The organism is Burkholderia sp. NLJ2 (assembly GCF_049487195.1).
Lineage (GTDB): Bacteria > Pseudomonadota > Gammaproteobacteria > Burkholderiales > Burkholderiaceae > Burkholderia > Burkholderia pyrrocinia.
The window spans coordinates 1193223-1249053 of the sequence record NZ_CP137808.1 but is presented as its reverse complement, the minus strand read 5'-3'; the positions used below and the strand labels follow the sequence as shown (position 1 = coordinate 1249053).

Genomic DNA, 55831 nt, shown 5'->3' with positions numbered 1-55831 from the left:
CGAGCGTCTGGCGGCGCGACGGCTCCAGCACGAAGCTGCCGATGCCGTGGCGCGTTTCGACGAGGCCGCTCGCCTGCATCCGCGAGATCGCCTCGCGCACGACCGTACGGCTCACGCCCTGCGCCGCCATGACTTCGGTTTCGGTCGGCAGCTTGTCGCCGGGACGCAGCGTGCCGTTTTCGATCTGCGCGGTCAGCGCGTCGACGACATCTTGTGCGAGGCTGCGTGCGCGACGGCGCGGCGCTGCGGGAAACGTAGGCACGGACATGAGGCCGGTTCCTTTTTGAATGATCGTAATGTGGGCCGAGGGTTTACGCGGGGTTTGAGCGAAAGCCGATGATTCATTATACTGCGTCACAAGTCATCCGACGACTGATGATCGGCACATGGATCTCCTGTCGACTCAAGCCGGCTTCCGGCGCCTGCCTGGTCCCATGCGTTACGATCAGCCAGCGTTCGCGTTCTGCGCTCCGCTGGTTCGGTTGTCGCTCCCACCCCGTTCCGGGTTGCTGTCGACATGCAGGCCTTGCGCGCCGCGCACGTCGGTTGTCGAATGATCGCACCTCCCGCCGCGCGCGGCAAAGCTTTTGCCGCACGGCATTGCCCATCCTTTCGCCATCGCCGCCCATGAACGCCGTCACTGCCTCGCCTTCCCACGACACGCCGCGCATCGTCGACCTGCAAGCGATTCCGGTCGCCGGCCACGACAGCATGCTGCTCAACCTGAGCGGCGCGCACGGTCCGTTCTTCACCCGCAACCTCGTGATCCTGAAGGACAGCGCGGGCCGGACCGGCGTCGGCGAGGTGCCGGGCGGCGAAAGCATCCGACGCACGCTCGACGATGCGCGCGCGCTCGTCGTCGGCCAGCCGGTCGGCAACTACCACGCGGTGCTCAATGACGTGCGGCGCACCTTCGCCGACCGCGACGCAAGCGGCCGCGGGCTGCAGACCTTCGACCTGCGCACGACGATCCACGCGGTCACCGCGCTCGAAGCCGCGCTGCTCGACCTGCTCGGCCAGCATCTCGGCGTGCCGGTCGCCGCACTGCTCGGCGAGGGCCAGCAGCGCGAGCGCGTCGAAATGCTCTGCTACCTGTTCTACGTCGGCGACCGCACGAAGACCGCGCTGGCCTATCGCGACGGCAGCGGCGCGACCGACGACTGGACGCGCGTGCGCGACGAGCCGGCGCTGACGCCCGACGCGGTCGTGCGGCTCGCCGAGGCCGCGCATGCGCGCTACGGCTTCAACGACTTCAAGCTGAAAGGCGGCGTGTTCGAAGGCGCCAGCGAGATCGAGGCCGTGACGGCGCTCGCCGAACGCTTCCCCGATGCGCGCGTGACGCTCGATCCGAACGGCGCGTGGTCGCTCGACGAGGCCGTGCGGCTGTGCCGCGACCAGCATCACGTGCTCGCGTATGCGGAAGATCCGTGCGGCGCGGAGAACGGTTACTCGGGCCGCGAGGTGATGGCCGAATTCCGCCGCGCGACGGGGCTGCCGACGGCGACCAACATGATTGCGACCGACTGGCGGCAGATGGGCCATGCGGTGCAGCTTCAGGCCGTCGACATCCCGCTCGCCGATCCGCACTTCTGGACGATGCAGGGTTCGGTGCGCGTCGCGCAGATGTGCCGCGACTGGGGCCTCACGTGGGGCTCGCATTCGAACAACCACTTCGACGTGTCGCTCGCGATGTTCACGCATGTCGCGGCCGCCGCGCCGGGCCAGGTCACCGCGATCGACACGCACTGGATCTGGCAGGACGGCGAACGGCTGACCCGCGAGCCGCTGAAGATCGAGAACGGGCTGGTGGAAGTGCCGAAGCGGCCGGGGCTCGGCATCGACATCGACATGGATGCGGTCGCGGTCGCGCACGAGCTGTACAAGCAGCACGGGCTCGGCGCGCGCGACGACGCGGCGGCCATGCAGTATCTGATTCCGGGGTGGACGTTCAACAACAAGCGCCCCTGCCTCGTGCGCTGAGCACGGGAAGGACCGGGCGGCGGGATCGCCCGGTCGGGACGAAATCGGAAGGAATGATGCAGTTCGTAATTGGCCCGGCTGATGTCGGGCCGGAGAGGCCGTGCAGGTGGAACGAGATCCGGGTGGTTGTCGCCATGCCGGACCTGGTCGGCCGAACCGACTAGTCGGAAGCACCTGGCCGGCCGCACCTACCCGGCCACACCTACCCGGCCAGACCTAGCCGGCCGCCCCAATCCCCCGCGCCATCCCCGACGCGGCGAACACGATGACGACCAGCAGCACGGCCTGCCAGTGGCCGATCCGCACATAGGTGCGCGCCCGGCCGATATCGGGCATCTGCTGCTGCCGCGCGGCGACACGCCAGCGGATCAGCCCGAGCATCGGCCCGACCTCGAGCAGCAGGATCAGCACAAGCGCGGTCATCTTCAGATGAAAGAGCGGTTCGTGCAGGTAGTACGTGGTGCCTTTCTCGAACCCGCCGAACGCGCGCATCAACCCCGTTACGATCAGCACGAGCGCCGACAGCCCCCAGGCCGCATCGGCCTTGAATACGCCGGGCAGGTCGGCCGCCTGCGCCGACGCGATGAGCCGGCGCAACGCGCGGTTGCGTCCCGCGATCGCGGCGAACGCGACGGCGAACGCGCTCAGGTGAATGGCAGCCAGCAACCAACGGACGATCATCGCGCCTCCGTGTCGCCCGCGCCCGGTGCGCGAGCCCTGTCAGACGATCTGCTTGAGCGCCGCGTCGAGCGCGAGCACCGCGACGCGGTCGCCCTCGGTCGCGAGCGGCGCGCGCATCACGCTCTGCCGGTTATGGCCGACGGCCGCCGGCGAATCCCACAGCAGTTCCACCTTCGGCCGCCGGAACAGGCCGCCGCTGCGCGGCGGCACGACAGCAGGCTGCACGTCCGGCGCGCCCTGCCCGCCCGCGGCGGGCGCCGCCCGGCCGGGCCAGCGCACCGACAGCTCGCGCGCGTCGTACTGGCCGACCTTGCGGCTTTCCATCCAGACGATCGCGGTGCGCGTCAGCACGTCGAGCGAAATCGCGTAGCGGCCGACCGCGAAGCGGCGTGCCGCCACGTTGGTCCGCCACAGCGGCCGCGGCCGGCAGATCCAGACGATCGCCGCATAGAGCGCCGGTGCGGCGACGAGCCAGCCGTTGGTCGCCGTCACCGCATGCAGCGCGGGGCGCCAGCCGGCCGCCCATGCGAACGCGCCGATCGACCACACGGCAAACAGGAAACCGATCAGCGCAAACACGCGCAGCGCCTGGCGCAGCCACTGCGGCAGCGGATGGAACGGCCGCTCGGCGCGCGCGACGGCGCCCGGCAGCGCGAGCAGCAGGAAGATCAGCACGAGGTAGATGAATGCCCACGGCGACGACACCATCGCCGACAGCGACGCGCGATAGCCCATCTGGGACATCGAGAACAGCCAGCGCGCGAGCAGCACGAGACCGATCGCGCGCAACGCGAAGATCACACCGGCGCCGGGGGCCGGCGCTGCGCGCGTGGTTTTCGTTCTCGCCAAGACTGCTCTCCTCTGGATGATCGTGCGGGCCGGATTTCACGGCACGGCCATTATAGGGACATTACCGTCTGGACAGACGGCAGGATGGCGTGCCGGGCCGCTTCAGGGGCCGTTCGCGGCGTCGGGCGCGGCGAGAATACAACAGATCCGCGCCGCGGATGTGACAACGCCCCGCCGGGAACCCGGACGGGGCGTCGATGACGGCCGCGCGCCGCAGCGCGGCGGCGGCCGGCGAATCAGCTTGCGTTGACTTCGCGGAGCACGGTACGGCGCTTCTGGCGCAGCAGTTCCTCGTAGCCCTTCACGTAGTTCTGCGCCATCACCTTCGACGAGAAACGTGCTTCGAACGCGGCGCGGACCTTCTCGCGCGGCAGCGTATCGAGGCGCTTGAGCGCCGCGACGGCCGACAGTTCGTCTTCGACGACGAAGCCCGACACGCCGTTGTCGATCACTTCCGGCACCGAGCCGCGCTTGAACGCGATCACCGGCGTGCCGCAGGCCATCGCCTCGATCATCACCAGGCCGAAGGGCTCCGGCCAGTCGATCGGGAACAGCAGCGCGTGCGCGTTGCCGAGGAATTCGGTCTTTTCGGACTCGCTGATTTCGCCGATGTACTCGACGTGCGGCAGCGCGAACAGCGGCTTGATCTTTTCTTCGTAGTACGCGCGGTCAGCCTTGTCGAGCTTCGCGGCGATCTTGATCGGCAGGCCGGCCTGCTCGGCGATGCGAATCGCCGTGTCGACGCGCTTCTCCGGCGAGATGCGGCCGAGGAACGCGAGATAGCTCGGCTTCACGTTCGGGATCGGCGTCAGCAGGTTTTCCGGCAGGCCGTGGTAGACGGTCGACAGCCAGTTCGCCTGCTGCAGCGGGATGCGCTGGTTGTCGGAGATCGACACGACCGGCACGTCGCTGAATGCGTTGAAGATCGGCTGAAGTTCCGGCAGGTCGAGACGGCCGTGCATCGTCGTCAGATGCGGGACCGGCTGGCGCGAGAACAGCGAGAACGGGTAGTAGTCGATGTGGCAATGCAGGACATCGAACTCTTCCGCGCGGCGGCGCACCTGCTCGAGGAGCAGCATGTGCGGGGCCATCACGTCGCGGATCGTCGGGTCGAGGCGCAACGCCTGCGGCCAGCACGCTTCAAGCTTCGCGGAGGTTTGCGAATCGCCGCTCGCGAAGAGCGTGACGTCATGCCCCATCTCGACAAGTGCTTCGGTGAGGTAGGACACCACTCGCTCGGTACCACCGTAAAGCTTCGGGGGCACCGCTTCGTGCAACGGAGCGATTTGGGCGATTCGCATGCGTAACTCCTAAAAAATCGGCTAAAAACCAGGTATGGGTCGGCAACCTGCCGGCGGTCCGGGCTGGATGCGTGTCGTCCGAACATCGGACGAATCAGCCTGCCGGGGCGTCGAACCCGCGCTGCTCAAGGAGCGTCGGCGACGCGACAGGCATAGAACGTTTGAAACGAAGACCCGTTGACAGGGGTTCGTAAAAAACCTGGAATCGAACCCGGAGCCGATTATCTAGGGTTAATCCTGATACGGCGCACGACATTTCAAACACTTTACTTTGTTACAAAGGCGCAACACTTTGCAACCCGCGGACTTGGGTGTCCGTTCTAGAGTGGAAGGCCCTTTTGGCGATCCTTGTCACCCGTGACTGCCGGCAGCGTGATTCCGGCACATGAGGCAGGACGGGATGCCGGATTTTATCTCAAAATCGATCGCGAGCCCCTGGCCAAGGCAAGATTCGCTCAGCGCGACGCACGGCCTTGTTTACAATGCCGGATTATTCAGTCCGGGCGAACGCCGGCATGCGATCCCGCCGCAACGCTCAACCACCGAATCACCGCACGCATATTTTGGAATCTCTCACCCCTGCCCAGCGCAACGCCCACAACGCGAAGCTGTCGAGCTACGCGCACCGGCCGATCGCGTTCCTGTTCCGCTACATTCGCCTCCATCCCGTCGCACACCTCATCGTGCTCTGCAGCGTGGTGGCCGCCGTCGGCTGCGCGCTCGGCTCGCAATACGCGATCAAGCACCTGATCGACGTGCTGGCGACCGGGCGCCATCACCCGGGCCCGCTGTGGAGCGCGTTCGCGCTGCTCGTCGGGCTGATCGCGGCCGACAACCTGCTGTGGCGCGTCGGCGGCTGGGTCGCCGCGCACACGTTCGTCGCGGTCACCGGCGACCTGCGGCGCGACCTGTTCCAGTACCTGATCGGCCATTCGCCGACCTACTACTCGGAAAAGCAGCCGGGCACGCTCGCGAGCCGCATCACGGCCACGTCGAACGCGGTCTACACGTCGGAGAACACGATGGCGTGGAACGTGCTGCCGCCGTGCATCGCGGTGATGGGCGCGATCCTGATGATCATCGTCGTCAATCCGCTGATGGCCGCCGGCCTGCTCGGCTGCTCGGCCGTGCTGTCCGTCATCCTGTTCAAGCTCGCCGGGCGCGGCTCGGCCCGCCACCATGCGTTCGCGGCGAAGGCCGCGGCGGTCGACGGCGAGCTCGTCGACGTGATCGGCAACATGGGCCTCGTGCGTGCGTTCGGGATGACGCTGCGCGAACAGAAGCGTTTCGGCGCGACGGTCAAGGCCGAGATGGACGCGCGCCAGCAGAGCCTGCTCTATCTCGAGAAGCTGCGCCTGCTGCACGCGGTGATCACCGCGATGCTGTCCGCCGGCCTGCTCGGCTGGGCATTGTGGCTGTGGGACCAGGGCCGCGCGACGTCGGGCGACATCGTGCTCGTCAGCTCGCTGGGCTTCACGATCCTGCACGGCACGCGCGACCTCGCGGTGGCGCTCGTCGACGTCACGCAGCACGTCGCGCGCCTGTCCGAAGCCGTGAAGACGCTGCTCGAGCCGCATGGGATGCAGGACCGCTCCGACGCGCAGCCGCTGTCGGCCAAGGGCGGCCGCGTCGCCTTCGAGCGCGTGACGTTCGCGTATCCGCACCGCCGCGCGATTCTCGACCACTTCGATCTCCATATCGAACCGGGCCAGCGCGTCGGTCTGATCGGCAAGTCGGGCGCCGGCAAGTCGACCGTGCTCGCGCTGCTGCAGCGCTTCTACGACACGCAGGACGGTGTCGTGAAGGTCGACGGCCAGAACGTGAAGACGATCACGCAGGACAGCCTGCGCCACGCGATCGCGCTCGTGCCGCAGGACATCTCGCTGCTGCACCGGACGATCTACGACAACATCGCGTACGGCCGCCCCGACGCGACCCGCGACGAAGTGCTCGCCGCCGCGCGCGACGCGCGCTGCGCAGAGTTCATCGAGGCGATGCCGGAAGGCTATGACACGATCGTCGGCGACCGCGGCGTCAAGCTGTCGGGCGGCCAGCGCCAGCGCATCGCGATCGCGCGCGCAATCCTGAAGGATGCGCCGATCCTGCTGCTCGACGAAGCGACGTCGGCGCTCGACAGCGCGTCCGAGGAAGCGATCCAGAGCGCGCTCGACCGCCTGATGGTCGGCCGCACGGTCATCGCGATCGCACACCGCCTGTCGACGCTGCGCAACTTCGACCGGATCATCGTGATGAGCAACGGCAAGGTGATCGACGACGGCAGCCCCGAGATACTGCGCAATCGCCCCGGCCTGTATCGCGACCTGCTCGCGAAGCAGCACGGCCGCCATCACGCGGCACCCGACGGCAGCACGCCGACCGGCGAACGCGTGGCCTGACGCGCCCGCGCGCAGCCGATAAAAAAGCCGCAGTGCTTCACGCACTGCGGCTTTTTTCATTGCATCGGGAACGGCCGGACGGCATCGCGCCGAATGCGCCGCGCGATGCGCCGGACCTACCGGCTAGCCATGCTGCAGATCGCGCAGGAAGTTGTCGCGCCACACCGACACGTTGTTCTCGCGAAGCTGCGCGATCATGTCCGTGTAACGCGCGCGCCGCTCGGCGAGCGGCATCGTCAGCGCCTGCGACAGCGCATCGGCCATCCCGTCGATATCGATCGGATTGACGATCAGCGCGCCCGTCAGCTCGCGCGCGGCGCCCGCGAAGCGCGACAGCACGAGCACGCCCGGATCATCCGGATTCTGCGCGGACACGTACTCCTTCGCGACGAGGTTCATCCCGTCGCGCAGCGGCGTCACGAAACCCACGCGTGCGAGCCGGTACAGCGCGGCGAGCACCTGGCGGTCGTACTGGCGGTGAATGTAGAGGATCGGCGCCCAGTCGAGCTCCGCGTAGCGTCCGTTGATGCGCCCCGACTCCGCTTCGAGCTGCAGGCGGATGTCCTGGTACGCGCGCAGGTCCGCGCGCGTCGACGGTGCGATCTGCAGGAACGACACGCGGTTGCGAATCGACGCCTGGTGCTCGAGCAGTTTCTCGAACGCGCGGAACCGCTCGACGAGCCCCTTCGAATAATCGAGCCGGTCGACGCTCATGATCAGTTGCCGCCCGCGCAGCGACGTCGCGAGCGTACGTACGGCCTTGCCGTGCTCGCCCGCCTGCGCGAGCGACGCGATCTCGTCCGGATACACGCCGATCGGATAAGCGGCCGCGCGCAGCGTCTGGCCGAACGCGCGCACGCGCACCGTGTGGCCGTCGCGCTCGACCTCGCCGCCCGCCTCGAATTCGACGTAATCGCAGAACGCACGCAGGTCGGGCTCGGTCTGGAAACCGAGCAGGTCGAACGCGCACAGCGACTCGACGAGCTCGCGGTGCGGCGGCACGTTGACGAGCACCTGCGCAGCCGGAAACGGGATGTGCAGGAAGAAGCCGATGCGGTTTTTCACGCCGGCCTCGCGCAGCGCACGCGCGAACGGAATCAGGTGAAAGTCGTGCACCCAGATCACGTCGTCGTCCTGCAGCAGCGGCACGAGTTGCTGCGCAAGCCAGACGTTGACGCGGCGGTAGCCGTCGAATTCGTGGCGGTCGTACTGGATCAGGTCCGCGCGGTAATGGAACGCGGGCCACAGCGTCGCATTCGAGAAGCCGCGGTAGTACTGGTCGTAATCGCGGCGCGACAGGCCGACGGTCGCGAACGTCACCGGCCCGCGCTCCTCGATGCGGATCTGCGGCGCGCCGGAGGCGACGACCTCGCCGCTCCAGCCGAACCACATGCCGCCCGTCTCCTTCAGCGCGTCGTATACGCCGATCGCGAGGCCGCCCGCCGCCGGTTCGCCTTCCGAAATCGGTGCGACGCGGTTTGAAACGATGATGAGCCGGCTCATGCGTGCGATTGCCCCGCGCCGAGCCAGCACGCGATCTGCTCGTGCAGCGCGTCGACCGAGTCGAGCCGCATGCGGGCGGACGTCTCGCCCGCGCCGACCTTGATCGACAGGCCGCCGCGCGCGTTGACCACCCCGAAGCCCTTCTCGTCCGTCAGGTCGTCGCCCGCGAACAACGGCACGCGGCCCGCGAACGGCGGCTCGTCGAGGAACGCGGCCAGCGCACGCCCCTTGTCGACACCCTTCGGCTTGATCTCGAACACCATCTTGCCGGGCTGCAGCACATACGCATCGGCATAGTCGGCAACGAGCCGCTCGGTCGCTTCGCGCGCCGCCGCTTCGCGCTCGGGCGCGTTGCGGTAGTGCAGCGCGACGGCCGCGCCCTTGATTTCGAGCAGCATGCCCGGATGACGGTCGACGACGGCCGCGAGCTCGCGCTCGATGCGCAGCAGACGTTCGTCGTTGAAGCCGATGCGCTGCGTGTCGCCGTTCGCATCGCGGCGCTCCGCGCCGTGCAGGCCGGCGATCGGCAGGCCGGGCATCTTCAGGAACGTGTCGAGGTTGTCGATACCGCGCCCGGACACGATCGCGACCGCGCCATGCGAGCGGCGGCGCAGCTCGTCGAGCAGCGTCAGCAGCGACGGCGGAACGTGAATGCTGTCGGGCGTCGGCGCCAGCTCGACGAGCGTGCCGTCGAAGTCGAAGAAGAACGCGGTATCGGTCAGGGACAGGGAAGCCGGAACGGATTGCATCGATTCGATAGTCTGAGAGTCGGCCGGCAAACGCAGGGCCGCCGCTGCGCGAATGGAATTGTGCGCATCTTACCGCGCCTGCGCACCGAGATGGGCGAAACCGGTGCACCGCAAGCAGCGCGCCGCCGGCTGCGTCAACTGCGACATATTGCCCCGCTCGGCCGCGCCATACGGATTTCGAAAGGACGCCGGCGCGCGAATTGCGCTACAGTCGCAACCGCCTGCCGCGCGACGCATGGCGCCGCGCCGGCCGGCCACCATTTCGTCCGATCGAGCCCCAGGATGTCGTCTGCCCTTCGCGCGCCACACCGGCGCTTCTCCCGCTTCATCCGCACGGCGGCGGCCCTCGCCGCCGCCGTGGCGCTCGCCGCGTGCACGCACGACGAGCCACGCTGGAACCTGACCAACGTCACCGGCCACCTGCCCGACCTGTCGTTCACGCTGACGGGCGGCGATGGCCATCCCGTCGACGCCGATGCGTTCCACGGCCGTGTCGCACTCGTCTACTTCGGCTACACGCACTGCCCCGACGTCTGCCCCGAAACGATGGCGCGGCTGATGGAAGCGCTCGCGAAGCTCGGCCCGCAGGCGAACGACGTGCGCATCCTGTTCGTCTCGGTCGATCCCGCGCGCGACACGCCGCAGGCGATGCAGTCGTATGTCGCCGCGTTCGACGCCGCGCATGCGCGCGGCCTGACCGGCACCGACCGTCAGATCGAATCGCTCGCGAAGCGCTATCGCGTTGCGTACCAGATGGAAAAACGCGATCCGTCCGGCGGCTACGAAGTCACGCACAGCTCGGCCGTCTACATCTTCGACGCGAGCGGCCGCGCACGCCTGCTCGCGACCGACCGCGACTCGCCCGACGCCATCGCCGCCGACGTGCGCCGGATCATCGACACCGCCTCCACTACCTGAATGCATTCCGACATGAAGACGAAGACGACACTCAAGACGTTCGCCCTCCTCGCCGCGCTGTGCGCCGGCGCCCAAGCCTATGCCGCCGGCACGATCACCGCGCAGAACGCTTGGGTGCGCTGGCTGCCGAACAAGCTGCCGGCCGGCGGCTACGTGACGCTCGTGAACACGGGCGACAAGCCGGTCGATCTCGTCGACGTCGACAGCCCCGACTACGGGATGACGATGCTGCACCAGACCGTCTCGAACGGCTCGACGCAGAAGATGGAAATGGTCGACAAGCTGACGATCCCCGCGCGCGGCAAGGTCGACATCGCGCCGGGCGGCTACCACTTCATGCTCGAGGAGCCGAAGCACGCGATCAAGCCCGGCGACACCGTGCACCTGCGCCTGAAATTCTCCGACGGCGAAACCGTCGACGCACCGTTCGCGGTGAAGTCGCCGGCCCAGTCGAAGTGATGCGCGCGCGATGAACCTCCTGTATTGGCTCGATCCGTGGGAGCCGTCGCCGACCGTCGTCATCGCGGTGCTGACGGCCGCCGTGCTGTTCGCGCGCGGCGTGAAGAAGGCGAAGGTGTCGCCGCTGCGGCAGTTCTCGTTCTGGTTCGGGCTGACGGCGCTCTACGTCGCACTGCATACACGGCTCGACTATTTCTTCGAGCACGAGTTCTTCCTGCACCGCGCGCAGCATCTCGTGCTGCACCACCTTGGGCCGTTCTTCATCGCGCTGTCCTATCCGGGCGCGGCGATTCGCGCAGGCATTCCGTTCAGTTGGCGGCAACGCTTCGTGCGTCCGGCGCTCGCATGGGCGCCCGTGCGGGCGACGCTTGACGTGGTGTTCCATCCGGTCGTCGCGGTCGTGCTGTTCGTCGGGCTGATCTATTTCTGGCTGCTGTCGCCGATCCACTTCATCGCGATGCTCGACTGGCGTCTCTATCGTGTGATGAACTGGAGCATGGTGATCGACGGGCTGCTGTTCTGGTGGCTCGTCGTCGATCCGCGCCCCGCGCCGCCCGCGCGGCTGTCGCCGGGCCGCCGGATCCTGATCGTCGTCGCGGCGATCCCGCCGCAGATCGCGCTCGGCGCGCTGATCTTCTTCACGCCGCAGGAGCTGTACCCGATCTACTCGATCTGCGGCCGCGCATTCACGTGGTTGAGCCCGCTGCGCGACCAGCAGATCGGCGGCCTGCTGCTGTGGATTCCCGGCTCGATGATGAGTGTGATCGGCGCGCTGATCGCGCTGCGGCACTGGCTGCGGCTGTCCGCGCGCGGGCGCCTGATCGGGGAACGTGCCGTACAGCGCGCGGACAAGCCGTCGGTGGCACACGCCGCGCACTGACTGCTGCGCGGCGCGCGGCGCGTCACGCGCGCGCGCTGCTCATCCACACGTGCGGGATGCCGTCATCGTCGTGCACGTCCGAACTCGGCGTGAAGCCGAATGCCCCGTAAAAACGCTGCAAGTGGGCCTGCGCATGCAGGCTCACGGGTGTATCCGGCCACTGCGCGCGGATATGCTCGAGCGCACGCGACAGCAGTCCGTTGCCGAGCCCCGCGCCGCGAAATGCAGCGGTCGTCAGCACGCGGCCGATGCGCACGTCGGTGTTCTGCGCATCGGGCAGCAGCACGCGCAGATAGCCGGCCAGGCGGCCGGCCGGATCGTACGCGGCCAGGTGCCACGCGGCCTGGTCCGCGTCGTCGATGTCGCGATACACGCAGTTCTGCTCGACGACAAACACCGCGCTGCGCGCTTCGAGGATCGAGTAGATTTCGCGCGCCGTCAGCGCGTCGAAGGATTTCCAGCGCCAGTCGAGATCGGCGGCGCTCGGGGATGCGGCGGGTGCGGATGCGTTCATGTGCGGTCCTGATTCGGGCGCGCCGGCCGGCGCGCGGCAACCGCTGATTATGCCTCGAAGCACGCGCGACGCGCGACCGTCTGCCCGCGCGCAAAAAAAGGCCCCGCATCGCGCGGGGCCTGTCCGTCATGCCGGCATCTGGCCGAAGCGGCCGCTGTTGAAATCCTCGATCGCGGTACGGATCTCCGCTTGCGAGTTCATCACGAACGGCCCGTAACCGACGACGGGCTCGTCGATCGGTTCGCCGCTCAGGATCAGCAGCTTCGCGTCGCCGTTCGCTTCGATCTCGACGTCGCGGCCCTCACGGCCCAGTTGCACGAACTGCGCTTCGCGGGCGACCGTCTCGCCGTTCACCTGCACCGTGCCGCTCAGCACGACCACCGCGAGCGTGCGCCCTTCGGCGACCGGGAACCGCGCATGGCCGCCTGCCACGAGCCGCACGTCCCACACGTCGATCGGCGTGTGCGTGCGGGCCGGGCCGCGCCGCCCGTCGAGTTCGCCCGCGATGATCCGCGCCCGCCCCGCGCCGTCCGGCAGCTCGACCACGGGGATGTCCGCGTTCAGCAGCGTCTGGTAGCCGGGCGCGCCCATCTTGTCCGCGGCGGGCAGGTTCACCCACAGCTGCACCATCTCGAGCGGGCCGCCACGCTTCGTGAACGCTTCCGAGTGGAATTCCTCATGCAGGATCCCGCTCGCGGCCGTCATCCACTGCACGTCGCCCGGGCCGATCGTGCCGCCCGCGCCGGTCGAGTCGCGGTGCGCGACCTCGCCGTCATAGACGATCGTCACCGTTTCGAAGCCGCGGTGCGGATGCTGGCCGACACCGCGTGGCGCCGTAGCCGGCTCGAACGTCGCGGGGCCCGCGTAATCGAGCAGCAGGAACGGGCTCAGGTGCGTGCCGTGAGACTGGTAGCTGAACATCGAACGCACCGGGAAGCCGTCGCCGACCCAATGGCCGCGCGGCGCACTGTACACACCCTGGATCTTCTTCATTGCCCTCTCCAAATTGCGGCGAAACACGTGTTTCGCATCCTGAACATGAATATAGAGGTGGAACGATCGATCCGGTAGACTGCCAAAATCGCACTCAGCGTTCCATTTCATGAACGATAAAGAGCGGGATCTGAACGATCTCTACTACTTCGTGCAGGTCGTCGAGCACGGCGGCTTCGCGCCGGCCGGTCGTGCGCTGGACATGCCGAAATCGAAGCTGAGCCGCCGCGTCGCGCTGCTCGAGGAACGGCTCGGGATGCGGCTGATCCAGCGCTCGACGCGCCGCTTCACGGTCACCGACGTCGGCCAGACCTATTACGCGCATTGCCGTGCGATGCTCGTCGAGGCCGATGCCGCCGACGAGGCGATCGCGCTGCTGCACGAGGAGCCGCGCGGCATCGTGCGCGTCAGTTGTCCGATCGTGCTGCTCGATTCGCTGGTCGGCGCGATGATCGCCGCGTTCATGGCCGCATGCCCGCGCGTCGAGATCCACCTGGAAGCGACCAACCGGCGCGTCGACGTGGTCGGCGAAGGGATCGACGTCGCGATCCGCGTACGGCCGCCGCCGCTCGAGGACAGCGATCTCGCGCTGCGCATGCTGGCCGAGCGCGGCCAGTGCCTCGTCGCGAGCCCCGCGCTGCTGCGCGAGCGTGGCGTGCCAGCCGTTCCCGCCGATCTCGCGCGCCTGCCGAGCCTCGATCACGGTGTGCCGCAGTCCGCGCACGTGTGGAGGCTGCGCGGGCCCGACGGCGCTCAGGCTGAAATCCATCACCAGCCGCGCTTCGTGACGGGCGGCATGCTCGCGCTGCGCGCGGCGGCCGTCGCGGGCGTCGGTGTCGTGCAGTTGCCGACGATGATGGTGCGCGACGAGGTCGCGCGCGGCGAATTGACGATGGTATTGCCGGACTGGGCGCCCCGCCGCGAGATCGTCCATGCGGTGTTCGCGTCGCGGCGCGGGCTGCTGCCTGCGGTGCGGGCGCTGCTCGATTTTCTGGCGGAGCGGTTCGCGGAACTCGAGCCCGATTGAGCACGCCGCGTCGCACGCAACCGCGCGCTGCAGACCGCGCGCGCGTGCCGTAGACTGCGGTACGCGCATCGCGCATGTTCACAACCCCTATCGTTTCCCGCCATGTTCACGCTGTCCAACGACCCCACCGCCTCCAAGGCCGATCAATACGCGACGCTCGTCGAGCAGGCGCGCGCGCTTGTCGAATCCGAACGCGATCTGATCGCGAACGCGGCGAATTTCGCCGCGCTGGTCTACCACTCGCTTGACCGCCTCAACTGGGCCGGCTTTTACTTCTTCGACGGGTCGGAACTCGTGGTCGGGCCGTTCCAGGGCAAGCCCGCGTGCGTGCGGATCGCGCTCGGCAAGGGCGTGTGCGGCACGGCCGCGCAGACGCGCGAGACGCAGGTCGTGCGCGACGTGCATGACTTCCCCGGCCATATCGCATGCGACGCGGCATCGGAATCGGAAATCGTCGTGCCGCTGGTCGCCGGCGACGGCACGCTGATCGGCGTGTGGGACGTCGACAGCCCGGTTGCCGCGCGCTTCGACGACGAAGACCGCAAAGGGATGGAAGCGCTGTGCCGCGTGTTCGTCGAACACGCGTGGCAGAAGGCGCGCGGTTAAGCATCCCGCAGCCGGTCGCCGCAATCGCGCGTGAATCGCGCCGCGCGACCTGGAACGAAACGGGCCCCGCGACGGGGCCCGATCAATTGCACCGCTGCGCCGCCGTGCGCGGCGCACTGCAGGCGTCAGGCCGCGTGCGCACCGGAAAGTGCCGCAAATGCCTGCGGCTTCGCTTCGTCGGTCAGCACCTCGAAGCCCTGCTCCGTCACCACGACCATGTGCTCCCATTGCGCGGACAGCGAATGGTCCTTCGTGACGACCGTCCAGCCGTCCGCCAGCACGCGCGTGTCGCGCTTGCCCGCGTTGAGCATCGGCTCGATCGTGAAGATCATCCCCGGCCGCAGCGGCACGCCGGTGCCCGGACGCCCGTAGTGCAGCACCTGCGGCTCGTCGTGATAGACATCGCCGATGCCGTGCCCGCAGTACTCGCGGACCACGCTGAACCCTTCGCGATGCGCGACCTGCTGGATCGCATAACCGACATCGCCCAGCGTCGCGCCCGGACGCACCGCGCGGATGCCAGCGTGCATCGCCTCGTAGGTCGCCGCGACGAGGCGCCGCGCGAGTTCGCCCGGCTCGCCGACGAAATACATGCGGCTCGTATCGCCGTACCAGCCGTCCTTGATCACCGCGATGTCGAGGTTCACGATGTCGCCGTCGCGCATCGGCCGCGACGTCGGAATGCCGTGACAGACCACGTGGTTGACCGACGTGCACAGCGTCTTCGGATAACCGTGGTAGCCGATGTTCGCCGGGATCGCGCCGAGCACGTCGACGATGTATTCGCGGCAGCGCGCGTCCAGCTCGTCGGTGGTGACGCCCGGCTTCACATGCTCGGTGATCATCGTCAGCACCTGCGACGCGAGCTTCGCGGCTTCGCGCGACTTGGCGATTTCTGCAGCGCCGCGGATCGGGATTTCGCGCTTCGCCATTACGCCACCTGCTCGATGCCGTGCGCGACCGGCTCCACCGGCCCGGTGTCGCCGCCCCGTGCCTCGGCCTCGATCAGCATCCGGCAGATGTCGCCGTAAGACAGCGCCGGATTGAGTTCCGCCAGCATGCCGACACGCAGCCAGTGTTCGGCCTGCGCGTTGATCGAACGGCTCAGCGCCGTGCTCGTCGAGCGCAGCCGTTCGTGCATGTGCTCGGAAATCTTGATGATGCCCATATATCCCCAATTAAACGAAACATAGTCGGTTCGTATATTACGCTGCGCGCGACTGGCGGGCAAGCCGTTCGGATGCCGTCGCGCCATCGCGCCGGCCGCTCCTGTGCCGTTGACACCAAGTTCCAGTTTGCTGGAAAATAAATCCATCATGCAAGAATCAGTGACGACCACCGCCGACGAAACCGGCATCAACGAGCGCATCGCCCGGCGCGTGCGCGACCTGCGCACTGCCCGAGGCTACACGCTCGATGCGCTGGCCGCGCGCTCCGGCGTCAGCCGTTCGATGATCTCGCTCATCGAACGCGCGTCGGCCAGCCCGACGGCCGTCGTGCTCGACAAGCTCGCCGCAGGTCTCGGCGTGTCGCTGGCCGGGCTGTTCGGCGGCGACCGGGACGACACGCCCGTGCAGCCGCTGGCTCGGCGCGCGCAGCAGGCCGAATGGCGCGATCCGGCATCCGGTTATGTGCGGCGCAATCTGTCCCCGCCCGGCTGGCCGTCGCCGATCCAGCTCGTCGAGATCGATTTCCCGCCCGGCGCGCGCGTCGCGTACGACAGCGGCGGACGCGAAAGCGCGCTGCATCAGCAGGTGTGGATCATCAACGGCCGCGTCGACGTCACGTTCGGCGACGAGCTTCACGAACTTCACGAAGGCGACTGCCTGGCCATGCGGCTCGATCAGCCGCTGATCTTCAGCAATCCGTCGTCGCTTGCCGCGCGCTATGTCGTCGTGATCTGCGATGTGTCCGCCACCGGCGGCATTCGGAGCGTGTGATGTACTCCCCGCCCCGTCATGCGATGCGCGCGCCGTGTGCGCGCTTCGCTCAAAACCAACAGGAGCCCGCATGAATTCCCCGAACCAGCACGACGACGTGCGCCTGATCGATTGCAGCGAGGCCGAGCACGCAGCGGCCATCCTCGAGATCCTGAACGACGCGATCGCGAATTCGACCGCGCTGTACGACTACCAGCCGCGCCCGCCGGAAGCGATGGTCACGTGGTTCGCAACGAAGCGCGCGGGCGGTTTTCCGGTCGTCGGCGCAGTGGACGCGTCGGGCACGCTGCTCGGCTTCGCGAGCTGGGGCACGTTCCGTGCGTTTCCTGCGTTCAAGTACACGGTGGAGCACAGCGTCTACGTGCATCCCGACCAGCGCGGCCGCGGGCTCGGCGAGTTGCTATTGCGCGAAGTGGTGCGGCGCGCGCTCGAAGCGCAGGTACATGTCGTGGTGGGCTGCATCGATGCGACCAATGCCGGAAGCATCGCACTGCATACGAAACTGGGATTCGTGCACTCGGGCACGATCACGGAGGCGGGATTCAAGTTCGGCCGCTGGCTCGATGCGGCGTTTTATCAGCTGAAGCTCGAGACGCCGACGCAGCCGGTGGATGGCTGATCGTCCGTACGCCGTCGCATCCGCAACGGTCGCGAAGCCATGCAGAAAAAAGAAAAGCCCCGCCGAAGCGGGGCTTTTTCTCTTCCTACCTGGAGGCGCGAGCCGGAGTCGAACCGGCCTAAACGGCTTTGCAGGCCGCTGCATAACCGCTTTGCTATCGCGCCAAAAGCGGACTGTCCGGATGCCATGAAGGCAAGCGACAGATTTTTATTCGAGGACCGTAGGTCCATCAAATAAAAAGGGAAGCTTGGCTTCCCCATTACTTGGAGCGGGAGACGAGTCTCGAACTCGCGACCTCAACCTTGGCAAGGTTGCGCTCTACCAACTGAGCTACTCCCGCATTGTCCTGCACCTGCAGCGCTTTACCAGCCAACACGCTGCCAGAAAAATCTGGAGCGGGAGACGAGTCTCGAACTCGCGACCTCAACCTTGGCAAGGTTGCGCTCTACCAACTGAGCTACTCCCGCATGTGTCCTGCATCTGCAGCGCTTTGCCGACCAACACGCTGCCAGAAAAATCTGGAGCGGGAGACGAGTCTCGAACTCGCGACCTCAACCTTGGCAAGGTTGCGCTCTACCAACTGAGCTACTCCCGCGTATTGCTGCGCTACTGCTTCCCCGTCGCACTTACTTCGCCGTGCAGCGGAGAAGCGAGATTATGTCGAAGGCACATTCGTGTGTCAAGGGCTTTTCCTGCCCTTTTTCCAAAAACCTGCGCCGACGAGTACGTGGCACAGGTCACGCGCCGCCGCGCTCGCGAATTTGCGGCCACGCAAGCTTCATGTAGTACAGCATCGACCAGATCGTCAGCACCGCCGCGAGATACATCAGCCACTCGCCCCACACGCGCGTGTCGATCGTCACGATGCCGAGCGGCAGCGGCCCGTAGAACAGCAGCATCGGGATCGCGACCATCTGGCACGCGGTCTTGAACTTGCCGAGCTGGTTCACCGCGACGCTCTTCGACGCGCCGATCTGCGCCATCCACTCGCGCAGCGCCGAGATCGCGATCTCGCGGCCGACGATCACGAGCGCGATCGCCGCGTCGACCCGCGAAATCTGCACGAGGATCAGCAGCGCGGCCGTCACCATCAGCTTGTCCGCCACCGGATCGAGAAATGCGCCGAACGACGACGTCTGGTTCCACTTGCGCGCGAGAAACCCGTCGAACCAGTCGGTCAGCGCGGCGAGGATGAAGATCGCCGCCGCCGCGAGATTGCGGTGCGCGCCGCCCATCACTGTGTCCGGCAAATAGAACACGCCGACGACGAGCGGAATCAGCACGATCCGCACCCACGTCAGGAAAATCGGGAAATTGAACGGCATGGCATCCGGGACAGTAAAGGATTCGCAATTGTGCCGTGTCGACCGGCCCGCCACAAGAACGCGAAAACGCGGGCAAGGCAGCCGGCCGCACGGGCGCGTCAGTGAAGCTGTTTGTAGATCTGCTCTGCAAGCGCGTGCGAGATGCCCTCGACGCTCGCGAGTTCTTCGACACTCGCGGCAACGACGCCGCGCAACCCGCCGAAGCGCGCGAGCAGCCGCTGCCGGCGCTTCGCGCCGACGCCTTCGAGTTCCTCGAGCCGCGACGTCTGGCGCGCCTTCGCCCGCTTCGCGCGCATGCCGGTGATCGCGAAGCGGTGCGCCTCGTCGCGGATCTGCGCGACGAGCATCAGCGCGGCGCTCTCCTTGCCGAGTTCGAGCGGCGTGCGGCCGTCCGCGAACACGAGCGTCTCGAGGCCGACCTTGCGCCCCTCGCCTTTCGCGACGCCGACCAGCATCGACGTATCGAGCCCGAGCTCGGTGAACACCTGGCGCGCGATTTCGACCTGACCCTTGCCGCCGTCGATCAGCACGAGGTTCGGCAACAGGCTCGACGACTCGGCCTTGCGCGTCGACTCGCCGTCGATGCCCGCCGCATCGTCGGCGGCGGCCGCCTGCGCGGCCTGCTCGACCATCTTCTCGTAGCGGCGCGTGAGCACCTGCCGCATCGCCGCGTAATCGTCGCCCGGCGTGATGCCGGTGATGTTGTAGCGACGGTACTCGCCCGACTGCATCTTGTGATGGTGATAAACGACGCACGACGCCTGCGTCGCCTCGCCCATCGTATGGCTGATGTCGAAGCATTCGATCCGCAGCGTCGCGAGATCGTCGCATTCGTAGCCGAGCGTCTCCGCGAGCGCGCGCGTACGCGCCTGCTGCGAGCCCTGCTCGGACAGCAGCCGCGCGAGCGCGATCTGCGCGTTCTGCTCGGCCATCGACAGCCACGCGCGCCGCTGCCCCTGCGGCTGCCGCACCAGCGACACCTTGTGGCCGGCCTGCTCGGACAGCAGCTCGAGCAGGTCGCGGCTCGCGGGCGCATGACTCACGACGAGCACCGGCGGCACGCGGTTGCCGAGATAGTGCTGCGAGATGAACGCATCGAGCACCTCCGCCTCGACCGACGCCACCGCGTCGCCACGCGCGCTGCCGCCTTCGTCCGCAGCCTGATCGGACAGCACACCGTCAGTCGCGTCGGTCACGTCGGCAATTTCCGCCACCTCGGTGTCGTCGCCGAGACCGCCCTCGGCGAGCGTCAGCGCGCTTTCGACGTGCGTCGGGAAATACGCCTTGTCGCCGAGATGCCGGCCGCCGCGCACCATCGCGAGGTTCACGCACACGCGTCCGCCCTGCGCGACGACCGCCAGAATGTCGACGTCGCTGTCGCTGCCGACCTCGATCGCCTGCTGGTGCAGCACCGTCGCGAGCGAACTCATCTGGTTGCGCACGGCCGCCGCCTGCTCGAATTTCAGCTCGGCCGCGAACGCGTGCATCTTCTGCTCGAGCTCCTTCATCACTTCCGACTGCCGGCCGAGCAGGAAACGCGCGGCGTTCGACACGTCGACCGCGTAATCCTCGTCGGAGATCGCGCCGACGCACGGCGCCGTGCAGCGCCCGATCTGGTGCAGCAGGCAAGGCCGCGTACGGTTGTTGAAGACCGAATCCTCGCAGGTCCGCAACTGGAACACGCGCTGCAGGATCTGGATGCTCTCGCGCACGGCCCACGCGCTCGGGAACGGCCCGAAATACTGGTTCTGCTTGTCGACCGAGCCGCGGTAGTAGGCCATCCGCGGAAAACGGTGCGCGGTGAGCTTCAGGTACGGATACGACTTGTCGTCGCGAAACAGGATGTTGTAGCGCGGCGCGAGCGCCTTGATCAGGTTGTTCTCGAGCAGCAGCGCCTCGGCTTCCGAGCGCGTAACGGTCGTCTCGATGCGTGCGATGCGCGTGACCATCATCGCGATGCGCGGCGACAGTTGCGTCTTCGTGAAGTAGCTCGACACGCGCTTCTTCAGGTCGCGCGCCTTGCCGACGTAGAGGACGGCGCCCGCCGTGTCGTAATAGCGATAGACACCCGGCATGTGCGGCAACTGCGCAAGGATCTTCTTCGGTTCGAACGGAGTATCGGAGGCTTCTGGGGATGTCATGCGTGATCCGGGCGCCTTGTAACGCGGAACGGGTCTATTAGAATCGCCAGTTTAGAGCATTCACCGGCCCGCTTCGATGCCACGCACCACTGCTGTCCCCCAATCCGCTGAGCCGCTCGCGCCGGGCGAACCGATCGCCTGCGACCTCTTCTGCACGGTGATCGACAATTTCGGCGACATCGGCGTGTGCTGGCGCGTCGCGCGCCAGCTCGCACACGAGCACGGCTGGCAGGTTCGCCTGTTCGTCGACGACCTGCGCACGTTCGTGCGCCTGCTGCCGGGGGTCGATCCCGACGCGGGACGGCAGGCGGTCGACGGCATCGTGATCGAGCACTGGCATGCGGAAGCCGGCGACGCGCTGGAGATCGCCGATGTCGTGATCGAGGCGTTCGCGTGCGAGCTGCCCGGCGTGTATCTCGCCGCGATGGCGCGCCGCGCGCGGCGCCCGGTGTGGATCAACCTCGAATACCTGAGCGCCGAGGACTGGGTCGCCGATTTCCATTTGCGGCCATCGCCGCATCCGCGCTACCCGCTGCTGAAGACGTTCTTCTTCCCGGGCCTGTCGGCCGGCACGGGCGGCGTCCTGAAGGAACACGACCTCGATGCGCGCCGCACCGCGTTCGAAACCGACGCGGCCGCGCGCGCCGCGTGGTGGCAGCGCGCGACCGGCGGCGCGCCGCCGGCGCCCGGCACGACGGTCGTCAGCCTGTTCGCGTACGAGAATCCGGCGGTCGACGCGCTGCTCGCGCAATGGCGCGACGGCCCGTCGCCGGTCGTCGCGCTCGTGCCGGCCGGCCGCGTGTCGCCTGCCGTGGCGCGCTTTTTCGGGGTCGAGTCGTTCGGCGCGGGCACGCATGCGAGCAGCGGCAACCTGGTCGCTCACGGGCTCGCGTTCGTTCCGCAGGCCGACTACGACCCGCTGCTGTGGGTAGCCGACATCAACTTCGTGCGCGGCGAGGATTCCTTCGTCCGTGCGCAGTGGGCACGCAAGCCGTTCGTGTGGCACATCTACCCGCAGGCCGACGATGTACACCTGCCGAAGCTCGACGCCGCGCTCGCGCACCTGTCGGCCGGCCTCGCCGACGCGCCGCGCGCGGCGCTCGAGCGCTTCTGGCATGCGTGGAACGGCGTCGGCACGCCCGACTGGGCCGATTTCCTGCAACACCGTGCCGCACTCGACGCCAACGCGGTCCGCTGGGCCGACACGCTCGCGGCCGTCGGCGATCTCGCCGGAAAGCTGGCCGAATACGCAAAATCTCAGTTAAAATAAGCGGTTATCCGACGGCTGACCAGGCAAGCGCTCGCTTTTGGCGTCCACCGGAACGCGCCGCTTGCGCCGTCAGCCGTTGCGCAACGCTCAGGCACCTATTTATTTGATTTGATCAGGACAGTTTTTATGAAGACCGCACAGGAACTCCGCGTAGGCAACGTCGTGCAGATCGGCAGCGATGCTTGGGTCATCGCCAAGGCGGAATACAACAAGTCGGGCCGTAATTCCGCCGTCGTCAAGATGAAGATGAAGAACCTGCTGACCAACGCAGGCCAGGAATCGGTCTACAAGGCAGACGACAAGTTCGACGTCGTCGTGCTCGACCGCAAGGAAGTGACGTATTCGTACTTCGCCGATCCGATGTATGTGTTCATGGACGCCGACTACAACCAGTACGAAGTCGAAGCCGAAATGATGGGCGAAGCGCTGAACTACCTCGAAGACGGCATGGCGTGCGAAGTCGTGTTCTACAACGAGAAGGCGATCTCGGTCGACCTGCCGACGGTCCTCGTTCGCGAGATCACCTACACGGAACCGGCCGTCAAGGGCGACACGTCGTCGGGCAAGGTGCTGAAGAACGCGAAGCTCGCAACGGGCTTCGAACTGCAAGTGCCGCTCTTCTGCAACACCGGCGACAAGATCGAAATCGATACGCGTACGAACGAATACCGCAGCCGCGCGTAATCGCCAGCGTTACACGCATCGAACAAAGCGCCCTTCGGGGCGCTTTTTGTTTGCCTGTCGCCAACAGCGACGGTAAAGCAGTGCCATATCGAGCACAAAATCCACCGCTAAAGATATTCAATTTGTATCATCGGTAACTGTTTTATAGCGCCGGAGAAATAATGCGCGTTACGCGTTCGGCGGGGCATAAAATCAGTTTTTAATCTGACATGCGGCTGCGGCCCCCAGGGCCGACAGCCCGCCTCTCTTGACTCGACTCGCGTCCACCATGCCACACGCACTGATTGTCGAAGACGATCCCAACAGTCTCTCCGGCCTCACCGCGCTGCTCGCCGCAGACGGCTTCTCGGTCGACACGGCCACGTCGCTCGCCGAAGCGCGCACGGCGCTCGGCCGCTCGATTCCCGATGTCGTCCTCGTCGACCTGAACCTGCCGGACGGCAGCGGCTTCGACCTGCTCCAGCACCTGCCGCAGCAACAGCCGAACGGCTCGTTGCCCGTCATCGTGCTGACGGGCAACGCGACGGTCGAAAGCGCAATCGAGGGCCTGCGTCACGGTATTTGGGACTACCTGCTGAAGCCGATCAACATTCCTCGCCTGCGCAGCCTGCTCGCGCGGATCCCGCGCCCGTACGAACTGATCGACGAAGTGCAGTCGCTGCGCGCATCGCTGCGCCAGCTCGGCCGCTTCGGCGCGCTGGTCGGCCGCAGCGACGCGATGCAGCACGTGTACGACATGATCGAGCACAACGCGCGTACCGAAACGGCCGTGCTGTTCGCGGGCGAAGCCGGCACCGGCAAGAAGCTGGCCGCGCGCACGCTGCACGAACTGAGCCGGCGCCGCAAAGGGCCGTTCGTGTCGTTCGACTGCCGGACGATCGCGCATGCCGGCCGGCACGGCGCATCGCTCGACAGCGTGCTGTTCGGCCATGAGCGCGGCGCGTTCGACGGTGCCGAGCGCCGCGAATCGGGCCTGTTCGAACAGGCGGGCGGCGGCACGCTGTTCCTCGACGAGATCACCGCGCTGCCGCTCGTGCTGCAGGAAGCGCTGCTGCATGCGCTCGATTCGCAGAACTTCATGCGGATCGGCGGCACGAGCGCGATCACGAGCGATTTCCGGCTGATCGCAACCACGCGCCGCCCGGCGCGCGAAGCGGTCGCGAACGGCACGCTGCGCGAGGATCTGTGGCTGCGCCTCGACGCGGCATCGATCACGATGCCGCCGCTGCGCGAGCGCGACGGCGACGCGCTCGCGATCGCGGACGCGCTGATCGACGAACTGAACCGCGAAGCGCGTGCAACCGGCCGCAGCACGACCGACAAGCGCGCGGCACCGGGCTTCGTGCGCGAATGCGTGTCCTACGAATGGCCCGGCAACGTGCGCGAGTTGCAGGAGCGCGTGCGCTTCGCGTACGACGCCTCGGGCGATTTCATCGAGACGCTGCGCGCGGGCGAAACCAGCTTCGCCGCCGGCGCCGCGCTGAACGGCAGCAGCGTGCAGATCAAGGTCGGCACGCCGCTGGCCGACGTCGAGGATCTGCTGATCCGCGCGACGCTCGATGCAGTCGGCGGCACGCGCCACCGCGCGGCGACGCTGCTCGGCATCAGCCCGAAGACGCTGTACAACAAGTTGCAGCGGATGAAGGTGAACTGAACGGGCGGCGATGCATGCGGACGCTGGCAGGATTCGACCGTTAGTTGCGCTATAAGGTCGCCGCGCCGGCGTCCCGATTTCCGCCGCAGTCCTGTTCACGCCTGCGGTACCCCATGCAAAAAGCCGCGCAACAGCGCGGCTTTTTGCTACAGCGACCGGAATGGCGCGGTACCGCGCCGCCCCCCCCGCTTACGCCAGTGCGCTGCTCAACAGCGCCTGCGCCTGCAGATACTCGGGCTGCACGATCAGCTTGTCCCACTTGAGCGCCTTGCCGCGCGCGCGCATCCGCTTGATGCGCCGCGCCGACTCTGCCGACGCCTGCGCCTTCAGCCCGTTCAGCACGACTTCGGCCGCGTCCGGCTGGTTGCAGACGAGCACCATGTCGCACCCGGCGGCGAGCGCGGCGTCGGCCGCCTGCGTGAGCGTGCCGCCTTCGCGGGCGGCTTCCATCGACAGGTCGTCGCTGAAGATCGCGCCCGTGAAGCCGAGCCGGCCGCGCAGGATGTCCTGCAACCACACGCGCGAGAAACCGGCCGGCCGCTTGTCGACCTGCGTGTAGATCACATGCGCGGGAATCACCGCGGACAGCGACAAGCCGAGCCAGTCGTACGGCGCGACGTCCTGCTTGATGATCGCGTCGAGCGTGCGATCGTCGGTCGGCAGCGCGACGTGCGAATCGGCCTCCGCGAAGCCGTGCCCCGGAAAATGCTTGCCGCAGTTCGCCATCCCGGCAAGCGACAGCCCGTGGTTCAGGCTCTTCGCGAGCAACGTGACGACGCGCGGGTCGCGATGGAATGCGCGATCGCCGATCACTTTCGAGTGCCCGTAGTCGAGATCGAGCACGGGCGTGAAGCTCATGTCGATCCCGCACGCGCGCAGCTCGGCGGCCAGGATGTAGCCGACGGCGGTCGCGACCTTCGTCGCGAGCAGCACGTCGCGATCCCACAGCTCGCCGACGCGGCGCATCGCGGGCAGCACCGTGAAGCCGTCGGTGCGGAAACGCTGCACGCGCCCGCCTTCGTGATCGACGGCGATCAGGATGTCTTCGCGCACCGCGCGGATCGAGTCGGTCAGCGCGGTCAGCTGCGCGCGATTCTGGAAGTGCCGCGCGAACAGGATCACGCCGCCGGTGTTCGGATGCGCGAGGCGCCGCGCATCGTCGCGCGACAGGGCCGTGCCGACGACGTCGAGCATGACCGGGCCGGGAGTCGTTTTCATCGAATCGGGAATTCCGTCAGGAGGGGGTTCGGGTAACAGGTGCAGGTGCAGGCGCGGCGTCCGTCTCGGCGATCACGAACGACACCGCATAGTCGCGTTCGTCGCTGACCGTCACGCGCGCCGTGATGCCGCGCGCGGCAAGCCAGTCGGCCAGCTCGCCCGACGCGACCACGTACGGCTCGCCGCTCGGGTGGTTGAGGGTCTGCAATGCACGCCACGTCATCGGCCAGTGCATGCCGAGCCCGATCGCCTTCGAGAACGCTTCCTTCGCGGAAAAACGCGTCGCGAGAAACGCAATGCCGCGCGCCTCGGAACGTGCGCGACGCGCATGGAACACGCGCAGTTCGTCGGGGCCCAGCACCTTCTCGGCAAACCGGCCGCCCGTGCGCTCGAGCACGGCCGCGATGCGGCTCACCTGGGCAATGTCGGTACCGATGCCGTAGATCGCCATGTCAGTACGCGCCGGCGTGCTCCGGCGGAGCCGGGTGACGAACGACGCGCGCGGCGCGATGCAATTTCATCTTCAGCGCGCGCCGCCATGCAGCGCGGCGACGCGTGCGGCGACCATGATCGCCTTCATCTCGCGCACCGCGTTGTCCCAGCCGGCGAAGATCGCGTGCGCGACGATCGCGTGGCCGATGTTCAGCTCGACGATGCCGTCGATCGCGGCGATCTGCTGCACGTTCGTGTAGTGCAGACCGTGCCCCGCGTTGACCTTCAGGCCGAGCTGCGCGCCAGCCTGCACGCCCGCGACGATGCGCTCGTATTCGCGCTGCTGCGCGGCTTCGTCGTGCGCCTCGGCGTAACGGCCCGTATGCAGCTCGATCACCGGCGCGCCCGCTTCGTGCGCGGCGCGGATCTGCGTTTCGTCCGGGTCGATGAACAGCGACACGCGCACGCCCACGTCGGCAAGCTGCTTGCACGCCGCGCGCACGGCCTCGAAGTGGCCGGCGACATCGAGGCCGCCTTCGGTCGTCAGTTCCTCGCGCTTCTCGGGCACGAGGCACGCGTCGTGCGGACGCACTTCGCACGCGATGTCGAGCATCTCGGCCGTCACCGCGCATTCGAGGTTCATGCGCGTCTTCAGCAGCGGGCGCAGCTTGCGCACGTCCGCGTCGACGATGTGGCGGCGATCCTCGCGCAGGTGCAGCGTGATCGCGTCCGCGCCGGCCTCTTCGGCGGCGAGCGCCGCGCGGATCGGATCGGGATAGGTCGTGCCGCGCACATTGCGCAACGTCGCGACATGGTCGATGTTCACGCCGAGGTCGATGGCGGTGGGCGTTGTCAGGAAGAAGCTCATAGGTTTTGCAGGTCGATCAGGATCTGGCGCGTGGCAAGCGGCGTACCGCCGAGATAGGTGTTCAGCAGGAAGCGCATCAGCGTCTTGCTTTGCGCAACCGTCTGGGCTCGATGGTAATCGTCCTGCTCCATGTCGAGCAACGTCTGTCCGGTGATGACCGGCCAGTGCGACGGTACATCGTCATCCGCATTGCGCACGCCGCGCTCGGGATCGAACACGTACCGGCGGTCGGGTTCGACCGCACGACGCGCGACCGTGCGGTTCAGCGCCATCGCATAGCCGGTCTCGCGCAGCAGCACGCGCTCGAACGAGCGCAGCACCTGCACCGCGGGTTCGCCGTGCGCGAGGCGCGTGAGGGTCAGCACGTAATGATTGAACAGCGGCGGCTGGGGATCCTCCCGCGCGCAGAATTTCACGAGCAGCTCGTTCGCGTAGAAGCCGCACAGCAGCCCGTCGCCGACGAGCGGCAGCATCCCGCCGACCCACTCGGCGCCGGTCAGCGTGCGCACCTCGGATTTGCCCGACCAGGACAGCAGCAGCGGCTGGAATGTCTGCAGCACGCCGCGCAGCGCGGAGTGCGGGCGCTTTGCACCCTTCGCGACGAGCGCGAGCCGGCCATGATCGCGCGTCAGCACGTCGACGATCAGGCTCGTTTCCCGGTACGGATAGCTGTGCAACACAAACGCCGGCTGCTCGGCGACGCGGAAATCGGACGTGCGAGACGTCGCGCGCCGCGCCTTGCGCGGCGGTTCGGGCGGTGCCGGCAACGGCGCGTCGTTCGCGCCGGCCGTCACCGCATCTTCAGTCGACGTCAGCGCGTCATTCGTACCCATAGGCGCGCAGCCCCGCCTCGTTGTCGGCCCAGCCGCTCTTCACCTTCACGAAGGTCTCGAGGTACACGGGGCCATCGAACAGCTTCTCCATATCCATCCGCGCCTCGGTGCTGATCTGCTTGAGCTTCTCGCCCTTCTTGCCGATCACCATCGCCTTGTGCGTATCGCGTTCGACGAGGATCGTCGCGAAGATGCGCTTCAGGCGCCCCTCCTCCTCGAACTTGTCGATCAGCACGGTGCTCGTGTACGGCAGTTCGTCGCCGGTCCAGCGGAACACCTTCTCGCGCAGGATTTCAGCAGCGAGAAAGCGCGAGCTACGGTCGGTCAGCTCGTCCTCGCCATAGATCGGCTCGCCTTCCGGCAGGTACGGCTTGATCGTGTCCAGCAGGCGCTTGATGTCTTCCGGCCGCTGCGCCGACAGCGGCACGAGCTCGGTGAATTCGCGCAGCGTGCTCATCTGCTGCATGAACGGGAACAGCGTCGCCTTGTCGGTCACGCGGTCGATCTTGTTCGCGATCAGCAGCGTCGGCATGCCGGGCGGGATCAGGTCGAGCACCTTCTGGTCGTCGGGCCCGAAGCGGCCCGCTTCGATCACGAACAGGATCACGTCGACCGACGTGAGCGTCGACGTGACCGCGCGGTTCAGCGAACGGTTCAGCGCGGTGCTGTGACGGGTCTGGAAGCCCGGCGTATCGACGAACACGAACTGCGCGTCGTCGAACGTGTTGATGCCGGTGATGCGGTGGCGGGTCGTCTGCGCCTTGCGCGACGTGATGCTGATCTTCTGGCCGACGAGTGCGTTCATCAACGTCGACTTGCCGACGTTCGGGCGGCCCACGATCGCGATCATGCCGCAACGGAAACCGGTAGGAGCGGGAGTGTTCATATCGTTTGGGAGACAGGTTCGGAAACGGCCGCGCGGCGCGCGGCGCGATCGATGGGCAATTCAGTGGTCGGCATCGGCCACGCGCGCCTGCGTGGCAGCGAGGCTCGCACCGCCCGGCGGCGTATCGGAATCGGGCGCCGCGGCATCGCGTGCGCGCACGGTCGCCCGCGAAGCGGGGTCGGAACCGGCGGGAAGCTTGTCGGCGGACGACGATGCCGGATCGGCTGCCTGGCCGGCCGGCTTGTCGGCTGCGCGCGGCGCGGCTTCCGCGGGCTTTTCCGCAACTTTGTCGGTGCGCTCGGCTGGCTTTTCGGCAACCTTGTCGGTCGCCGGCTTCGCCGCCCGTTCGCCCTTGTCGGCAGCTGTCTCGACATGCGCGGCGCGAATCGCGGCCATCGGCGCCGCAGCCGGCTCCGCGCCGGCGCCGGTCGCAGCGGTTGCCGCGGGCACCGCGCCGGCCGCCTTGGCCTCGCGCGCCGCCGCACGTTCCTTCCGCTCCGGCGAGCGCAGGTCGAGCGCTTCCTGCACGCCCTTCACGCCCGGCACGATTTCGGGTTCGATATGCTTCGACCCGCGCGCATTCTTCGAGCGTTTCGGCTTCGCGGCCAGCATCGGCGCGGCCGCCATCACCTCGTCGAGCGCCTTCTTCGCCGCTGCCTGCTCGGCCGCGCGCCGGCTCGCGCCGGAGCCCGACACCTTCACGTCCAGCTTCGGCACCGTGCATTCGACTTCGAATTGCTGATTGTGCGCCGCACCATGTGTCGCGACGACCGTGTAGGTCGGCAGCGCGATCTTGTGCCCCTGCAGGTATTCCTGCAGCAGCGTCTTCGCATCCTTGCCGAGGGTGCGCGGATCGATGTGGTCGAGAATCGGGATGTAGAGGCGCTTGATGACCCCTTGGGCGGCTTCGAAGCCGCCATCGAGGAACACGGCCCCGATGATGGCTTCGAACGCGTCCGCGAGGATCGACGGGCGGCGGAAACCGCCGCTGCGCAACTCACCCTCGCCCAGCCGCAGCCCGTCCGAAATATTCAGGGCCTGAGCAATTTCGTACAGCGACTGCTGTTTGACGAGGTTGGCGCGTACGCGCGACAGGTCACCTTCGTCCAGCTTGCTGAAACGCTGGAACAAAAGGGCGGCCACCGCGCAATTCAGAACGGAGTCGCCGAGAAACTCGAGCCGTTCGTTGTGCGTGGCACTGTGACTGCGATGGGTCAAAGCCTGGCGCAACAATTCCGCATTGCGAAATTCGTAGCGCAGCCGGCTTTCCAACTGGGATAGGGGCATGTGCAGGAGTATAACGCGGGCGCCGGTCGGGCCGAAACGGCACGGCCGGACACGAAAAGGCGTGACGAGGCGGTGTTACCGCCGGTTCTTAAAGTAGTTCGGCAATACGCGACGCGGCCCGTGCGTCGCGTATTGCGCGTACGTCGAATGCGATCAGTTGAAGGAACCGATGCGCTTCAGGTCGCTGAAGTTCATCCAGATGAAGAACGCGCGACCGACGATGTTCTGGTCGGGCACGAAACCCCAGTAGCGGCTGTCCGCGCTGTTGTCGCGGTTGTCGCCCATCATGAAGTAGTGACCGGGCGGCACCTTGCAGATCACGCCGCGGCTGTTGTACGTGCAGTTGTCGCGATACGGATAGTCGTATGCGCCCATCACGAACGGCGGCACCGCGGGATTGTTGAGGATCGCGTTCTTCCTGTTGCCGATCGTCTCCTCGAACTGCTTCGCGTAATTCTGGCGCTCGTCGTCGAAGAAATCGGGCAGCGGCGTTTCGGGCACCGGCTGGCCGTTGATCGTGAGCTGCTTGTCCTGGTACGCGACCGTGTCGCCCGGCAGGCCGATCACGCGCTTGATGTAGTCGACCGACTCGTCCTTCGGATAACGGAACACGACGACGTCGCCGCGCGACAGCGGGCTGCCCTGCGTGATCTTCGTGTTCGTGACCGGCAGGCGCAGCCCGTATTCGAACTTGTTGACGAGGATGAAGTCGCCGACAAGCAGTGTCGGCACCATCGAACCCGACGGAATCTTGAACGGCTCGATGATGAACGAACGCACGACGAACACCGCCAGGATCACCGGGAAGAAGCTCGCGGTGTACTCGAGCCACCACGGCTGGCGCAGCTTCTCGTCGCGCAGCTTCGAACGCGTCTGCACGGCGTTTTCGTCCGCGAAGCGCTTGTCGATGCGCGACTGCTGCCGATCGAACTCCTCGATCGCCGAGTCGGCCGCCAAGCGTCGCCGCGGCAGGAACACCATCTTGTCCAGCACCCACGCTACGCCCGTCACGACGACGAGCACAAAAAGAATCAGCGCAAAATTCATAAAAGGAACTGTCCTGTTATTTGTCTTCGACGCGCAAGATCGCAAGGAACGCTTCCTGCGGGATCTCGACCGAACCCACCTGCTTCATGCGTTTCTTGCCGGCCTTCTGCTTTTCGAGCAGCTTTTTCTTACGCGAGATGTCGCCGCCATAGCACTTCGCCAGCACGTTCTTGCGCAGCGCCTTGATGTTCTCGCGGGCGATGATGTGCGCACCGATCGTGGCCTGGATCGCCACGTCGTACATCTGGCGCGGAATGATCTCGCGCATCTTCGCCGCCACTTCGCGGCCGCGATACTGCGATTGCGACCGGTGGACGATCACCGACAGCGCGTCGACCTTGTCGCCGTTGATCAGCATGTCGACCTTCACGACGTCCGCCGACCGGTATTCCTTGAACTCGTAGTCCATCGACGCGTAGCCGCGCGACACCGACTTCAGGCGGTCGAAGAAATCGAGCACGATCTCGGCCATCGGGATTTCGTAGGTCAGCTGAACCTGGCGGCCGTGATACTGCATGTTGATCTGCGAGCCGCGCTTCTGCGTACACAGCGTGATCACCGAGCCGACGTAGTCCTGCGGCATGTATAGATTCACCGTGACGATCGGCTCGCGGATCTCCTCGATCCTCGGCGGTTCCGGCATCTTCGCGGGATTCTCGACCATTACGATCGAGCCGTCGCTCATCAGGACCTCGTAGACCACGGTCGGCGCCGTGGTAATGAGGTCCATGTCGAATTCGCGCTCCAGCCGCTCCTGCACGATCTCCATGTGCAGCAGACCCAGGAAGCCGCACCGGAACCCGAAACCGAGCGCCTGCGACACTTCCGGCTCGTACTGCAGCGACGCGTCGTTGAGCTTCAGCTTCTCGAGCGATTCGCGCAGCGCGTCGTACTGGTTCGCTTCCACCGGATAGAGTCCGGCGAACACCTGCGGCTTCACCTCCTTGAAGCCCGGCAGCGCTTCCGTCGCCGCCTTGGCCACGTGCGTGACGGTATCGCCGACCTTCGCGGCCGTCAGTTCCTTGATGCCGGCGATGATGAAGCCCACCTGCCCCGCCGACAGCGAATCGAGATTGCGCGACTTCGGTGTGAACACGCCGATGTGCTCGACCGGATACTGCGCGCCGGTCGCCATCATCTTGATCTTGTCCTTCGGGCGCAGCGTGCCGTTGACGATGCGCACCAGCATCACGACGCCGACGTAGTTGTCGAACCACGAATCGATGATGAGCGCCTGCAGCGGCGCGTCGGGATCGCCCTTCGGCGGCGGCACCTTCGCGATCAGCGCTTCGAGTACATCTTCGACGCCGAGGCCCGTCTTCGCGCTGCAGCGCGTCGCGTCGGTCGCATCGATGCCGATCACGTCCTCGATCTCCTCGATCGCGCTCTCGGGGTTCGCGGCCGGCAGGTCGATCTTGTTCAGCACCGGCACGACCTCGACGCCGAGCTCGATCGCCGTGTAGCAGTTCGCGACCGTCTGCGCCTCGACGCCCTGGCTCGCGTCGACGACCAGCAGCGCGCCTTCGCACGCGGACAGCGAACGGCTGACCTCGTACGAGAAGTCGACGTGCCCCGGCGTGTCGATCAGGTTCAGGTTGTAGACCTTGCCGTCGCGCGCGCGATAGGACAGTGCAGCCGTCTGCGCCTTGATCGTGATGCCGCGCTCGCGCTCGATATCCATCGAATCGAGCACCTGCGCTTCCATTTCACGGTCGGCGAGGCCGCCGCATACCTGGATGATGCGATCCGCGAGCGTCGACTTGCCATGGTCGATGTGCGCGATGATCGAGAAATTGCGAATATGATCCATTCAGTGCCGATCAAGCGAAAAAGGCGCGCTCGACGACTGCGGAGCACGCCTTGTGTAAGTCGGTGAAAAAACGGCTTATTTTAGCCGAAAAGGCCTTCAGTCGGGCGGTATTTCGGACGCCGGGCCGCGCGGCGCCCGGCCGGAGGCGCCTGCCGGGCCGAGTCCAGTGCGGCGAAGCGACGCCGGCCGGCGACCGGCCAGGCTCAGCGCCTTGCCGCGAGCGCGTCGCGCACCCTCGCGTCGTCGAACCGGTGGCGGCACACCTCCGCGCCGTCCAGCAGCAGCACCGGCACGTCCTCGTCGTAGCGGGCGACGAGCGCCGCATCGGTGTCGATGTCGACATAGTCGACCGCGACGCCGAATTCGACCGCCACCGGCGCCAGTGCGTCGCGCATGTCGTCGCACAGGTGGCACCAGCCGCGGCCGTAGAGCGTGAACATCGTTACTTCTGGCGCGGCCGCACGGGCACGAACTGCGTGTTGTCACCGCGCCGCACGAGCACCGCGACCGCCTTCTGCGGATCGAGCTGCGCGGTCACTTCGGCGAACTGCTTCGCGCTCGTGATATCGGTATCGCCTACGCGAAGCACGATGTCGCCGCGCTGCAGGCCCGCACGCGAGGCCGGGCCGTCGACACCGTCGACCTGCACGCCGTTCTTCAGCTTCAGCGTCTTCAACTGATCCGCCGTCAGGTCGCTGACCGTCAGGCCGAGCGAATTGGTCTGGCGCGGCTTCTGCGGCGCGTTCTTGCGCTGTTCGGCCTTGGCCGTCGACTCGGCCGGCGTCTCGGCGATCGTGATCGGAAGATCGCGAGCCTGACCCTTGCGCCACACGCTGACGGTCGCCTTCGTGCCGGGCTTCGTGTCGCCGACCATGCGCGGCAAATCCGACGCCGTATCGACCGGACGGCCGTTGAACTTCAGGATAATGTCGCCCGGCTGGATGCCCGCCTTGTCGGCCGGGCCGCCCGGCTCGACGCTGCTGACGAGCGCGCCTTCGGCCTTCGGCAACCCGATCGAGTCGGCCACATCCTTCGTCACCTCGCCGATCGCCACCGCGATCCGGCCGCGCGTGACCTTGCCCGTCGCCTTCAACTGGTCGGCCACGCGCATCGCCTCGTCGATCGGAATCGCGAACGAGATGCCCATGAAGCCGCCGGTACGGCTGTAGATCTGCGAGTTGATGCCGATCACCTCGCCCTGCATGTTGATCAGCGGGCCGCCCGAGTTGCCGGGGTTCACGGCGACGTCGGTCTGGATGAACGGCAGATAGTCGCCCGTGTTGCGGCTCTTCGAGCTGACGATGCCGGCCGTCACCGTATTGTCGAGGCCGAACGGCGAACCGATCGCGACGACCCACTCGCCGACGCGCACCTTGTTCGAGTCGCCGATCGCGACGACAGGCAGGTTCGACGCCTGGATCTTGACGACCGCGACGTCCGTGCGATCGTCGACGCCGATCAGCTTCGCCTTGAACTCGCGCTTGTCGGTCAGCGTCACGTAGATGGTGTCCGCGTCGTCGACGACGTGCGCATTGGTCATCACGTAACCGTCGGCCGACACGATGAAGCCCGAGCCGACACCGCGGTTCTGCTCGGTGTCGGGCGGATTGTCCGGCGCCGGCGCATTCTTCGGATTGCCGTTGCCATTGCCGCTACCGTTGCCGGGCGCTTGCGGCAGCGGAATGCCGAAGAAGCGCCGGAAGAATTCCGACATGTCGCCGTTGTCGAAGCCCGGCGGGAGCATCCCACGCGGGCCGCTGCTCGTCGGCACGTTGGCGGTGGTCCGGATGTTCACGACGGCCGGCCCGACTTTTTCGACCAGATCGGCGAAATCGGGCAGGCTGGCAGCGGGAGCCGTCACCGCGACCGCGGTATGCGGTACGAGCGGCAGGCAGGCAGACAGCGCCGCCGCCGCGAGCCATTTGCGCAGCGTGAGTTTCATCATGTCGGAAGCCGTAGCGTTACTTGGAAGCCTTGTATTCTATGGCAGACGCGAACTGCTGCAACGTAGCCGGCGGCACTTCACCGAGCACGGTGATCCAGTAGTCGCCGCGACGCTTCACGAGCACGTGCGTCGCACCGGTGCTGCCCGCGCCTTCCTTGCGCGTGTTCTTCTCGGCCGGCTCGATGAAAACGGAGATCGTCGCGAGACCGTCGGTGAAAACAGCCTGATCGACCGGGATCGGCGGATCGCCCGCATCGCGCGCAGCCATCGGCCGGCGCACTTCGCGGATCTTCTGGAAGCCGGCGACGCTCGGCGCGAGCTGCCAGCCCTGCGCCTCCATGTCGACCGTCGCGACCGGCGGGCGTACGACCGTCCAGCCGCTCAGGTTGCGCATGCCGGCCGCGATCGCGGCCTTGTCGCCGCTCCCGCCGCCCGCCTGCAATTGCGAGAACGCAATCTGTTCGAGCACGTGATCGTTCGCATCGAGCGTCTGCGAGCGCAGCAGCAGCCCGGTGCGCGCGTCGGCCCAGAGCTTGTACGTGAACCGGTAGGCATCCTTCGGCACGAGCTCGACGACCTGCGCGTCGATCCCGGCCACACGGTCCTTGCCGAGCGACTTTGCGTCGTAGACGGACATCACGTGTTCGCCGCTCGCGCCGAGCAGCGCAGGGAACGAGTCGCGCGTCTGACGGCGCTCGACCACGCAAAGCTTGCGCTCGGGCACGAACGTGTACAGCTCGTCGTTATGCCGCAGCAGCTTGCGCGGCTTGCCGTCGAGTGTCTCGATCCGCTCGAACTCGCCGTCGCGGGACGCGACGTGTGCGATACGCGACGACTGGACATACCCGCCGCGCTGGTAGACGAACGTGCCCTCGTAGCTCTGCTGCTGCGCCGCCTGCTGGACGCGGTCGAGCCAGTCCGCGGCGCCCTTGCGGGTCGCGACGGGATCGTCCGGTTGCTGGGCGCTGGCAGGAAGGGATTGAACGGACAACAGGGCGGCTGCGCAAAGCAGGAGGGCCGGCAGCCGCTTCCATCCGGAGATGGCGTGATTCAACTGCAATGTCCGCATCGGGTTTATTGGCCTGGCGTGGTGGTCACGGCAGCGCGGATCAGCGGCATCGAACCCGTGACGACGGGCTGCTGCGCGAATTGCTGGTGCGCTTCGAGGTATTGGTCGAGGCTGGCGTCGCGAATGATGTTGACGTCCTGCAGCCCCGGCTGGGCCGACGCCTGCGCGACCGTCACACGCTGCAGGTTGCCGCTTTGCGGCGCACCGACCGACGCGACCTGGACGGCGGCCGGCGTACCGGCCGTCTGCAGTTGCGGAACGACGATCCACGTCAGCGTGGCCGCCGCGGCCGCCACCGCGAACGCGGGCACGACGCGCCGGCGCAGCGACAGCAGCTTGCGCGCGACCGGCGCGGCCGCCGGCGCGAGCAGGTGCGGCTCGCTTTCGAGCGCGGCCGACATGCGCGCGGTGAACGCGACGCTCAGCGCGGGCGACAACGCGAGCTCGTCCGAGCGCAGCGCATCGCCGATCAGGTGGTAATGGGCCCACGCAGCGCGATCCGCGCGGTTGAGCTCAGCCAGAAACTGCCCGTGATCCGGGCCATCGAACATTTCGCCGTCGACCAGCGCGGAAAGGCGCTCGCCGCGCGAGCACGCCTGCGACTGCGTATTGACCGACCCCATGATGCTCCCCATCTTGCACACCCCGTCGTGACTTCACGACTCTATCCGTAACTAGACCCCGACCCGCGTCGTTCCGCCTGTCGCGCTTACCAGCGCTTGCCTTCGGGCGTATCGAGCAGCGGACGCAATTTGGCAGCGATTGCCTCGCGAGCGCGGAAGATCCGCGACCGGACCGTCCCGATCGGACAGCCCATCATTTCCGCGATCTCTTCGTAGCTCAGGCCCTCGATCTCGCGCAGCGTAATCGCCTGGCGCAGTTCTTCGGGCAAGGCGGCCATTGCAGCGTTGACCGTCTCGGCAATCTGCTTGCTCATCAACATCGACTCAGGCGTGTTGATATCCCTTAGTTGGTCTGCGTCGGAGAAAGTTTCCGCTTCCTCGGCATCGGCCTCGGTCGAGGTCGGTGCGCGGCGACCCTGCGTCGCAAGGTAGTTCTTCGCCGTATTGACGGCAATCCGGTACAACCACGTGTAGAACGCGGACTCGCCGCGAAATTGCGGCAGCGCGCGATACGCCTTGATGAACGCGTCCTGGGCCACATCCTCGACCTCGGCGGGATCCCGCACGAGGCGCGAGATCAGCCGAATGATCTTGCGGTGGTATTTGGAGACCAGGAGTTCGAACGCTGCCTTGTCGCCCTTCTGTACGCGCTCGACCAGAACCTGATCAATTTCTTTTTCACTCACCTGACAAATCCATTAACTAGGGATGCAACGCGGAGCGCTATTGTAGCGTTCCCGCGCCGGCCGCTGGTTACGGTCGGTAACCGCGCCGCCGTCATGCCCGCCCCGCGGCGCCCGCGGTTCTCGCGAGCACGGACAACGCGCTGAACGACGCGGCGTCGAGCGCATCGGCCGGAATCAGCAGCGGCCGGGCCCGCCGGGCGCCCTGCCCGATCGACAGCACGAGCAGCAGGCTGCTCCAGTGCGCATGGCCGGTCACACGGCCACGGGCCAGCAACCGCCCGGTGCGACCAAACGCCGCAATTTCCCCAAATGCGTCGATCTGCAACTCGGCCGGCAGCCGACGGGCGCAGGCCCGCGCGGCGCACACGGCCAGCAGCGCGGCCGTCGCGGCCGACACGCATGCGCCGGCGGCAGCGCCCGCGCGCGGCGCCCAGAACAGGAACGCCGACGCGGCAGCCGACGCGACGAACGCGGCCAGCACGACATACGACACGGCCGAGGCCCGCAACGCAAAGCGCTGCGGACGCCCGGCCGGAGCATCGAATGGACTCGTCAAGCGATTTCAGCGTCAGACGCGCTTGAACACCAGCGTGCCGTTGGTACCGCCGAAGCCGAAGTTGTTCTTCACGGCCACGTCGATCTTCATGTCACGCGCGGTGTTCGCGCAGTAATCGAGATCGCACTCGGGGTCCTGGTTGAAGATGTTGATGGTCGGCGGCGACACGTTGTTGTGCAGCGCCAGCACCGTGAACACCGACTCGAGGCCGCCCGCGCCGCCCAGCAGGTGGCCCGTCATCGACTTCGTCGAGTTCACGACGAGCTTGTACGCGTGCTCGCCGAAGGCCGCCTTCACCGCGTCGGACTCGTTCTTGTCACCCAGCGGCGTCGACGTGCCGTGCGCGTTCAGGTACTGGACCTCGTCCGCGTTCACGCCGGCGTCGCGCAGTGCCGCAACCATGCAGCGGCGCGGGCCGTCCATGTTCGGCGCGGTCATGTGGTACGCGTCGCCGGTCATGCCGAAGCCCGAGACTTCCGCGTAGATCTTCGCACCGCGCGCCTTCGCCGCCTCGTACTCCTCGAGTACCATCACGCCGGCACCTTCGCCCAGCACGAAGCCGTCGCGGTCCTTGTCCCACGGACGGGACGCGCTGGCCGGATCGTCGTTGCGGGTCGACAGCGCGCGTGCTGCCGCGAAACCGCCGATACCGAGCGGCGACACCGTCGATTCGGCTCCGCCCGCGACCATCACGTCCGCGTCGCCCGCCTGGATCAGGCGTGCCGCCAGACCGATGCTGTGCAGGCCGGTCGTGCAGGCCGTCACGGCCGCGAGGTTCGGGCCCTTCAGGCCGAACATGATGCTCAGGTGACCCGAGATCATGTTGATGATCGAACCCGGCACGAAGAACGGCGAAATCCGGCGCGCACCGCGATCGACGTAGGTCTGGTGCGTATCTTCGATCATCGGCAGGCCGCCGATGCCGGAACCGACCAGCACGCCGATGCGTTCCGCATTGGCTTCGTTCACCTCCAGCCCGCTGTCCTTGAAGGCCTGGACACCGGCGGCGATGCCGTAATGGATGAACGTATCCATGCTGCGGGCTTCCTTCGCCGGGATGTACTCCTCGGCGTTGAAACCCTTCACCTCGCCCGCGAAATGCACGGCGAGATTCGACGGATCGAACTTCGTGACGGTGGCGATACCGGACTTGCCGGCGACGAGATTGGCCCAGCCGTCGGCAACACTATTGCCAACAGGCGAAATAAGCCCCAGGCCTGTAACGACAACACGACGGCGGCTCACGGTAACCTCTTTTCCATTATTGGATGACAAAAACAAAAGCCACAGTGGCCACAGGAACCAGCCCTGCGAGCCCTGTGGCTGTTAGTCCGTCCGGCGCGAAGCCGGCAGGATGGCGCGTCAATCGCGAAGATCGCGGCGACGTGGCGGACAAGCGCGAAAGGCGCTTACGCCTTGACGTTTGCGCGAGCGTAGTCGATCGCTTGCTGAACGGTCGTGATCTTCTCTGCTTCTTCGTCCGGGATTTCCATGCCGAACTCGTCTTCGAGAGCCATCACCAGTTCGACCGTGTCGAGCGAGTCGGCGCCCAGGTCGTTCACGAACGAAGCTTCGTTCTTGATCTCGGCTTCCGCAACGCCCAGTTGTTCAGCGACGATCTTCTTGACACGTTGTTCGATGTTGTCCATTACCCCTCCGAGGGAAAGTTCAGATTTACAAGTGCGCGCATTTTATCAGGTTTGCTGACGCCAAAACGCGCGTTGGCTTGATGGTCGATCAAGCACCGATCCGCCTGAAAAACGGGATACGGCGCGGATGGTAAACGAAAATCGTTACGACATGTACATGCCGCCATTCACGTGCAGCGTCGTGCCGGTAATGTAACCGGCCTGCGGCGATGCGAGGAACGCGACGGCATGGGCGATGTCTTCCGGGCTGCCGAGGCGGCCGAGCGGAATCTGGGTCTTGAGCGCGGCCTGCTGTTCTTCCGGCAGCGTCTTCGTCATGTCGGTGTCGATGAAGCCCGGCGCGACGCAGTTCACGGTGATGCCGCGGCTGCCGATCTCGCGCGCGAGCGCACGCGTCATGCCCGCGACGCCGGCCTTCGCGGCCGCGTAGTTGACCTGACCCGGGTTGCCGGCCGAACCGACCACCGACGTGATGTTGATGATACGGCCGCCGCGCGCCTTCATCATCGGGCGCAGCACCGCGCGCGACAGGCGGAACACCGAGTTCAGGTTGGTGTCGATCACCGCGTCCCAGTCCTCGTCCTTCATCCGCATCGCGAGCTGGTCCTGCGTGATGCCCGCGTTGTTGACGAGCACGTTCAGCGCGCCGAATTCCTTCACGGTTGCGTCGATCAGCGCTTCGGCGGCCGCCGCGTCGTTGACGTTCAGCACCGCGCCGCGGCCCAGGACGCCCGCTTCCGCGAACGCCGCGGTGATCGCGGCCGCGCCCGATTCGCTCGTCGCGGTGCCGATCACCGTCGCGCCCAGGCGCGCGAGTTCGAGCGCGATCGACCGGCCGATGCCGCGCGACGCGCCGGTCACGATCGCAATCTGTTTATCGAGAGTCTTTTCCATGAATCGAATATCCGTCTCTTGAGAAAAGGCGCCGCGTCAGGCGGTCACCAGCTTGAGCGCTTCGTCGAGCGACGCCGGATCGAACACCGACGCACCAGTCAGGTTACCGTCGATGCGCTTCGTCAGGCCGGCGAGCACCTTGCCCGGACCGCATTCGATCACGTGCGTGACGCCCGTGCCGGCGATGTGCTGCACGCACTCGACCCAGCGCACCGGGCCTGCGGCCTGGCGCACCAGCGCATCCTTGATCGCGGCCGGATCGCTGACCACGGCGACGTCGATGTTGTTGACGACCGGAATCTGCGGCGCCTTCACGTCGATGTTCGCGAGATAGTCGCGCAACTGGTCCGATGCCGGCTTGAGCAGTGACGAATGGAACGGTGCCGACACGGGCAGCGGCAGCGCGCGCTTCGCGCCCTTCGCCTTCGCGATCTCGCACGCCTTTTCGACGGCGGCCTTGTTGCCTGCGATCACGACCTGCGCAGGCGCATTGAAGTTCACCGCTTCGACGACGCCCGCTTCCGCGGCTTCGGCGCACACCGCGCGCACCGTGTCGTCGTCGAGGCCCAGGATCGCGGCCATGCCGCCCTGGCCGACCGGCACAGCCGTTTGCATCGCCTGCGCGCGGAAGCGCACGAGCGGCACCGCGTCCTTGAACGCGAGCGCGCCCGCCGCGACGAGCGCCGTGTATTCGCCGAGACTGTGGCCGGCGACGATCGACGGCGCCGGGCCGCCTGCCTGCTGCCACGCGCGGTAGCACGCGTACGCGGCCGTCAGCATCACGGGCTGCGTGTTGGTGGTCAGATTCAGCTCTTCGGCCGGGCCTTCGGCGATCAGCTTGCCGAGGTCCTGATTGAGTGCATCGGACGCTTCCTGGAGCGTCTCGCGCACGACGGCCAGATCGGCGAATGCGTTGAGCATGCCGACTGCCTGCGAGCCCTGCCCCGGAAAAACGAATGCAAATTTCATATCGTCCCCAATTGAATCGATTCGGACGGCGCGCACGAACGGCGCGCCGATGGGATCCGCGCGCAGCAGTCGCGCGCCGCGGATCAGAAGCGGAAGACCGACGCGCCCCAGGTGAAGCCGCCGCCGACACCCTCGATCAGCACGTGCTGGCCACGCTGGATGCGACCGTCGCGCACCGCGGTGTCGAACGCCAGCGGGATCGACGCAGCCGACGTGTTGCCGTGCTGGTCGACCGTCACGACCATGCGTTCCTGCGGCAGGCCGAGCTTGCGGCAGGTGCTGGTCATGATGCGGATGTTGGCCTGGTGCGGAATCAGCCAGTCGATTTGCTCGGGCGCGAGATTCGCCTTGGCGAGCGCCTCGATCGCGACCTTTTCGAGCACGTTGACCGCGAGCTTGAACACGGCCTGCCCGTCCATGTACAGGAACGCGCTGCCTTCGATCACGCCGCGGTTGACGTTGCCCGGCGTGCAAAGGATATGCGAATAGCTGCCGTCCGCGTGCAGCGCGCTGCCGAGCACGCCCGGCTCTTCCGACGCGGACAGGATCACCGCGCCCGCGCCGTCGCCGAACAGCACGCAGGTGGTACGGTCCTTGAAGTCGAGGATGCGCGAGAACGTCTCCGCGCCGACCACGAGTGCCGTGCGGTGCTGGCCGCTGCGGATGAAGCTGTCGGCCGTCGCCATCGCGTACGCGAAGCCCGAGCACACGGCCTGCACGTCGAATGCGGCGCCGCCGTTCTTGATCCCGAGCTTGTTCTGCAGCAGGCACGCGGTGCTCGGGAACACGAAATCGGGGGTCGAAGTCGCGACGATGATCAGGTCGATCGACTGCGGATCGATACCGGCCATTTCAATCGCACGACGCGACGCCTCGAGCGCGAGGTCGCTCGTCGTGACGTCCGGTGCGGCGAAATGGCGCGCATGGATACCCGTGCGCGCAACGATCCATTCGTCGCTCGTCTCGATGCCTTCCTTCGCAAGACGATCGGTCAACTGCTGGTTCGTGACGCGGTCGGGCGGCAGATAGCTGCCCGTGCCGAGCACGCGGGAATAGAGAGTCGATTGGGCCATTTATGCTTTAGAGGATTGCGCAGCGGAAGGTTCGGCGTGATGGCCTGCGGCCGGGCTTGCATGGCCCGCGCCGCCCGCGTCGTGTCCGCCGTCGCCGAGCGACACCGAATTGTCCGCCATCGCGCGCGCGAGGCGCTCCAGCACGCCGTTTTTGACCGCATCATACCCGCGTTTGATCGCCCACTCAAACGCGTAGGCGTCGGCCGAACCGTGGCTCTTGATCACGAGGCTCTTCAGCCCCAGCAGCGCCGCGCCGTTGTACTGGCGGTGGTCGACGCGCTTCTTGAAACGCATCAGGACAGGCAGCGCGAGCAGCGCCATCAGCTTCGACATCAGCGAACGGCCGAACTCCTCGCGGATGATGTCGGACAGCATCTGCGCAAGCCCCTCGGACGTTTTCAGCGCGACGTTGCCGACGAAGCCGTCGCACACGATCACGTCGACGGTGCCCTTGTAGATGTCGTTGCCTTCCACGTTGCCGCGGAAATTCAGCGTGCTGGCGCGCAGCAGCTCGCCTGCGCGCTTGATCGTCTCGTTGCCCTTGATGACCTCTTCGCCGATGTTCAGCAGGCCGATCGTCGGCCGCTCCTTGCCTTCGAGCGCAGCCACGAGCGCATGCCCCATCTCCGCGAACTGCAGCAGGTGCTGCGGCTCGCAGTCGACGTTCGCGCCGAGGTCCAGCATCATCGTGTAGCCGGTCGGGTTCGGCAGCGCGAACGCGATCGCGGGCCGCTCGATGCCGGGCAGCGTCTTGAGTACGTAACGGGAAACGGCCATCAGTGCGCCGGTATTGCCGGCGGAGATGCAGGCCTGCGCCGCGCCTTCCTTGACGTGGTTGAGCGCGACGCGCATCGAAGAATCCTTCTTCTTGCGCAGCGCCACTTCGACAGGGTCGTCCATCGCCACGACTTCGGTGGCGGGCACGATGGTCAGCGCGGGATCGTCGAGGGCTTTCAGCTTCTTGAGCTGAGCGCGGATCGCGCTTTCGATGCCGACGAGCATCAGGTGCGCATCGGGATGCGCGCGGACGAACTTGACTGCCGCGGGAACGGTCACGGACGGGCCGTGGTCGCCTCCCATGCAATCGATTGTGAGCTTTACGGTCATGGAATGCGACGAATTTCAGGCACAAAAAAGCGGCAGTTGAATGCCGCCTTTTTGTTGCGCCAGGAAAGTGTCAAGCGAACCAGTTGTCACGCGAACGGCGAACGTAGCGCGCAACGCGTGACTTGACGCTTAGTCGTTCTTCGTCTTGACGACTTTCTTGCCGCGATAGTAGCCGTTCGGGCTGACGTGGTGACGCAGATGCACTTCACCCGTGCTCGGCTCGACTGCCAGCGGCGACGCCGTCAGGAAATCGTGCGAACGATGCATGCCGCGCTTCGACGGCGACTTCTTGTTTTGCTGGACTGCCATGACTAACTCCTAAATAATTTTCCGGATTCTAACACAGCCCGATCCGGCGCTTAACTACCCTGGCCCAAAGCCCTTACGCCTTCCCGCGCCACAACTGCTTAGTGTTTCTTGGTGCCGTCACCGTCCTTCTTCAGCGCTTGCAGCGCTGCGAACGGATTCGGCCGTTTGCCTTCGTCCTCGGCTTCGCCGGACTCTTCGCCCGCCTCTTCCTCAGGACCGCTCGCACCCGACACGAGGCTTTCGTGAACTGCCGGGCAAACCTCGTGCTTGGGCACGAGCGGCAACGAAAGCAGCAATTCCTCTTCGATCAAGTCGACGAGATCGAACTGGCGTGAGCCCACGATCACATCGGCTTCATCGTCGTCGAGCGGAAATTCTTCAGCTTCTTCTTCGGTCGCGACGACCCGGTAAACCATGTCGACGCCGAACGCCTGGTCGTACGGGGTCACGCAGCGCTGGCATGTGAGCCATGCATGGCCATGCACCGCGAGGCGCAGATACGGCTGCTGCCCATCGGCGCCGTCGTCCTGCAACTCTTTCTGGGTGAACCCTTCCGCCTGCCACGTGAAGACCGTGTCGCGATCTGGCGCGTCCGCCGGCACTTCGTTTAACATGCGCGGCAGTTGCGAGAGGTGCACCGCACCTGCTGCCTGCCGCCCGCTGCGGGCGAATTCGAACAGGTCGACTGCGTGCGGATCAAGTGGTGCCGCAGCAGGTTTGCCAGAAGAAGTGTTCATGTGCGCTCCTGCCTACAGGCTGACTTGCGAATCCGGCTTGGCGCCGCTCACGTACGGCTCATCCGCGGATGACGTACTTTACTTCCGAAGACCCGACAGGCGCCACCACGACGGAAGCCTGTCGACGAAAAGCGGGAAAGCATACCTGTTTTACCTTTTGCGGTCAATCACTTAAGCTTGCGTCCGCGCAACGCTGCCCAACACCTCACGACTCACCGATCCAACCGACCATGCCGGATACCGTTTGCCGCCCGCCGCGGCTGATTCTTGCCTCCAGTTCCCGCTACCGCCGCGCGCTCCTCGAGCGCCTCGGCGTACCGTTCGACGTCGTGTCGCCCGACCTCGACGAAACCCCGCTCGATGAAGAAACGCCGGCCATGACCGCCCTGCGCCTCGCCGGCGCGAAAGCACGCGCCGTCGCCGCGACGATCGACGCGCCGGACGGCGTGCTCGTGATCGGGTCGGACCAGGTCGCGACCTTCGACGGGCTTCAGATCGGCAAGCCCGGCACGCATGAGCGCGCGCTCGCGCAACTCGTGTCGATGCAGGGCCGCGAAGTCGAATTTCACAGCGCGCTCTGCCTGTACGACAGCCGCACGGGCGAAGCCCAGGTCGAGGACGTCGTCACGCGCGTGCGCTTCCGCACGCTGCCCGAGGCCGAACTCGACGCGTACCTGCGCGCGGAGACGCCTTACGACGTCGCCGGCAGCGCGAAGTCCGAAGGGCTCGGCATCGCGCTGCTCGACGCGATCGACTCGGACGACCCGACCGCGCTCGTCGGTCTGCCGTTGATCGCGCTCACGCGGATGCTGCGCGCCACGGAATTCCCTTTGTTTGCAACCACTCGTGGAGATCGCGCATGACGGCCGGCACGCTTTACCTCGTCCCGAACACGCTCGGCGAAGGCGACGAATCGATGCTCGCCGCCGTGCTGCCCGCGGCCGTGCAGGCACGCGCCGGCACGCTCGGCTATTACATCGGCGAGAACGCGAAAACGACGCGTGCATTCCTGAAGAAAATCGGCACGACGCGCCCGATCCAGGAAATCGAGATCCGCGAGCTAAACGTCAATACGCCGGCCGGCCAAATCGACCGGCTGCTCGCGCCCGTGCTGGCCGGTGCGGATGCCGGCCTCGTGTCCGAGGCCGGCTGCCCGGCCGTCGCCGATCCCGGCGCGTTGCTGGTACGCCGCGCGCACGAGCGTGGCGTGAAGGTCGTGCCGCTCGTCGGACCGAGCTCGATCCTGCTCGCGCTGATGGCCTCGGGCCTGAACGGCCAGAGCTTCGCGTTCAACGGCTACCTGCCGGTCGATGCGGCCGCGCGCGCGAAACGCCTGCGCGAACTCGAGCAGTTGTCGCGCAAGGCGCGCCAGACGCAGATCTTCATCGAGACGCCGTACCGGAATCACGCGATGCTCGACACGCTCGTCGCGACCTGCGCGCCGTCGACGCAGATCTGCGTCGCGGCCGACCTGACCCTCGCGACCGAGACGATCGCGAGCCGCACCGTGGCGGACTGGAAAAAAGCGCCTGCGCCGAATCTGCACAAGCGCCCTGCGATCTTCCTGCTGCTCGCGAACTGAAGCCGTGGCCGGTGGCCGGCCAGCGGGCCATCGCGGCCCGCCGGACGCCCGTCGCCCGTCGCCCGTCGCCCGTCGCCCGTCGCCCGTCGCCCGTCGCCCATCAGCGCAGGCTGAACGACGCGCCGCCGGCCGTCAGCGCCTTCATCGCGGCGCCGCCGACGGCCGCACCGAACTTGCGCGCGACGCGGTTCGTCAGGCTTTCCTTCACCGTATAGTCGACGAGATCGGGCGCCTTCAGCACGTCGCGCGCGACCGTATCGGTCGTGCCGTAACCGTCGGCGAGCCCGAGCTCGACGCTCTTCGCGCCGGTCCAGAACAGGCCGGAGAACATGTCGGGCGTCTCATGCAGCCGTTTGCCGCGGCCATCCTTCACCGCCTTGATGAACTGCGCGTGCACCTGGTCGAGCAGCGCCTGCGCATGCGCGTCCATCTTCGACGTCTCCGGCGAGAACGGATCGTAGAAGCCCTTGTTTTCGCCCGACGTATGCAGGCGCCGCTCGACACCGAGCTTGCCCATCAGCCCGGTGAAGCCGAAACCGTCCATCAGCACGCCGATCGACCCGACGATGCTCGCCTTGTCGACGAAGATCTTGTCGGCCGCGGCCGCGATGTAATAGCCGCCCGATGCGCACATGTCGGTCACGACGACGTACAGCGGCTTGTCCGGATGCTTCGCGCGCAGCCGCCGAATCTCGTCGTAGACCATGCCGGCCTGCACGGGGCTGCCGCCCGGGCTGTTGATCCGCAGCACGACGCCGGCCGTACCGTCGTCGTCGAATGCGGCTTCGAGCGCGGTGTTGATGTCTTCGGCGTTCGCATTGACGCCTGCCGCGATCTCGCCGTCGATCGTCACGAGCGCCGTATGCCGCCCGCTCGACGAGAATTTCGAATCGCTCGAGAAATCGATCAGCGCGAACGCGAGCAGCACGAACACGCCCAGGAACGCGAAGCGGAAGAAGATCTTCCAGCGCCGCGCCGCGCGCTGCTCCTTCACGGCCGCGAGCGCGATCCGCTCGAGCGCCGCGCGCTCCCAGTTCGGTTCACGGCTGTCGGGACGGGAAGAAGAATCCGGGGAATTCGGTTGGTCGGCCATGCGGTATTGTCGTTAGTCGGTCGTGGCGGGAGTGGCAGGACGCAGGTCGGTGTCGGGCACCCAGAATACCGCACGCCCGTCGGGCGTGTCGCGTTCGTCGACCTCGACCGGCCGAAGGCGGCCGCCGCGGCACGGGCCGCCGACGCACTTGCCGGTATCCGGTGCGTAGATCGCGCCGTGCGTCGCGCACATCAGGTACAGGCCCGACGACTCGAAGAACTGCCCTTCGGACCAGTCGAGCTCCATCGGCACGTGCGCGCAGCGATTCAGGTAGCCGTATGCGCGACCGTCGTAGCGCACGAAGAACACGACGGCCTGCTCGCCGCGCAGCGTCGCGTCGACGCGCACGCCGGCGCCGCTGTCAGCCAGCGCGTCCGATGCGCACACGCGCACCGATTCCGGCGCCGCGCTCATGCGTGCTCCCGCAGCCACGCAGCCAACGCGTCGACGTCCGGTGCGACAAAGCGTGGCGCAAGCGCAGCCAGCGCATCGGCCGTGTGCGCGCCGTATGCGACACCGACGCCCGCCGCTCCGGCGCTCGCGGCCATCTGCAGGTCGTGCGTCGTGTCGCCGATCATCACGGTGCGCGCGAGGTCCTGCCCCAATTCCCGGGACAGCTCGTGCAGCATCGCCGGATGCGGCTTCGAGAACGTTTCGTCCGCACAGCGCGTCGCGTCGAACAAACTCGTCAGCTTCGACTGGTCAAGCACGCGGTTCAACCCGACCCGACCCTTGCCGGTCGCAACGGCGAGCAGGTAGCCCGTATCTCGCAACTCGGCGAGCAGCTCGCGCACGCCGGCGAACAGCTCGATGCGCTGGTCGTCGAGCAGATAGTGATAGCGGTAGCGCTCGGCCAGCCGTGGATAGTCGGCCGGATCGAGGGTCGGAGCGGTAATCTGCAGCGCGTCGCGCAGGCCGAGGCCGATCACGTAGCGCGACGCCTCGTCGGATGGCGTGGGCAGGCCGAGATCGCGGCATGCGGCCTGGATGCTGTGCGCGATGTGCGCAGTCGAATCCATCAGCGTGCCGTCCCAGTCGAAGACGATCAGGTCAAATTGCTGTCGAGCCATGCGGTTCAGGCGGTATCGCGCAGTGCGCTGAGTTGGTCGAGAAAGCGCTGGCATTCGTCCGGCAGCGGCGCATCGAACTGCAGCGCCTCGCCGGTCAGCGGATGGGCAAGCCGCAGCCGGTACGCGTGCAGGAACATCCGTTTCAACGACGGCTGCGCGTTCGCGCGCGCCAGCGCCTTGTTCAGTGCGAAATCGCCATACTTGGCGTCGCCGGCGATCGGCAGGCCGAGATGCGCGAGGTGCACGCGGATCTGATGGGTCCGACCCGTTTTGAGTTCCGCTTCGACAAGCGCGTACTCGGGCCAGCGGTCGACGAGGTTGAACACCGTATGCGACGGCAGCCCGTCGTCCTGCACGCGCACGCGGCGCTCCCCTTCCGGGGTCGAATACTTGAACAGCGGCGCCTTCACCGCGCGGCGGCGGCCCCAGTCGGGCTGCCATTCGCCGTGGCCGCACGCGAAGTAGCGCTTGTCCATCCGGTTCTCGCGGATCTGCTCGTGCAGGCCCACGAGCGCCGTGCGTTTCTTCGCGAGCATCAGGATCCCGGAGGTCTCGCGGTCGAGCCGGTGCACGAGTTCGAGGAATTTCGCGCGCGGGCGCGCCTGGCGCATCTGCTCGATCACGCCGAACGCGACGCCGCTGCCGCCGTGCACCGCAACGCCTGCCGGCTTGTTGATGACGAGCATCGCATCGTCCTCGTACAGCACGTCGAAATTCGCGGGCGGCACGATGGGCGTGTCGGCGCGCGCGAGGTCCGCCGCCGCCACGCGCACGGGCGGCACGCGGACGATGTCGCCAAGGGCGAGGCGGTACTGCGCGTCGATCCGGCCCTTGTTCACGCGCACTTCGCCGCTGCGGAGGATCCGGTAAATATGGCTTTTCGGCACGCCTTTACAGACGCGCAACAGGAAGTTGTCGATCCGCTGACCGACCGAGTTTTCATCGATCTCGATCATCGATACCTGGCCGCTTGCGACCGAATTCTGGGATATTTTGCCTAACTCATTCATACTGAATATAATTTTGCCCAGCCTGACGTTGAGGGTGGCCTGACCGGCCGGCCCCGACCGAGTCGGGCAAGGCGCAAGCGGAAACCGTTATTTTACTTGCGCCGGGGGTCCGCTGCTCGCCCCTAATCAAAGAGATGCAGCAAGTTGCACGCACGGCGCCGCCCGTCGGCAAGGATCGCGCCCACAGGCGGATTCGGTCGGCAAGGCGCCGCGGTAACGGAAAGTTGGTTGAAAAGAATTTGATCGGCAGCCCGACGGCGCGAAGTGCGTCCGCAGGCTGCCGGTTGCGAAAATTACGGCGTTGCGCCCGATTTGGCCCCGCGAAGCGTGCGGGGCTTGGCGACGTCAAACCAGGGAAGTACACCCCAAGCGGGAAAGTCGGGCTGGATTCGATACTCCCCGCTGCGGCCCAAGCCGCAGCATCTGCCGCCCGTCGGCGCGCGCGACGCATTGCGCGCGCCCGTGGCAATGCCCGGACTCAGGCTTAGCGCGCTTTTGCAGCGTGCGGTGTGTGAACGCCGTGCTTTGAAACCGTATTCGCAGGTGCCCTACGGCCGCCGGCCCCGTCTATCGGGCCCAAGCGCCTCTTCAGGCAATTCTCCCCGCCATCGTTCCCGCTCCAGCGTGCTCGTGACAACACAACAAGGTGCGGCCTGCCGTCGTTCCCGCCCTCGCGACTGACAACCGCGAGGCGCCGGCTGCGGAGCCGCCTGGAGTCGTTCATGAAACGCATGCTGTTCAATGCGACGCAGCAGGAGGAGCTGCGCGTCGCCATCGTCGATGGGCAAAAGCTCATCGACATCGACATCGAAACCGCCGGGCGCGAACAGCGCAAAGGCAATATCTACAAGGGTGTCATCACCCGCATCGAGCCGTCGCTCGAAGCGTGCTTCGTCAACTACGGCGAAGACCGCCACGGCTTCCTGCCGTTCAAGGAAGTCGCCCGCCAGTACTTCAAGGAAGGCATCGACATGCGCTCCGCGCGCATCCAGGATGCCCTGCGCGAAGGCCAGGAGCTGATCGTCCAGGTCGAGAAGGAAGAGCGTGGCAACAAGGGCGCCGCCCTCACGACCTTCATCTCGCTCGCCGGCCGCTACCTGGTGCTGATGCCGAACAATCCGCGCGGCGGCGGTGTGTCGCGCCGGATCGAGGGCGACGAGCGCCAGGAACTGCGCGAGACGATGTCGCAACTGCAGATTCCGGACGGCATGAGCATGATCGCCCGTACCGCGGGCATCGGCCGCAGCGCCGAGGAACTGCAGTGGGACCTGAACTATCTGCTGCAACTGTGGCGCGCGATCGAAGCGGCGTCGCAAAGCGGCAATTCCGGCCAGCCGATGCTGATCTACCTGGAATCGAGCCTCGTGATCCGTGCGATCCGGGACTATTTCCAGCCCGATATCGGCGAAATCCTGATCGACACGACCGAGATCCACGATCAGGCCCGTGCGTTCATGGACATCGTGATGCCGGACAACGTGTCGAAGGTGAAGCGTTACCACGACGACGTGCCGCTGTTCTCCCGCTTCCAGATCGAGCACCAGATCGAAACGGCCTACTCGCGCACGGTGCCGCTGCCGTCCGGCGGCGCGATCGTGATCGACCACACCGAAGCGCTCGTCGCGATCGACGTGAACTCGGCGCGCGCGACCAAGGGCGCGGACATCGAGGAAACGGCGACCCGCACGAACCTCGAAGCGGCCGACGAAGTCGCCCGCCAGCTCCGCCTGCGCGACCTCGGCGGCCTGATCGTGATCGATTTCATCGACATGGAATCGGCGAAGAGCCAGCGCGAAGTCGAGCAGCGCCTGAAAGACGCGCTCAAGCATGACCGTGCGCGCGTGCAGATGGGCAAGATCTCCCGCTTCGGCCTGATGGAGCTGTCGCGCCAGCGCCTGCGCCCGGCCCTGTCGGAAGGCAGCCACGTGACCTGCCCGCGCTGTAACGGCACCGGTCACATCCGCGACACCGAATCGTCCGCGCTGCAGGTCCTGCGGATCATTCAGGAAGAAGCGATGAAGGAAAACACCGCAGCGATCCACTGCCAGGTGCCGGTCGAGGTGACCGCCTTCCTGCTCAACGAAAAGCGTCAGGAAATCAACAAGATCGAGTCGCGCTTCAAGGTCGGCATCGTGTTGATCCCGAACAAGCACCTCGATACGCCGCACTACAAGCTCGAGCGCCTGCGCCACGATGACGCGCGCCTCGACGATCCGCGCGCGTCCTGGAAGATGGCCGAGGAAGCGGCCCGCGAGCTCGAGTCGGAAACCGGCTACAGCAAGCGCACGGCAGAAGTGAAGCCGAAGCAGGAAGCCGCGGTCAAGGGCATCACGCCCGAGCGCCCGGCCCCGAGCCCGGCGCCGCAGCGCCCGGTCGAGCCCGTTCCGGCCCCCGCACCGGTCGCCGCGACCAGCGGCGGCTTCATCGGCTGGCTGAAGGGCCTGTTCGGCGTGTCGCCGGCTCCGGCGCCCGCGCCGGTTGCTCCGGCACCGGCGAAGGAACAGGCGGCCCGCCCGGCTCGCGAGCGTACCGAGAAGACCGAGCAGCGCGGCGGCGATCGCAACCGCAACCGTCGTGGCGGCGCCCAGCAGGCGCAAGGCGGCCGTGACCAGGCAGCAGCAGGCCGTGGCCAGCCGCAGCGCCAGGAACGCGAAGGCAAGGAAGTGCGCGAACCGCGTGAAGGCCGTGAGCTGCGTGAAGGCCGTGAGCCGCGCGAGGGTCGCGAACCGCGTGAAGGTCGTGAGGGCCGCGAAGGTCGCGAGGGCCGTGGCCAGCGCGAAGGTCGCGAACCGCGCGAGCCGCGTGAAAGCCGTGAGCCGCGTGAACCGCGCGAGAACCGCGAACCGCGCGAGCGCGCCGAGCAGCCGGAAGGCGTCGACGCGGCCGGCCGTGGCGAGCGCCAGGAACGCGGCGAGCGTCGCGAGCGCGGCGAACGCCGCAAGCCGACCCAGCATGCGGCCACGCTCGAGACCGTCACCCGTGGCGAAAACCATCCGGAACCGGAAGCCGACAAGGCCGTCGCTGAAGCCCTGCCCGGTGGCGAGTTGGCAGCCGATGCGGAAGCCGGCGCGCGTGACGGCGAGGAACGTCGTCGTCGCCGTCGCGGCCGCCGCGGCGGTCGTCGCGAGCGTGACGAAGACGGCGCAATCGTCGACCAGGCCGAGCAAGGCCCGGATGGCGAAACTGCAGTGCAAACGGTGACGCCGGAAGCATCGGCTGCTGCCGAACCGGCCCACACGGCCGCACCGGCAGTCGTCGCGGCCGTGGCCGCGGCAGGCGCCGTCGTCGTCGAGGCAGCGGTCGAGCAGCATGCTGCACCGGCCGCTGTGGAAGCTCAGCCGGCACCGGCACACGCCGAAGTGGCTCCGGCCGCTTCGGTCGAGCCCGCAGTCGCCGCCCAGGCAGCAGAACCGGCACCGGTTGCACCGGCCGTCGACACCGAAGCCGGTCCGGCTCCGGTCGCGGTTTCGCCGACCGACGCGTTCGAAGTGCCTGCAGCACCGGTAGCAGCAGCGCCGGCCGCTGTCGAGGCGCCGCAGCCCGCGCCCGTCGAGCAGGCCGCACCGGCCGTGACGACCGAAGCCGCTCCGGTGGCTGTCGAGCCGGCGCATGTCGAAGCTGCACCGGTCGAGGCCGTTGCAGCACCGGCGCCGGCTCCTGCCCCAGCCCAACCGGCAGCCGCGCCCGCTTCGGCGAGCCTGGATGTCGTGCTGGAGCAGGCCGGTCTCGTCTGGGTGAACACGGACGCCGACAAGTTCGCCGCTGCGCAGGAAGCCGCGTCGCGCCTCCCGCGTCCGGCTCGCGTGCTGCGCGAACGCAAGGCGCTGCCGCCGGCCGATACGGCCCCGATGCAGCAGGTCGAAACGACGCACCACTAACCGGCGCATCGCCCGACCAGGAAAAGCCCGCCTCCGGCGGGCTTTTTCATGTCCGCGCTGCGGGTTTCCGCCCACCGGCCCGGTCGGCCGCTTGCGGCTAAAATACAGGTCTGGCTCGCACTTCTTTCAACATGTCTCGACGCATCATTCCTCTCGCCGACGTCAGCGGGATGCCGGACGTCTCCGGTGTCGCGCACGCCCCCGACGGCACGCTGGCCGACACGTTCGCCAGACCGCTGCGCGACCTGCGCATCTCGGTGACGGATCGCTGCAACTTCCGCTGCGTGTACTGCATGCCGCGCGCGGTGTTCGACAAGGACTACGCGTTCCTGCCGCACAGCGCGCTGCTCACCCACGAGGAAATCGAACGCGTGGCGCGACTCTTTGTCGCACACGGCGTCGAGAAGATCCGCATCACGGGCGGCGAACCGCTGCTGCGCAAGAACCTCGAATTCCTGATCGAGCGCCTCGCGCGCCTGACGACGCATGACGGCCGCCCGCTCGACCTGACGCTGACGACCAACGGCTCGCTGCTTGCGCGCAAGGCGCGCGCGCTGAAGGACGCAGGGCTCACGCGCGTGACGGTCAGCCTCGACGCGCTCGACGATACGCTGTTCAAGCGCATGAACGACGCCGAGTTCGCGAGCGCCGACGTGCTCGACGGCATCTTCGCGGCCCAGGCCGTGGGCCTCACGCCCGTCAAGGTCAACATGGTCGTGAAGCGCGGCACCAACGACGGCGAGATCCTGCCGATGGCCGAGCGTTTCCGCGGCACCGGCGTGATCCTGCGCTTCATCGAATACATGGACGTCGGCACGTCGAACGGCTGGAACATGACCGAGGTGCTGCCGTCGGCCGACGTCATTGCGCGGATCGCCGAACATTTCCCGCTCGTACCGCTCGACGCGCACACGGCGGCCGAAACCGCGCAGCGCTGGGGCTATGCGGACGGCAGCGGCGAGATCGGCGTGATCTCGAGCGTCACGCAGGCCTTCTGCGGCGACTGCACGCGCGCGCGGCTGTCGACCGAAGGCAAGCTGTACCTGTGCCTGTTCGCGTCGACGGGACACGACCTGCGCGCACTCGTGCGCGGCGGCGCGAGCGACGCCGAGATCGCGACCGCGATCGCCCGCATCTGGCAGGCGCGCACCGACCGCTATTCGCAACTGCGCGGCAGCGTGTCGGCCGAAACCGCGCCCGACGGCGCCGGCAAGCGCGTCGAAATGTCGTATATCGGCGGCTGACGCACGCCGCCCTTTCCGCCTGCGCACGATGCCCGTTTCCGCCTCTCCTTCGATCGCCGGCCTGCTGCTCGCGGGCGGGCGCGCCACGCGCATGGACGGCGTCGACAAGGGCCTGCAACTGCTCGACGGAACGCCGCTCGCGCTGCACGTGCTGCGCCGGCTCTCGCCGCAGGTCGACGAGACGCTGATCAGCGCGAATCGCCACGCCGATCTCTACGCCGAGCTCGGTGCGCCGTTCGACGCGCGCATCGTGGCGGACGAAACACCCGATTTTCCCGGCCCGCTCGCGGGCCTGCTCGCCGGCATGCGGGCCGCGCGCGCGCCGCTCGTCGCGTGCTCGCCATGCGATACGCCATTTCTGCCGGCCGACCTCGTCGCGCGGCTGCTTGCGGCGCTCGACGCGCAGCAGGCCGACATCGCGATGGCGGTGACCGTCGATGCGCAGCAGGCGCGCTCGCCGCAGCCGACGTTCGCGCTGCTGCGCACGACACTGGCCGACGATCTCGCCGCGCGGCTCGCGGCCGGCGATCGCAAGGTGCGTGCGTGGTACGCACGCCACAAGACGGTCGAAGTCGAGTTTCGCGACGAGCGTGCGTTTTACAATGCCAACTCCTGGCAGGAACTCGCTGCGCTGGCCCGTCGCTGACGGCGACCGCACCGTTCCCGCCCGGCGCCCACCGCACGCGAAACCCGCACTCAGGCACCCTCCTCGCGCCACCGGCCACGAACCCGATACGCCTCGCCGCGCAGTCCGACTGATGATCACGCAATCCTCGCCCGCCTCCCGAACCGCACCCGATTCCGACGCCCCGCTGTCGCTCGCCGACGCGCAGGCGCTCGCGTGCCGCTTCGCAGTGCCGGTGGATGCGTGCGACACGGTGACGCTGCGCGACGCGCTCGATCGCGTGCTTGCGGCCGACGTGAACGCGCCCTTCGACATTCCCGCGTACGACAATTCGGCGATGGACGGCTATGCATTCGACGGCGGTGCCGGCGCGCCCGCGTCGCCGCAGGGGGACGTCGCGCTGACGGTCGCCGGCACCGCGTTCGCGGGCCATCCGTTCGACGGCGCCGTGGCCGCCGGCTCATGCGTGCGCATCATGACGGGCGCGCCGATGCCGGCCGGATGCGACACCGTGATTCCGCAGGAACGCGTGCGCGTCGACGGCGACACGATCGGCTTCGCCGCGCACGACGTCGCGCGCGGCGCGAACTGCCGCAAGGCCGGCGAGGATCTCGCGCGCGGCGCCTGTGCACTCGCCGCGGGCCGCATCCTGCGGCCGTCCGATCTCGGCCTGCTCGCGTCGTTCGGCTTCACCGACGTCACGGTGCGCCGGCGCGTGCGCGTCGCCGTGTTCTCGACCGGCGACGAACTGCGCGAGCCCGGCGAGCCGCTCGGCCGCGGCGCGCTGTACGACAGCAATCGCGGGATGCTGATCGCGATGCTCGAAAGGCTGCACGTCGACG

Annotated in this window: 56 protein-coding genes and 4 tRNA genes (2 of these 60 only partly in view); 18 read left to right on the top strand and 42 right to left on the bottom strand. The window is 66.9% G+C overall.

Going from position 1 to position 55831, the window contains the following annotated elements:
* Nucleotides 1–268: the 5' portion of a FadR/GntR family transcriptional regulator gene (locus R9B84_RS05845; RefSeq protein WP_048249500.1), read on the bottom strand. The gene continues 494 nt to the left of window position 1, outside the view; 268 of the gene's 762 nt are visible here — the first part of the coding sequence; the start codon lies at nt 266–268; the stop codon falls past the left edge of the window.
* Nucleotides 269–627: 359 nt separating this feature from the next.
* Between R9B84_RS05845 and gudD the strand changes: the two genes are divergently transcribed.
* Nucleotides 628–1980, top strand: a complete 1353-nt coding sequence (gene gudD / locus R9B84_RS05840; RefSeq protein WP_423759549.1) for a glucarate dehydratase — start codon at nt 628–630, stop codon at nt 1978–1980.
* Nucleotides 1981–2196: 216 nt separating this feature from the next.
* On the opposite strand, the gene R9B84_RS05835 is transcribed toward gudD, so the two are convergent.
* The 3 genes from R9B84_RS05835 to R9B84_RS05825 all read right to left on the bottom strand — a co-directional run bounded on the left by R9B84_RS05835 (nt 2197) and on the right by R9B84_RS05825 (nt 4811).
* The gene (locus R9B84_RS05835; protein WP_423759548.1) at nt 2197–2661 is read right to left on the bottom strand and encodes a DUF2214 family protein; all 465 of its coding nucleotides are present in this window, start codon (nt 2659–2661) and stop codon (nt 2197–2199) included.
* A 39-nt stretch (nt 2662–2700) separates the two neighbouring features.
* Entirely contained in the window at nt 2701–3510 is an 810-nt protein-coding gene (locus R9B84_RS05830) for a hypothetical protein (RefSeq protein WP_423759547.1), read from the bottom strand.
* 236 nt (nt 3511–3746) lie between these two features.
* Nucleotides 3747–4811 carry a glycosyltransferase family 4 protein gene (locus R9B84_RS05825; RefSeq protein ID WP_047900209.1) on the bottom strand — a complete coding sequence of 355 codons (1065 nt, stop codon included), beginning with the start codon at nt 4809–4811 and terminating at the stop codon, nt 3747–3749.
* 563 nt (nt 4812–5374) lie between these two features.
* Here R9B84_RS05825 and R9B84_RS05820 point away from each other — a divergent pair.
* Nucleotides 5375–7207: an ABC transporter ATP-binding protein gene (locus R9B84_RS05820; protein ID WP_423759546.1), complete on the top strand. Its 1833-nt coding sequence runs from the start codon at nt 5375–5377 to the stop codon at nt 7205–7207.
* Nucleotides 7208–7330: 123 nt separating this feature from the next.
* Here R9B84_RS05820 and otsA read toward each other — a convergent pair whose 3' ends face one another.
* Together otsA and otsB are read right to left on the bottom strand one after the other, a co-directional pair.
* A complete protein-coding gene (otsA, locus tag R9B84_RS05815) occupies nt 7331–8710 on the bottom strand; it encodes an alpha,alpha-trehalose-phosphate synthase (UDP-forming) (RefSeq protein WP_423759545.1) in 1380 nt (459 codons plus the stop codon).
* Nucleotides 8707–9459, bottom strand: coding sequence for a trehalose-phosphatase (gene otsB, locus R9B84_RS05810; protein WP_423759544.1), 753 nt, complete (start codon nt 9457–9459; stop codon nt 8707–8709). The genes otsA and otsB overlap by 4 nt, the downstream gene beginning before the upstream one ends.
* A gap of 282 nt (nt 9460–9741) precedes the next feature.
* Between otsB and R9B84_RS05805 the strand changes: the two genes are divergently transcribed.
* The 3 genes from R9B84_RS05805 to R9B84_RS05795 are packed head-to-tail and all read left to right on the top strand — an operon-like array spanning nt 9742 to nt 11716.
* On the top strand, nt 9742–10377 hold the full coding sequence (locus tag R9B84_RS05805; protein WP_423759543.1) for an SCO family protein: 636 nt from the start codon (nt 9742–9744) through the stop codon (nt 10375–10377).
* A 12-nt stretch (nt 10378–10389) separates the two neighbouring features.
* Nucleotides 10390–10836: a copper chaperone PCu(A)C gene (locus R9B84_RS05800; protein ID WP_423759542.1), complete on the top strand. Its 447-nt coding sequence runs from the start codon at nt 10390–10392 to the stop codon at nt 10834–10836.
* 10 nt (nt 10837–10846) lie between these two features.
* A complete protein-coding gene (locus tag R9B84_RS05795) occupies nt 10847–11716 on the top strand; it encodes a cytochrome c oxidase assembly protein (RefSeq protein WP_423759541.1) in 870 nt (289 codons plus the stop codon).
* Between the two features lie 22 nt (nt 11717–11738).
* On the opposite strand, the gene R9B84_RS05790 is transcribed toward R9B84_RS05795, so the two are convergent.
* Together R9B84_RS05790 and R9B84_RS05785 are read right to left on the bottom strand one after the other, a co-directional pair.
* Nucleotides 11739–12230 (bottom strand): GNAT family N-acetyltransferase, encoded by a 492-nt coding sequence (locus R9B84_RS05790; RefSeq protein WP_423759540.1) that lies wholly within the window; start codon nt 12228–12230, stop codon nt 11739–11741.
* Between the two features lie 126 nt (nt 12231–12356).
* Nucleotides 12357–13223 (bottom strand): pirin family protein, encoded by an 867-nt coding sequence (locus R9B84_RS05785; RefSeq protein WP_423759539.1) that lies wholly within the window; start codon nt 13221–13223, stop codon nt 12357–12359.
* 109 nt (nt 13224–13332) lie between these two features.
* Here R9B84_RS05785 and R9B84_RS05780 point away from each other — a divergent pair, with 109 nt between their 5' ends.
* Nucleotides 13333–14250, top strand: a complete 918-nt coding sequence (locus tag R9B84_RS05780; protein WP_423759538.1) for a LysR family transcriptional regulator — start codon at nt 13333–13335, stop codon at nt 14248–14250.
* A 102-nt stretch (nt 14251–14352) separates the two neighbouring features.
* Nucleotides 14353–14856: a GAF domain-containing protein gene (locus R9B84_RS05775; RefSeq protein ID WP_423759537.1), complete on the top strand. Its 504-nt coding sequence runs from the start codon at nt 14353–14355 to the stop codon at nt 14854–14856.
* 125 nt (nt 14857–14981) lie between these two features.
* Here R9B84_RS05775 and map read toward each other — a convergent pair whose 3' ends face one another.
* Entirely contained in the window at nt 14982–15788 is an 807-nt protein-coding gene (gene map, locus R9B84_RS05770) for a type I methionyl aminopeptidase (protein WP_423759536.1), read from the bottom strand.
* Nucleotides 15788–16024: a ParD-like family protein gene (locus R9B84_RS05765; RefSeq protein ID WP_423759963.1), complete on the bottom strand. Its 237-nt coding sequence runs from the start codon at nt 16022–16024 to the stop codon at nt 15788–15790. Before R9B84_RS05765 ends, map begins: the two co-directional genes overlap by 1 nt.
* 148 nt (nt 16025–16172) lie before the next feature.
* Between R9B84_RS05765 and R9B84_RS05760 the strand changes: the two genes are divergently transcribed.
* On the top strand, nt 16173–16796 hold the full coding sequence (locus R9B84_RS05760) for a helix-turn-helix domain-containing protein (protein ID WP_423759535.1): 624 nt from the start codon (nt 16173–16175) through the stop codon (nt 16794–16796).
* 70 nt (nt 16797–16866) lie between these two features.
* The gene (locus tag R9B84_RS05755) at nt 16867–17415 is read left to right on the top strand and encodes a GNAT family N-acetyltransferase (RefSeq protein WP_423759534.1); all 549 of its coding nucleotides are present in this window, start codon (nt 16867–16869) and stop codon (nt 17413–17415) included.
* Nucleotides 17416–17505: 90 nt separating this feature from the next.
* Here the strand turns inward: R9B84_RS05755 and R9B84_RS05750 are convergent.
* The 6 genes from R9B84_RS05750 to uvrC all read right to left on the bottom strand — a co-directional run bounded on the left by R9B84_RS05750 (nt 17506) and on the right by uvrC (nt 20881).
* A tRNA-Cys gene (locus tag R9B84_RS05750) sits at nt 17506–17579 on the bottom strand.
* 100 nt (nt 17580–17679) lie between these two features.
* Nucleotides 17680–17755: transfer RNA gene (locus tag R9B84_RS05745), tRNA-Gly, on the bottom strand.
* Nucleotides 17756–17806: 51 nt separating this feature from the next.
* Nucleotides 17807–17882: transfer RNA gene (locus tag R9B84_RS05740), tRNA-Gly, on the bottom strand.
* 52 nt (nt 17883–17934) lie between these two features.
* Nucleotides 17935–18010: transfer RNA gene (locus tag R9B84_RS05735), tRNA-Gly, on the bottom strand.
* A 142-nt stretch (nt 18011–18152) separates the two neighbouring features.
* Nucleotides 18153–18740 carry a CDP-diacylglycerol--glycerol-3-phosphate 3-phosphatidyltransferase gene (gene pgsA / locus R9B84_RS05730; protein WP_006482193.1) on the bottom strand — a complete coding sequence of 196 codons (588 nt, stop codon included), beginning with the start codon at nt 18738–18740 and terminating at the stop codon, nt 18153–18155.
* A 98-nt stretch (nt 18741–18838) separates the two neighbouring features.
* A complete protein-coding gene (uvrC, locus tag R9B84_RS05725; RefSeq protein ID WP_423759533.1) occupies nt 18839–20881 on the bottom strand; it encodes an excinuclease ABC subunit UvrC in 2043 nt (680 codons plus the stop codon).
* A gap of 76 nt (nt 20882–20957) precedes the next feature.
* Here uvrC and earP point away from each other — a divergent pair, with 76 nt between their 5' ends.
* The 3 genes from earP to R9B84_RS05710 all read left to right on the top strand — a co-directional run bounded on the left by earP (nt 20958) and on the right by R9B84_RS05710 (nt 24489).
* Entirely contained in the window at nt 20958–22151 is a 1194-nt protein-coding gene (gene earP / locus R9B84_RS05720) for an elongation factor P maturation arginine rhamnosyltransferase EarP (RefSeq protein WP_423759532.1), read from the top strand.
* Nucleotides 22152–22277: 126 nt separating this feature from the next.
* Nucleotides 22278–22835: an elongation factor P gene (gene efp / locus R9B84_RS05715; RefSeq protein WP_047900193.1), complete on the top strand. Its 558-nt coding sequence runs from the start codon at nt 22278–22280 to the stop codon at nt 22833–22835.
* Nucleotides 22836–23103: 268 nt separating this feature from the next.
* On the top strand, nt 23104–24489 hold the full coding sequence (locus tag R9B84_RS05710; protein WP_423759531.1) for a sigma-54-dependent transcriptional regulator: 1386 nt from the start codon (nt 23104–23106) through the stop codon (nt 24487–24489).
* Between the two features lie 189 nt (nt 24490–24678).
* Here the strand turns inward: R9B84_RS05710 and nagZ are convergent, their stop codons facing one another.
* The 22 genes from nagZ to R9B84_RS05600 all read right to left on the bottom strand — a co-directional run bounded on the left by nagZ (nt 24679) and on the right by R9B84_RS05600 (nt 44487).
* On the bottom strand, nt 24679–25707 hold the full coding sequence (gene nagZ, locus R9B84_RS05705) for a beta-N-acetylhexosaminidase (RefSeq protein WP_423759530.1): 1029 nt from the start codon (nt 25705–25707) through the stop codon (nt 24679–24681).
* Nucleotides 25708–25723: 16 nt separating this feature from the next.
* Nucleotides 25724–26158, bottom strand: coding sequence for a holo-ACP synthase (gene acpS, locus R9B84_RS05700; RefSeq protein ID WP_423759529.1), 435 nt, complete (start codon nt 26156–26158; stop codon nt 25724–25726).
* Between the two features lie 72 nt (nt 26159–26230).
* A complete protein-coding gene (gene pdxJ, locus R9B84_RS05695; protein WP_047900189.1) occupies nt 26231–27007 on the bottom strand; it encodes a pyridoxine 5'-phosphate synthase in 777 nt (258 codons plus the stop codon).
* The gene (recO, locus tag R9B84_RS05690; RefSeq protein ID WP_072435992.1) at nt 27004–27840 is read right to left on the bottom strand and encodes a DNA repair protein RecO; all 837 of its coding nucleotides are present in this window, start codon (nt 27838–27840) and stop codon (nt 27004–27006) included. The genes pdxJ and recO overlap by 4 nt, the downstream gene beginning before the upstream one ends.
* A complete protein-coding gene (gene era / locus R9B84_RS05685) occupies nt 27827–28726 on the bottom strand; it encodes a GTPase Era (RefSeq protein WP_321791319.1) in 900 nt (299 codons plus the stop codon). The genes recO and era overlap by 14 nt, the downstream gene beginning before the upstream one ends.
* Nucleotides 28727–28786: 60 nt before the next feature.
* Nucleotides 28787–30013: a ribonuclease III gene (gene rnc / locus R9B84_RS05680; RefSeq protein ID WP_423759528.1), complete on the bottom strand. Its 1227-nt coding sequence runs from the start codon at nt 30011–30013 to the stop codon at nt 28787–28789.
* A gap of 153 nt (nt 30014–30166) precedes the next feature.
* Nucleotides 30167–31060, bottom strand: a complete 894-nt coding sequence (gene lepB / locus R9B84_RS05675; protein ID WP_047900185.1) for a signal peptidase I — start codon at nt 31058–31060, stop codon at nt 30167–30169.
* A 16-nt stretch (nt 31061–31076) separates the two neighbouring features.
* Nucleotides 31077–32870, bottom strand: a complete 1794-nt coding sequence (gene lepA, locus R9B84_RS05670) for a translation elongation factor 4 (RefSeq protein WP_423759527.1) — start codon at nt 32868–32870, stop codon at nt 31077–31079.
* Between the two features lie 203 nt (nt 32871–33073).
* A complete protein-coding gene (locus R9B84_RS05665; RefSeq protein WP_423759526.1) occupies nt 33074–33310 on the bottom strand; it encodes a glutaredoxin family protein in 237 nt (78 codons plus the stop codon).
* A gap of 2 nt (nt 33311–33312) precedes the next feature.
* Entirely contained in the window at nt 33313–34815 is a 1503-nt protein-coding gene (locus R9B84_RS05660; protein ID WP_423759525.1) for a DegQ family serine endoprotease, read from the bottom strand.
* A 16-nt stretch (nt 34816–34831) separates the two neighbouring features.
* Nucleotides 34832–35884 (bottom strand): MucB/RseB C-terminal domain-containing protein, encoded by a 1053-nt coding sequence (locus R9B84_RS05655; protein ID WP_423759524.1) that lies wholly within the window; start codon nt 35882–35884, stop codon nt 34832–34834.
* A 5-nt stretch (nt 35885–35889) separates the two neighbouring features.
* Entirely contained in the window at nt 35890–36507 is a 618-nt protein-coding gene (locus tag R9B84_RS05650) for a sigma-E factor negative regulatory protein (protein WP_423759523.1), read from the bottom strand.
* An 86-nt stretch (nt 36508–36593) separates the two neighbouring features.
* Nucleotides 36594–37193 (bottom strand): RNA polymerase sigma factor RpoE, encoded by a 600-nt coding sequence (gene rpoE, locus R9B84_RS05645; protein WP_034183098.1) that lies wholly within the window; start codon nt 37191–37193, stop codon nt 36594–36596.
* A 91-nt stretch (nt 37194–37284) separates the two neighbouring features.
* Nucleotides 37285–37749, bottom strand: coding sequence for a hypothetical protein (locus R9B84_RS05640; RefSeq protein WP_423759522.1), 465 nt, complete (start codon nt 37747–37749; stop codon nt 37285–37287).
* Between the two features lie 12 nt (nt 37750–37761).
* Nucleotides 37762–38994 carry a beta-ketoacyl-ACP synthase II gene (gene fabF / locus R9B84_RS05635; protein ID WP_423759521.1) on the bottom strand — a complete coding sequence of 411 codons (1233 nt, stop codon included), beginning with the start codon at nt 38992–38994 and terminating at the stop codon, nt 37762–37764.
* 164 nt (nt 38995–39158) lie between these two features.
* Nucleotides 39159–39398: an acyl carrier protein gene (acpP, locus tag R9B84_RS05630; protein WP_004197638.1), complete on the bottom strand. Its 240-nt coding sequence runs from the start codon at nt 39396–39398 to the stop codon at nt 39159–39161.
* A 144-nt stretch (nt 39399–39542) separates the two neighbouring features.
* Nucleotides 39543–40292 carry a 3-oxoacyl-ACP reductase FabG gene (gene fabG, locus R9B84_RS05625; protein WP_423759520.1) on the bottom strand — a complete coding sequence of 250 codons (750 nt, stop codon included), beginning with the start codon at nt 40290–40292 and terminating at the stop codon, nt 39543–39545.
* Nucleotides 40293–40328: 36 nt separating this feature from the next.
* Nucleotides 40329–41261, bottom strand: coding sequence for an ACP S-malonyltransferase (gene fabD, locus R9B84_RS05620; protein ID WP_423759519.1), 933 nt, complete (start codon nt 41259–41261; stop codon nt 40329–40331).
* A gap of 83 nt (nt 41262–41344) precedes the next feature.
* Complete coding sequence (locus R9B84_RS05615; RefSeq protein ID WP_047900176.1) at nt 41345–42334, bottom strand: beta-ketoacyl-ACP synthase III; 990 nt, start codon at nt 42332–42334, stop codon at nt 41345–41347.
* Nucleotides 42335–43441 (bottom strand): phosphate acyltransferase PlsX, encoded by a 1107-nt coding sequence (gene plsX, locus R9B84_RS05610; protein ID WP_423759518.1) that lies wholly within the window; start codon nt 43439–43441, stop codon nt 42335–42337. It abuts the gene before it with no gap.
* A 129-nt stretch (nt 43442–43570) separates the two neighbouring features.
* Nucleotides 43571–43750, bottom strand: coding sequence for a 50S ribosomal protein L32 (gene rpmF / locus R9B84_RS05605; RefSeq protein ID WP_047900174.1), 180 nt, complete (start codon nt 43748–43750; stop codon nt 43571–43573).
* 98 nt (nt 43751–43848) lie between these two features.
* Nucleotides 43849–44487, bottom strand: a complete 639-nt coding sequence (locus tag R9B84_RS05600; RefSeq protein ID WP_423759517.1) for a YceD family protein — start codon at nt 44485–44487, stop codon at nt 43849–43851.
* Nucleotides 44488–44717: 230 nt separating this feature from the next.
* Between R9B84_RS05600 and R9B84_RS05595 the strand changes: the two genes are divergently transcribed.
* Together R9B84_RS05595 and R9B84_RS05590 are read left to right on the top strand one after the other, a co-directional pair.
* Nucleotides 44718–45350 (top strand): Maf-like protein, encoded by a 633-nt coding sequence (locus R9B84_RS05595; RefSeq protein WP_423759516.1) that lies wholly within the window; start codon nt 44718–44720, stop codon nt 45348–45350.
* Nucleotides 45347–46069 carry an SAM-dependent methyltransferase gene (locus tag R9B84_RS05590; protein WP_423759515.1) on the top strand — a complete coding sequence of 241 codons (723 nt, stop codon included), beginning with the start codon at nt 45347–45349 and terminating at the stop codon, nt 46067–46069. The genes R9B84_RS05595 and R9B84_RS05590 overlap by 4 nt, the downstream gene beginning before the upstream one ends.
* A 100-nt stretch (nt 46070–46169) precedes the next feature.
* Here the strand turns inward: R9B84_RS05590 and R9B84_RS05585 are convergent, their stop codons facing one another.
* From R9B84_RS05585 to R9B84_RS05570, 4 genes are read right to left on the bottom strand one after another with little or no spacing between them, the layout of a single operon-like run.
* Nucleotides 46170–47162 (bottom strand): S49 family peptidase, encoded by a 993-nt coding sequence (locus R9B84_RS05585; RefSeq protein WP_423759514.1) that lies wholly within the window; start codon nt 47160–47162, stop codon nt 46170–46172.
* Nucleotides 47163–47174: 12 nt separating this feature from the next.
* Entirely contained in the window at nt 47175–47576 is a 402-nt protein-coding gene (locus tag R9B84_RS05580; RefSeq protein ID WP_423759513.1) for a Rieske (2Fe-2S) protein, read from the bottom strand.
* Nucleotides 47573–48232, bottom strand: coding sequence for an HAD-IA family hydrolase (locus R9B84_RS05575; RefSeq protein ID WP_423759512.1), 660 nt, complete (start codon nt 48230–48232; stop codon nt 47573–47575). The genes R9B84_RS05580 and R9B84_RS05575 overlap by 4 nt, the downstream gene beginning before the upstream one ends.
* 5 nt (nt 48233–48237) lie before the next feature.
* Nucleotides 48238–49242 (bottom strand): RluA family pseudouridine synthase, encoded by a 1005-nt coding sequence (locus R9B84_RS05570; RefSeq protein WP_423759511.1) that lies wholly within the window; start codon nt 49240–49242, stop codon nt 48238–48240.
* A 722-nt stretch (nt 49243–49964) separates the two neighbouring features.
* On the opposite strand from R9B84_RS05570, the gene R9B84_RS05565 reads away from it, so the two are divergent.
* The 4 genes from R9B84_RS05565 to glp form a co-directional block, all read left to right on the top strand.
* A complete protein-coding gene (locus tag R9B84_RS05565; protein WP_423759510.1) occupies nt 49965–53120 on the top strand; it encodes an Rne/Rng family ribonuclease in 3156 nt (1051 codons plus the stop codon).
* Between the two features lie 131 nt (nt 53121–53251).
* Nucleotides 53252–54364 (top strand): GTP 3',8-cyclase MoaA, encoded by a 1113-nt coding sequence (moaA, locus tag R9B84_RS05560; RefSeq protein WP_423759509.1) that lies wholly within the window; start codon nt 53252–53254, stop codon nt 54362–54364.
* A 28-nt stretch (nt 54365–54392) separates the two neighbouring features.
* Nucleotides 54393–55010 (top strand): molybdenum cofactor guanylyltransferase MobA, encoded by a 618-nt coding sequence (gene mobA / locus R9B84_RS05555; protein WP_423759508.1) that lies wholly within the window; start codon nt 54393–54395, stop codon nt 55008–55010.
* A gap of 112 nt (nt 55011–55122) precedes the next feature.
* Nucleotides 55123–55831: the 5' portion of a gephyrin-like molybdotransferase Glp gene (gene glp / locus R9B84_RS05550; protein WP_423759507.1), read on the top strand. Its footprint extends 590 nt past the window's final position; 709 of the gene's 1299 nt are visible here — the first part of the coding sequence; it begins with the start codon at nt 55123–55125; its stop codon lies beyond the right edge, outside the window.

Coding starts and splice junctions, on each gene's coding strand:
- R9B84_RS05775 (WP_423759537.1), top strand. CDS start 14,353: ATGTTCACGCTGTCCAACGACCCCACCGCCTCCAAGGCCGATCAATAC.
- R9B84_RS05660 (WP_423759525.1), bottom strand. CDS start 34,815: ATGATGAAACTCACGCTGCGCAAATGGCTCGCGGCGGCGGCGCTGTCT.
- pgsA (WP_006482193.1), bottom strand. CDS start 18,740: ATGCCGTTCAATTTCCCGATTTTCCTGACGTGGGTGCGGATCGTGCTG.
- R9B84_RS05825 (WP_047900209.1), bottom strand. CDS start 4,811: ATGCGAATCGCCCAAATCGCTCCGTTGCACGAAGCGGTGCCCCCGAAG.
- R9B84_RS05755 (WP_423759534.1), top strand. CDS start 16,867: ATGAATTCCCCGAACCAGCACGACGACGTGCGCCTGATCGATTGCAGC.
- R9B84_RS05575 (WP_423759512.1), bottom strand. CDS start 48,232: ATGGCTCGACAGCAATTTGACCTGATCGTCTTCGACTGGGACGGCACG.
- R9B84_RS05600 (WP_423759517.1), bottom strand. CDS start 44,487: ATGAACACTTCTTCTGGCAAACCTGCTGCGGCACCACTTGATCCGCAC.
- acpP (WP_004197638.1), bottom strand. CDS start 39,398: ATGGACAACATCGAACAACGTGTCAAGAAGATCGTCGCTGAACAACTG.
- R9B84_RS05710 (WP_423759531.1), top strand. CDS start 23,104: ATGCCACACGCACTGATTGTCGAAGACGATCCCAACAGTCTCTCCGGC.
- earP (WP_423759532.1), top strand. CDS start 20,958: ATGCCACGCACCACTGCTGTCCCCCAATCCGCTGAGCCGCTCGCGCCG.
- moaA (WP_423759509.1), top strand. CDS start 53,252: ATGTCTCGACGCATCATTCCTCTCGCCGACGTCAGCGGGATGCCGGAC.
- R9B84_RS05760 (WP_423759535.1), top strand. CDS start 16,173: ATGCAAGAATCAGTGACGACCACCGCCGACGAAACCGGCATCAACGAG.
- fabD (WP_423759519.1), bottom strand. CDS start 41,261: ATGAAATTTGCATTCGTTTTTCCGGGGCAGGGCTCGCAGGCAGTCGGC.
- plsX (WP_423759518.1), bottom strand. CDS start 43,441: ATGACCGTAAAGCTCACAATCGATTGCATGGGAGGCGACCACGGCCCG.
- pdxJ (WP_047900189.1), bottom strand. CDS start 27,007: ATGAGCTTCTTCCTGACAACGCCCACCGCCATCGACCTCGGCGTGAAC.
- gudD (WP_423759549.1), top strand. CDS start 628: ATGAACGCCGTCACTGCCTCGCCTTCCCACGACACGCCGCGCATCGTC.
- R9B84_RS05615 (WP_047900176.1), bottom strand. CDS start 42,334: ATGGCCCAATCGACTCTCTATTCCCGCGTGCTCGGCACGGGCAGCTAT.
- R9B84_RS05565 (WP_423759510.1), top strand. CDS start 49,965: ATGAAACGCATGCTGTTCAATGCGACGCAGCAGGAGGAGCTGCGCGTC.
- R9B84_RS05585 (WP_423759514.1), bottom strand. CDS start 47,162: ATGGCCGACCAACCGAATTCCCCGGATTCTTCTTCCCGTCCCGACAGC.
- R9B84_RS05665 (WP_423759526.1), bottom strand. CDS start 33,310: ATGTTCACGCTCTACGGCCGCGGCTGGTGCCACCTGTGCGACGACATG.
- acpS (WP_423759529.1), bottom strand. CDS start 26,158: ATGGCGATCTACGGCATCGGTACCGACATTGCCCAGGTGAGCCGCATC.
- R9B84_RS05580 (WP_423759513.1), bottom strand. CDS start 47,576: ATGAGCGCGGCGCCGGAATCGGTGCGCGTGTGCGCATCGGACGCGCTG.
- lepA (WP_423759527.1), bottom strand. CDS start 32,870: ATGGATCATATTCGCAATTTCTCGATCATCGCGCACATCGACCATGGC.
- R9B84_RS05785 (WP_423759539.1), bottom strand. CDS start 13,223: ATGAAGAAGATCCAGGGTGTGTACAGTGCGCCGCGCGGCCATTGGGTC.
- mobA (WP_423759508.1), top strand. CDS start 54,393: ATGCCCGTTTCCGCCTCTCCTTCGATCGCCGGCCTGCTGCTCGCGGGC.
- R9B84_RS05765 (WP_423759963.1), bottom strand. CDS start 16,024: ATGGGCATCATCAAGATTTCCGAGCACATGCACGAACGGCTGCGCTCG.
- rnc (WP_423759528.1), bottom strand. CDS start 30,013: ATGCCCCTATCCCAGTTGGAAAGCCGGCTGCGCTACGAATTTCGCAAT.
- R9B84_RS05650 (WP_423759523.1), bottom strand. CDS start 36,507: ATGGGGTCGGTCAATACGCAGTCGCAGGCGTGCTCGCGCGGCGAGCGC.
- lepB (WP_047900185.1), bottom strand. CDS start 31,060: ATGAATTTTGCGCTGATTCTTTTTGTGCTCGTCGTCGTGACGGGCGTA.
- R9B84_RS05780 (WP_423759538.1), top strand. CDS start 13,333: ATGAACGATAAAGAGCGGGATCTGAACGATCTCTACTACTTCGTGCAG.
- nagZ (WP_423759530.1), bottom strand. CDS start 25,707: ATGAAAACGACTCCCGGCCCGGTCATGCTCGACGTCGTCGGCACGGCC.
- R9B84_RS05800 (WP_423759542.1), top strand. CDS start 10,390: ATGAAGACGAAGACGACACTCAAGACGTTCGCCCTCCTCGCCGCGCTG.
- map (WP_423759536.1), bottom strand. CDS start 15,788: ATGGCGAAGCGCGAAATCCCGATCCGCGGCGCTGCAGAAATCGCCAAG.
- fabG (WP_423759520.1), bottom strand. CDS start 40,292: ATGGAAAAGACTCTCGATAAACAGATTGCGATCGTGACCGGCGCGTCG.
- efp (WP_047900193.1), top strand. CDS start 22,278: ATGAAGACCGCACAGGAACTCCGCGTAGGCAACGTCGTGCAGATCGGC.
- R9B84_RS05595 (WP_423759516.1), top strand. CDS start 44,718: ATGCCGGATACCGTTTGCCGCCCGCCGCGGCTGATTCTTGCCTCCAGT.
- R9B84_RS05590 (WP_423759515.1), top strand. CDS start 45,347: ATGACGGCCGGCACGCTTTACCTCGTCCCGAACACGCTCGGCGAAGGC.
- R9B84_RS05835 (WP_423759548.1), bottom strand. CDS start 2,661: ATGATCGTCCGTTGGTTGCTGGCTGCCATTCACCTGAGCGCGTTCGCC.
- otsA (WP_423759545.1), bottom strand. CDS start 8,710: ATGAGCCGGCTCATCATCGTTTCAAACCGCGTCGCACCGATTTCGGAA.
- rpmF (WP_047900174.1), bottom strand. CDS start 43,750: ATGGCAGTCCAGCAAAACAAGAAGTCGCCGTCGAAGCGCGGCATGCAT.
- uvrC (WP_423759533.1), bottom strand. CDS start 20,881: ATGACATCCCCAGAAGCCTCCGATACTCCGTTCGAACCGAAGAAGATC.
- otsB (WP_423759544.1), bottom strand. CDS start 9,459: ATGCAATCCGTTCCGGCTTCCCTGTCCCTGACCGATACCGCGTTCTTC.
- R9B84_RS05805 (WP_423759543.1), top strand. CDS start 9,742: ATGTCGTCTGCCCTTCGCGCGCCACACCGGCGCTTCTCCCGCTTCATC.
- R9B84_RS05655 (WP_423759524.1), bottom strand. CDS start 35,884: ATGCGGACATTGCAGTTGAATCACGCCATCTCCGGATGGAAGCGGCTG.
- R9B84_RS05570 (WP_423759511.1), bottom strand. CDS start 49,242: ATGAATGAGTTAGGCAAAATATCCCAGAATTCGGTCGCAAGCGGCCAG.
- recO (WP_072435992.1), bottom strand. CDS start 27,840: ATGGGTACGAATGACGCGCTGACGTCGACTGAAGATGCGGTGACGGCC.
- R9B84_RS05795 (WP_423759541.1), top strand. CDS start 10,847: ATGAACCTCCTGTATTGGCTCGATCCGTGGGAGCCGTCGCCGACCGTC.
- R9B84_RS05790 (WP_423759540.1), bottom strand. CDS start 12,230: ATGAACGCATCCGCACCCGCCGCATCCCCGAGCGCCGCCGATCTCGAC.
- era (WP_321791319.1), bottom strand. CDS start 28,726: ATGAACACTCCCGCTCCTACCGGTTTCCGTTGCGGCATGATCGCGATC.